Source organism: Bradyrhizobium hereditatis, from assembly GCF_020329435.1.
Taxonomy (GTDB): domain Bacteria; phylum Pseudomonadota; class Alphaproteobacteria; order Rhizobiales; family Xanthobacteraceae; genus Bradyrhizobium; species Bradyrhizobium hereditatis.
Map to the genome: position 1 here is coordinate 786,426 of NZ_JAGKJK010000001.1, position 57,671 is coordinate 844,096.

Below are 57,671 nucleotides of genomic sequence, written 5' to 3' on the forward strand. Positions count from 1 at the left end.
CGCCATGCTGGTCACGAAGAAAAGCCCCGCCAGGACCGCTGTCGTCCGCGTCAGCAGGTTGGCGGTGCCGCGGCTCGACATGAAGCCGGCGCCGCCGCCCATGCCGAGGCCACCGCCTTCGGACTTCTGCAGCAGCACCGCGCCGATCAACACGGCCACGATCATGAGGTGAACGACGATGATGACGGTCTGCATCTCAAAACCTTCCGTCACAAGCCAGGGGCGCCGGGCTTCGGCTGCAGCAAGCGCTTGCGGGTTTTCCTGAAGTTGCGCGGTGTTACACGATCGGACGGGGCATTGTCACCCCCGTTAGCCGCTGTGGAGATAATTGCCGCAGGCGCGGCGGCAAGGCAGCACCACCGCTCCCATACACCCGCATCCGAGACTTGAGGTTCCCCAGATTTCTCATATAATGGACGAATGGATACTTTAGTAGACGACCTGAGCGCCCGCCTCGCCCACCGCTTGCGGCTCGAACGCGACAGCCGTGGCTGGTCGCTCGCCGACCTCGCGGAACGCTCCGGGGTTTCCAAGGCAACCATCAGCAAGATCGAGCGGGCCGAGGTCTCGCCGACTGCGGTGGTGCTGGTGCGCCTCGCCAGCGCCTTCGATCTCACCCTCGCCGGCCTGATGCTGCGTGCCGAAGGTCAGGGCGGACGTCTGTCGCGCGCGGCCGAGCAGCCGGTATGGCGTGATCCCGAAACCGGCTATCTGCGCCGGCAGGTGTTCAACCGACCGGATCATCCGATCGAGATCGTCAACGTCGAAATGCCGCCAAGGCAGCGCGTGACGCTGCCTGCCGCGTCCTATCTCCATATCCGCCAGGTGCTCTGGGTGCTTTCGGGGTCTCTCGTGCTCATTGATGGCGGCGAACGCCATGAGCTGCGCGCCGGCGACTGTCTCGGCTTTGGTCCGCCGGCGGAGGTCACGTTCGCCAACGAGAGCTCGGCGCCCTGCACCTATGTCGTGGCGCTTTCCCGGAGCTGACAACGATGCTGAAGCTCGTACGCCACAACGTCGCGACCGAGCCAGCAAGCACTGACGATGCGATTACTGCCGGCCACAATGGCGGGCCACCGCTGGAGGACGAACACCGGCCCGAATGGGGCGACGGCGGCATCGGCAACTACTTCTACTGGAAGGCGGCGCATCGCGCGGCGTGGAGAAATCCCTCGCCCGGTATCGTCGCGTTTCGCATCCGGAAAGCCGAGCGGCTGGGCCTCACCTATGAAGAATACACATTGGAAATCCTCGAACGCGGTCGTCACCTGCAGATCGAGGATGTTGACCGCATCGCCGAGATCAAGCGGGCGCGCGCCGCCCGCACTATCAATCATCGAAGCTGACGTCAGCGGAATTTCATCCTCATGTCTGATATCAAGATCAAAGCCTTGAACCCTTCGCCCGAAGTATGCGCGATGTTGAGCGAATTGTTGATCGAGACGGTGGCGAATGGCGGCTCTGTCAGCTTCATGCATCCGCTGTCTCGCGAAGCGGCCGAGGCGTTCTGGTCGAATTCGCTGAACGCGGCGGCGCGTGGCGGACGGATTATTCTCGGCGCCTTCGATGGCGACGAGCTGATCGGGACCGTGACGCTGCTGCTCGATCTGCCGCCGAACCAGCCGCATCGCGCCGAGATCGCCAAGATGATGACGCGCGTCAGCCACCGCCACCGCGGCATCGCGACCGCGCTATTGCGTGAGGCCGAGCGGCTCGCCATCGCGCGTGGGCGCTGGCTGTTGGTGCTCGATACCGCCGAGGATGAGGGCGCGGCGGGTCTTTATGAACGCGTAGGCTTCAAGCTGACGGGAGTCATTCCGGACTATGCGTTCAAACCCCGCGGCGGCCTGACGGGCACGCTGATCTACTGGAAGCGGCTAGAGCCCGGTTCTGATAGAATCAGAACCGGGCTCTAGATTCTAGTTTTGACGCGTTTTCTTGACGCGAACCGGCGTCCACTACGCTCGAAAACGCTTTAGAGGAAGGCATGCCAACTTGAGTTAGCACACCTCCGCAATCGCCAGAAAATCCACAGCTTTCAGGCTGGCGCCGCCGACCAGCGCGCCGTTGACATCGCTGACCGCCATCAGTTCGGCCGCGTTCGAGGGCTTGACCGAGCCGCCGTAGAGTATCCGGATCCGGCCACCTTCCGCGTTAAATCGGCTGGTGAGGGCATCGCGAATAAAGCGATGAACCTGCTCGACATCTTTCGGCGTTGGCGTGAGCCCCGTGCCGATCGCCCAGACGGGCTCGTAGGCCAACACCAGATTGGCAGCCGTTGCGCCATCCGGCAGGGAACCCGCAAGCTGGGTGCCACAGACGTCGAGCGTCTGCCCGGCGTCGCGCTGCTTCTGGGTCTCGCCGATACAGACGATTGCGGTCAGCCCTGCCCGCCACACCGCTTCCGCCTTCTGCCTGATAACCGCGTCGGTTTCGCCATGGTCGGCGCGGCGCTCGGAATGCCCGACGATGACCGCACTCGCGCCAGCATCAGCCAGCATTTCGGCCGAGAGATCGCCGGTATGCGCGCCCGATGCCTTGGCGTGGCAATCCTGGGCCCCGACGGCGAGTTTGGAGCCGAGCGCCTTGTCGGCGAAAGGGGCAATCAGCGTTGCCGGCGGGCAGACCAAAAGGTCGGCCTTGCCGGCCAGCGCGCCCGCGCCGGCGATCATGGCTTCGAACTCAACTAACGAAGATTTCAGGCCGTTCATTTTCCAGTTGCCGGCGATCAGCGGCCGGATGGCGTCGGTCATGTCGATTGTCCCGCAAATGTGAGGGTTACAGATGCGCTAGCAGAGGTGTGCGGCCAGTTCCAGATACCGGAGGACGATCCCCGAACCATTAACCGCTTCAATTCGTCCGATTGGTCGAGGTTGCGGGGGGGCTGCGGCCACTTTATGATGCGTTTTCAACTCGGTGACGCCTTGTTGTGGATTCGGTCCTGAACCGAATTCCCGCGGGCACGACCCGGTTCCCCTCTCCTTAAAAAAACAAGTTGGACCCATGCTTCGAGGAATTCGGACAGCCTCATCAAACTGGCTCGGCAAGATTGTCATGGCCGTCGTGATGGGCGTTTTGATTGTCAGTTTCGCAGTGTGGGGCATCGCCGACATCTTCAAAGGGTTCGGCCAGTCATCGCTCGCCACGGTCGGCAAGATCGAGATCACGACCGATCAATTCCGCCAGATCTACACGGAGAAGCTGCAGCAGCTCGGCCGTACCTTCGGCCGTCCATTGACCTCCGAACAGGCCCGCGCCTTCGGGCTCGATCGGCAGGTGCTGCGTCAGACCATCGCCGAAGCAGCGCTGGATGAGGACGCCCGGCGCATGGGGCTTGCCCAGTCGCAGGAAGAGACCATGCGGCTGATCTATAACGATCCGAATTTCCAGGGATTGGGCGGCAAGTTCGACCCGCAGCGCTTCCAGGCTACGATCCGGCAGTTCGGCTATACCGAGCAGCGCTATCTCAATGAACAGCGGCGCGTCGGCCTGCGGCGCCAGATCGCCGGCACCGTTTCGGCCGGGCTGGAGCCGCCGAAGGTCCTGATCGATGCGATGACGCGCTTCCAGAACGAGCAGCGCTCAATCGAATACGTCAAGCTCGACGCCGCGCAGGCCGGCACGATCGACCCGCCCTCGCCCGAGGCGCTCGCGGCCTATTTCGAGGATCGCAAGACCCAGTTCCGCGCGCCCGAATATCGCAAACTGTCCTTTGTCGTGATCAGCCCCGAAGAGCTCGGCAAAGCGATCGAGGTCTCCGACGAGGACGCCAAGAAGATTTTCGAGCAGCGCCGCGACAGGTTCGGCACGCCGGAAAAGCGTGAAGTGTCGCAGATGTTTTTCCCGAACGAAGGCGAGGCGCAGGCCGCGCGCGGCCGCATCACTTCGGGAACGTCGTTTGACGATGTCGCCAAGGAGCGTAACCTCAATCTGGCCGACGTCGACCTCGGGATGATCGCAAAGAACGCAATCATCGATCCCGCGATTGCGGACGCGGCGTTCTCGCTGCAGTCGGGCGAAGTCAGCCAGCCGGTGCAGGGCCGCTTCGGCGTGGCGCTGGTCAAGGTCGGCAAGATCGAGCCGGGCGTGACGCCGACCTTTGAAAACGTCGCCGCTCAGATCAAGAAGGAAATCGCGACCGAACGCGCGCGCGCCAAGGTCAATGAAATCCAGAACAAGATGGAAGACGAGCGCAGCGGCGGCGCCAATGTGGTGGAGGCTTCGCAGAAGCTCGGCCTGACCCCGGTCACGATCGAAGCCGTCGATCGCTCCGGCCGCGCGCCCGACGGCCAGCCGGTCGCCAATATTCCGCGCGGCCTCGACGTCGTCTCGCAGGCCTTCAACAGCGATATCGGCGTCGACAACGAACCGATCCAGTTTGCCGGCGGCTATGTCTGGTACGACGTGCTCGGCATCACGCCCTCGCGCGAGCGGCCGCTCGACGAAGTCCGCAGCCAGGTCGAGGCGAAATGGCGCGAAGACCAGATTTCGAACCGGCTGCGCGCCAAAGCAACCGAGATGGTGCAGAAGGTCGAGCAAGGCAGCAGCCTTGCCACCGAAGCGGCCGCGATCGGAGCGAAGGTCGAGACCGCAACCGGTTTCCGTCGCGATGCCTCGCTTTCGGGCGTGCCCTCCGCCGCGGTCACGGCCGCATTCCGAACGCCGAAGGACGGCGTCGGCCAGACGCCGGGCGCCGGTGGCAGCGAGTGGATCGTATTCCGCGTCACCGACGTGACCGTGCCGCCGGTCGACACCGCTTCCGAGGAGCTGAAGCGGCTGAAGGACACGCTGCAGCGCAGCTTGAGCGACGAGGAGCTCGCGCAATATGTGGCGAAGATCGAGTCCGAGATCGGCACCTCCATCAACCAGGCCGCCTTCGCGCAGGTGACGGGCGCCAACAATTGAGCATAATGACACTCCTCATTCTGAGAAGTGGCCACCTGGCCGCGTCTTGAAGGATGAGAGCCGGGCCTCATGGTTCTCCCGGCGATGCGGAAGCATCGTCCGGAGCGGCGCAAAGGCGCCTCCCCGCCATGAGGCCACGATTTTGAAAGCCAAGCGATGGACGACCTCAAATCTATCATCGGAAAAGTCGCCACCGGCGCGACGCTGTCGCGTGAAGAATCGGCGTCCGCCTTCGACGCCATGATGTCGGGCGAGGCTACGCCTTCGCAGATGGGCGGGCTGTTGATGGCGCTGCGGGTCCGCGGCGAAACGGTCGACGAGATCACCGGCGCAGTGTCGGCGATGCGCAGCAAGATGCTGCGGGTCAAGGCGCCAGCGGACTCCGTCGACGTGGTCGGCACCGGCGGCGACGGCTCCGGTTCGGTCAACGTCTCGACTTGCGCGGCCTTTATCGTCGCTGGCGCAGGCGTACCCGTCGCCAAGCATGGCAACCGCGCTCTGTCCTCGCGCTCCGGCGCGGCCGATGTGCTGGCGTCGCTCGGTGTCAAAATCGACCTCACGCCCGACCAGGTCGGCCGCTGCGTGGCTGAGGCCGGCATCGGCTTCATGTTCGCGCCCGCGCATCATCCGGCGATGAAGAATGTCGGCCCGACCCGCGTCGAACTCGCCACCCGCACCATCTTCAACCTGCTCGGTCCGCTCTCCAATCCGGCCGGCGTCAAGCGGCAGATGGTCGGCGTGTTCTCCAGGCATTGGGTGCAGCCGCTGGCACAGGTGTTGAAAAATCTCGGCTCCGAATCCGTCTGGGTCGTGCACGGCTCCGACGGGCTCGATGAAATCACCCTCACCGGTCCGAGTTTCGTCGCCAGCCTCGACAACGGCAAGATCACCACATTCGAGGTGAAGCCAGAGGACGCGGGGCTCAGTTGTTGCAATATCGACGCGCTCATGGGCGGCGATGCCGACGCCAACGCGCTGGCCCTGCAAAGCGTCCTCAACGGCCAGCCGAGCCCCTATCGCGACGTTGCGCTGTTGAACGCCGCGGCGGCCTTGATCGTGGCTGGCCGCGCCAAGGACCTGAAGGAAGGTGTTGCGATCGGTGCCCATTCGCTCGACAGCGGCGCGGCAGCCGCACGGCTGAAGCACCTGGTCGCGGTCTCGCGCGGCTGATCCGGAAGGCGGTAAGCAATGTCCGATATCCTGAGCAAGATCGAAGCCTACAAGCGCGAGGAAATCGCTGCCGCCAAAAAGGCGCATCCGCTCTCCGAGATCGAAGGGCGCGCCAAGGCGGCATCGCCGCCGCGCGGCTTCGTGCGCGCTATCAGGGAAAAGCTCGCCCGCGGTGATTACGCGCTGATCGCCGAAGTGAAGAAAGCCTCGCCCTCCAAGGGGCTGATCCGCGCCGATTTCGATCCGCCGGCGCTGGCAAAAGCCTATGAGGCCGGCGGCGCGGCATGCCTGTCGGTGCTGACGGACGCGCCCTCTTTCCAGGGCCATCTCGATTTCATGGTCGCGGCGCGCGCGGCTACGAACCTGCCGGTGCTGCGCAAGGACTTCATGTTCGACACCTATCAGGTGGTGGAAGCCCGCGCCCACGGCGCCGACTGCATCCTGATCATCATGGCCGCGCTCGACGATGTTGCTGCCAAAGACATCGAGGACGCCGCGATTGCGCTTGGCATGGACGTGCTCATCGAAATCCACGACCGCGCCGAGCTCGATCGCGCGCTGAAACTTCGTTCGCCGATGATCGGCGTCAACAACCGCAACCTGCGCACCTTCGAGACGACGCTGGCGACCAGCGAGGCGCTGGCGCCGCTGATCCCGAAGGATCGCCTGATAGTCGGCGAAAGCGGTATCTTCACGCCTGACGATCTCGCCCGCCTTGAACGCGTCGGCATGTCGACCTTCCTGGTCGGTGAAAGCCTGATGCGGCAGGCCGATGTGACGGCAGCGACGCGCGCGCTGCTATCGCGCACGACTGCGCCGCGCGCGACCGGGACCGGCTAGCCGATGGCGCAGAAGGCTTCCAAAGGCGGCGCCGCCCTCACCCATATCGATACATCCGGCGAGGCGCGGATGGTCGACGTCTCCGAGAAGCCGGCGACCGAGCGCACCGCCGTCGCCGAGGGGCGGGTCATCATGACCAAGGCGACGCTCGATCTGATCGTCTCCGGCAACGCCAAGAAGGGTGACGTGCTCGGCACCGCCCGCATCGCCGGCATCATGGCGGCCAAGCGCACCTCCGAGCTGATCCCGCTGTGCCACCCGCTGGCCCTATCCAAGGTCACGGTCGACATCACGCCCGACAAGAAGCTTTCCGGCTGCATCGTCCGCGCCACCGTCAAGGTCACCGGCCCGACCGGCGTCGAGATGGAAGCACTGACCGCGGTATCAGTCGCATGCCTCACGATCTACGACATGATCAAGGCGGTGGAGCGCGGCGTTCGCATCGAAGGCATCCACCTCATCGAGAAGATCGGCGGTAAGTCCGGACATTATCGCGTGGAGCGGTGAACCGGCGGTGGTGTCGCCGTTGTCACGCGCGTGTGACTTGCACGGCGAGGAATGCGCCCCGACCTTGCGGGGTTCTCTGATCGGGCCCCTCACAAGGAGGAATCCGATGTCGATCTTAAGACTCGTGGGTACGGCGGCGGTGTTGGCCACGATCTCGGCATCTGCCACGAAACCTGCACTGGCACAGCAGGTCATGTCCGAACCCGGCTATTGCGCGTTCTATTATCCGAACGCCAACTGCCAGAACAAAGGCCCGGGCAATCCCTATACCGACCCGCGGCGGTTCAGCCAGTTCTACGGCGGACCCGATGGCTCTGCCACTCCCAGCGTCGCCGTGAGAAAGCGTGCGCATCGATCTCCGGCATCCCCGCAATGACTTCGGCATCGGCTTTGCGAAGCCCCGGAGCTGTCGCAAGCCTCCGTCAACGATCGCGGACCGCGAGCTTTGCGATCCGCTGTTTGATCGTCGGCGGCGCATCGTCAGTTCCATTGCCAACGATGACCCTCGCAGGTTGCCGACGGAACCTTCCGCCACCCGAATAACATTTCATTAACCAGGCTTGCTAACGCCGGCTCCATCTCGGTGCGGTATCCAGGACGCGGGCCGGGTTAGGAGAACGCCGCTTCCGGCAGTTCAATTCCCGGTAGCGATCGCGCCAATGGCTTTGACCGGCATCAGTTCACTCAGGATCGCGTCCGCCTTCCGCGGTGGCCCGATCCGCTGGTTGATCGTGGGTGGCGCGCTCTTGATCGCCACCATTGCGATCGGCGCGACCATCATGGCCGGCAATTTCCGCGAACGCGCGTTACGTAACAGCGAACGCGAGCTGGAAAACACCGTGCTCCTGCTCGCCCGTCATTTCGACCAGCAACTCGAAGATTTCCAGGTCGTCCAGAAGGACTTGATCGCGTTCATGCGATCCAGCGGGATCGCGACGGTCGAAAACTACAAGCGTCGGATGTCCGGTCACGACATCCACCTGATGCTGAAATCGAAGCTCGAAGCGCTGTCCTATGTCGGCGGCATCAACATCTTCGACGCCGATGGCAACCTGATCAATGCATCGATCGCCTGGCCGGCGCCAGCGGTCAACTCGGCGGATCGCGCCTTCTTTCGGACCTTCAAGTCCAGCCCGCAATCGCCGGAAATGCTGGTTGATCCGGTCTACAGCCGCATCACCGGCGCCTGGACCACGGTCTTCGCCCGCAAAGTCATCGGGCCGAACGGCGAATTCCTCGGCGTCATCGGCCGCGGCATCGAACCTGCCAATTTCGAAAAATTCTTCGCCACCGTCGCGCTCGGGCCCGGCGCCTCCATCGCCATGCATCACAGCGACGGCACGCTGCTGGCCCGCTATCCACATGCGCCCGAACTGATCGGCAAGAATTTCAAGAACGGTCCGCCCGCCCAGCGGCAGGTATTCGAGCTGCCTCGCAGCACCTCGCGCCTCACCAGCCCGATCGACGGCGAGGACCGGCTGATCGCCTCGCGCGCGCTGACGAACTTTCCGCTTCTGATCGTCGCTTCGAGCACGACCTCCGCGGCGCTGGCCGACTGGCGCGAGCAGACCGTAATCCTGATCACGGTCACCGGCTTTTCCGTGCTGGCGATCGCCGTCCTGCTGTTTCTCGTCGTCCGCAAGCTTTCGCATCAGCACCGCGCCTCGAAGCATCGGCTGACACTGGAGAAGCAACGACTCGACACCGCCGTCAACAACATGACGCAGGGCCTACTGCTGTTCGATTCGAACCAGCAACTCATCATCTGCAACAAACGATATCTGGAAATGTACGGCCTGTCGGCCGACGTCGTGAAACCGGGTTGCAGCTTCCGCGAGGTGATCGCCCATCGCAAGCAGACGGGGTCCTTCGTCGGCGACGTTGATCACTATGTCGAGGTGATACTGCGCGACATCGCGCACCGCAACGTCATGGTCATTTCGACGCCGGACGGACGCTCGATCCAGGTCGTCAACGAGCCGGTCGCGGACGGCGGATGGCTGGCGACCCATGAAGACATCACCGAGCGGCGCCGCGCCGAAGAGCGCATCACCCACCTCGCCCATTATGACGCGCTGACTGATCTGCCGAACCGCACGCTGTTCCATGAGCGGCTCAAGCGCGAATTGGCCCATGTCGTGCCGGACCGGCAACTGGCTGTGCTTTATATCGACATCGACGAATTCAAGAGCGTCAACGATTCGCTCGGACACATGATCGGCGATGAATTGTTGAAATCGGTCGCCGCGAGCCTCGCGGCTTGCGCGCGAAAGAGCGATTTCGTGGCCCGGCTTGGCGGCGACGAGTTCGCCATCGTCCAGACCGGCATCGAGGACACCGACGATGTGATGAGGCTGGTCAGCCGTATCTTCGAGGCGATCCGCTCACCCTACCAGTGCCTCGGCCATCAGGTGACTACCGACGCCAGCATCGGCATTGCGCTGGCACCGCAGGACGGCTCCGACCTCGACCAGATCATGAAGAATGCGGATCTCGCCATGTACGCGGCCAAGGCTGCTGGCCGCCGCACCTACCGCTTCTTCGAACCTGACATGGAGGCCGAGGTCCGCGCCCGCCGCGGCCTGGAAATGGACCTGCGTCAGGCGCTCGTCGATGGCGGCTTCGAGGTCCACTACCAGCCTTGTCTTGGTCTGCAGACCAACGCGATTACCGGCTGCGAGGCGCTGGTGCGCTGGCGCCATCCAGAGCGCGGCATGATTTCGCCGGCCGAGTTCGTGCCGATCGCCGAGGATACCGGCCTGATCAACCAGCTCGGCGAATGGGTGCTGAACACGGCGTGCAAGGAAGCGGCAAGTTGGCCGGGCCATATCAGGCTCGCGGTCAACGTCTCGCCGGTTCAATTCAGGAGTGGCACGCTGGCGCTCAAGGTGATGAAGGCGCTCGCCGAAACCGGCCTCGCCGCGGACCGGCTGGAGCTCGAGATCACCGAGGCGGTTCTGATCCGCGACGACGAGGCGGCGCTTGCCGTCCTGCACGACCTCCGCGCCATCGGCGTCCGCATCGCGCTCGACGATTTCGGCACCGGCTATTCCTCGCTGAGCTATCTGCAGCGCTTCCCGTTCGACAAGATCAAGATCGACCGCTGCTTCATATCAGACATCGCCGAGCCGGAAGGCTCGTCCTGCATCGTACAGGCGGTGGTGAACATCGCCGCCGAACGCCACATGACGACGACGGCCGAAGGCGTCGAGACCGAGCAGCAGCGCGACTTGCTGCGCGAACTCGGCTGTTCGGAAATCCAGGGTTACCTGTTCAGCGCGCCGAAGCCGGCAGCGGAGATCAGGCCGATGCTAACAAAATACAAGTCGCGCCCTGAAGCGCCGCGCACGGTCGGTCAGCGCAAGAACGAGGCTCGCTCGGCGTAGGGTCAAGGCGCAGTCGCGGTGTGCGCCGGACAAGCGTTTTGATTCAGTTTTCAAACAGCCAACGACTTTTCCCGTCATTGCGAGCGCAGCGAAGCAATCCAAGTCTCGACTCGGGGACAGATGGATTGCTTCGCTGCGCTCGCAATGACCACTCTGTCGCCTGAGGCGATGCCAACGTCAGAACCGCGGCCGGGACTTCGCCGTGGATCAGACGGTCAATGGCTCCGGCCTGCCCTTCGCTGAACTGCACTTCGGCGGCTCCTGCCGCCATGAAGGCGGCGTTGACGCGTCCGCTTGATGCGGATTGCTTCTCTTCGATCGCGATATTCTTGTTATTCAGATCGGATAACGATTCAATTTCAGGATGCGTGTGATTGCGGCGCAACATGCGGAGGAATTAGCACCTCTGAATGATGCGTGGCACCTGCCTCGATTGACATGCCGCGCTGTTTTGGAGGTAAGTACGGAGTGCATTCGGAGCCATGCGACGCGGCTCGCGACATGGATCGAGCGGCGAGCGTGAGAGGGAGGCGGGTCAGTTGTCGGTGCAGCCATACCCGAACTCCTGGTTGCGCTACTCATGGTTGTGTTCATCGGCCATCCTTGGCGGCGTCTGTCTCGTGCCAGCGGCGACGTCGTTGCCGGCCGCGGCGCAATCCACCTGGACCGGTGCCGCATCCAGCAATTGGTTCGACGCAAGCAACTGGACGAACGGCGTTCCGGTCGCTGGCGGGGGAACGGCAAGGGTCGACACGACTACACCCAATGCTCCAGTGGTGAATGCGCCCGGTGCTGCTGCGGAAGTCATTGCGGTCGGCATCAACGCGGTGGGCGCGCTCACCATTACGGGAGGCGGTACGCTGAGCAGTGTGGAGGGCCATATCGGCTACCCCTTCTCTCATGGCACGGTGACGGTGACCGGTCCCGGATCCAATTGGAGCAATTCCCATACACTTGACGTCGGCTTCTTCGGCATAGGGACGCTCACCATCGAGAGCGGTGGGACGGTGAGCAGCATGAACGGCTATCTCGGCACGGTTGCCGGCGCCGAGGGCACGGTGACGGTGACCGGCGCCGGCTCCACCTGGACCAACAGTGGAAATCTCGTCGCCGGCAGGGGCGGCAGGGGCACACTCACCATCGCGGACGGCGCTACGGTGAGCAGCGTGAACGGCTATGTCGGCGACCTCGATACCGCCCACGGAACCATGACGGTGACCGGCGCGGGATCCACCTGGACCAATTCCGGAAATCTCTTCGTCGGGGATGCCGGCACAGGCACGCTCACCATCGCGAATGGCGGAACGGTGAGCAATACGGACGGGTATCTCGGCCGCATCGGTTTCTCTTCTGCCACGGCGACGGTGACCGGCAACGGATCCACCTGGATCAATTCCGGAAATCTCTTCGTCGGCAACGGCGGCACGGGCACGCTCACCATCGCGGACGGCGCAACGGTGAGCAGCGTGAACAGCTATGTCGGCGCCCTCGGTAGCGCCCTCGGAACGATAACGGTGACCGGCGCGGGATCCACCTGGACCAATTCCGGAAATCTCTTCGTCGGCGATGCCGGCACAGGCACGCTTGCCATCGCGAATGGCGCAACGGTGAGCAATACGGACGGCTATCTCGGCCGCAGCGCTGCGTCTCTTGGCACGGCGACGGTGACCGGCGCCGGCTCCGCCTGGACCAACAGCGGAAATCTCGTCATCGGCGATGCCGGCACAGGCATGCTGACCGTCGCGGCCGGCGGCCGGGTGAGCGGCGCAATCGGCATCGTCGGCAACGACACCGGCTCCCACGGCACCGTGACGGTGACCGGCACAGGCTCTGCCTTGACCAACAGCGGAAACCTCTTCGTCGGCAACGCCGGCACGGGCGCGCTCACTATCGCGGACGGCGGCCGGGTGAGCAACGCGATCGGTTTCGTCGGTTTCGGCGTCGGTTCGCAGGGGTCCATGACGGTGACAGGCACCGGCTCGACGTGGAGCAACAGCTCCTCCCTCACAATCGGCGGCAGCGGCACGGGCGTACTCGCGATCGAGAATGGCGCAGCCGTGAGCAACACCTCCGCAATTGTCGGGTCGGCCAACGGCTCGCAAGGGAGCGTGACGGTGACGGGCGCTGGCTCTACCTGGACCAATTCCTCACAGCTCTCGATCGGCTATTTCGGCGTCGGATCGCTCGCGGTCGCAAACGGGGGGATGGTCAGCAGCACATATGGGATCCTCGGCGAGTTTGGCGGCGCGCAGGGCACGGCCACGGTCGCGGGCGCCGGCTCTGCCTGGGCCAATTCCCTGGACCTTTACGTCGGTAACACCGGTACCGGTTCGCTCGCGGTCTCGAATGGCGGCACGGTAAGCAATACGAACGGCCATGTCGGTTACGACATCGGCTCGCAAGGCACGGTGACAGTGACGGGTCCGGGCTCGACCTGGAACACCAATGCCTCCCTCACAATCGGCGTCAGCGGCACTGGCGTGCTCGCCGTCGAGAATGGCGGAGCCGTGAGCAGCGCGTCCGCCATCATCGGGTCGGCCATCGGCTCGCAAGGAACAGTGGCGGTGACCGGTCCGGGCTCGGCCTGGAACACCAGTGCCTCCTTCACAATCGGCGTCAGCGGCACTGGCGTGCTCGCCATCGACAATGGTGGATCCGTGAGTAGCGCGTCGGCCATCATCGGGTCGGCCATTGGCTCGCAAGGAACCGTGGCGGTGACGGGCGCCGGCTCGACATGGACCAATTCCGGAGACCTTTATCTCGGGGTCTACGGCACCGGAACGCTCACCGTGACGGAGGGTGCGATGGTGCACGCCGGCACCGTGCATGTGGCGAGCCAGGCTGGCTCGCGTGGCACGCTGAACATCGGCGCGGCGGCAGGCAGTCCGGCGGCGACCGCCGGCACGCTCGACGCGGCAAGCATCGCGTTCGGCGCCGGCATTGGCACGATCAACTTCAATCATACGTCCGCAAACTACGTGGTCGGGTCGACGATGACCGGCAACGGCAGCGTCAATGTGCTGTCCGGCACCACCATCCTGACGGCTGCCAACAGCTACACCGGTCCCACGGCCGTCAACGGCGCCACGCTCATCGTGAACGGCTCGATCGCCACGTCACCGCTGACGGTGGATGGCGGCGGTCTTGTCGGGGGCACCGGTGTTCTTGGCGCAACGGCCATCAGTGCCGGCACGCTGTCGCCCGGCAACTCGATCGGCACCATCACGGTGCAGGGCAATCTCGTACTATCGGCGGCCTCGACCTACCTGGTCGAGATTGCGCCGACGAGTGCCGATCGCATCGATGTCACGGGCGCGGCGCAGCTCGCCGGTGCCTTGCGTGTGGTCGCAGCGCCCGGGACCTACGCACCGGGTACCACCTACACGATTCTCACGGCGACGGGCGGCATCGCCGGCACGTTCGACAGCGTGACTTCCAATCTCACGTCGTCCGCCTTCGTGGCGCCGACTGTGTCCTATAATGCCGACCACGTGTTTTTCAGCCTCGCACGCACGGCAAGCTTCGCGAGCGTCGGTTGGACGCGCAACCAGATTGCCACCGGCACCGGCGTCGATTCGCTCGGCTTCGGCAATCCCATCTTCAATACGGTGCTCTACGGCACGGCCGCGCAGGCGCGGCAAGCGTTCGATGCGCTCTCGGGCGAGTTGCATGCGAGTACGGCGGGCGTGCTCGTCGACGAATCGCGCGATCTACGCGATGCGGTGCTCGGTCGTCTCCGCCAGGCGTCCTTCGACAACGCGGCAGGCGGGACGGCGTCGCGTGCCGCCCGCCCGGCGGCCCTTGCGGGGACCGTGCCGAAGACGGGGACGCACTCGTCCCGCCTGACCTTCTGGGCGCAGGGACTCGGCGCGCGCGGTCGCATCGACAGCGACGGCAATGCGGCAACGGTCGGTCGCCGCCACGCTGGCGCCGTCGCGGGGCTCGACGGCGCTGTTGATGACTGGCGCCTCGGCTTCGCGGCGGGTTATTCGGACTCCGCGGTCGGCGCGGACGCACGCGCGAGCTCGGCCTCGGTCGAGAGCGGGCACGCGGCGTTCTACGGCGCGGGCACTGCCGGCGCCTGGAGCGTGCGCGCCGGCACGGCCTATTCGTACCACCAGATCGACACCACCCGCACCATCGCGTTTCCGGGCTTTGTCGATCGCGCGTCGGCCGCCTATCATGGCGGCACCGCCCAGGTGTTCGGCGAGATCGGCTACGGTTTCGGGCTCGGCCCGGTCGCGCTCGAGCCGTTCGCAGGGGCTGCCTGGGTGCAGGCGAGAACAAGCGGTTTCACGGAGAAGGGCGGCGTCGCGGCGCTCACGGGTGCGCGCGACCGCGAAGAGGCGGGCTTCGCGACACTTGGCGCGCGGCTCGCCACCAGCGTCGCGATTGGGGGAATGACGCTGGTACCTCGCCTCTCCGCCGCCTGGCAGCACGCGCTCGGCGACGTGACGCCGGTCACCACCCTCTCCTTCGCGAGCGGAGGCACTGCCTTCGAGATCGCGGGCGCGCCGCTCGCGCGCGACAGCGCGCTCCTCGAAGCCGGCGCTGACCTGTATCTCAATGCACAAACCACGCTCGGCATTCTCTACCAGGGCCAGATCGCACGCAACGCCGAAGACCACGCCGTCCGAGGCCGCCTCGCCGTGAGATTTTGACGCGTTCAGTCAGTCCAGCGCAGTGCAGCGGATTCCTGCGCCAGCGATATGCGGGGATAGAGCAAAACCCGGATGTCGCTCGCTTATTCGTGCTACGCTTGCTCCGTCGCTAAAGCCGCGCCTTCAGCGGCACTCGGAAAGTCCGGAAGCCGGCGATGTCGGGAAACCACTCGGCCGCCTGCGGCGATGCCAAGGTCAGAACCGCGGCCGGGACCTCGCCGCGGATCAACCGGTCGATGGCGCCTTGCTGCCCTTCGCTGAACTGTACCTCGGCGGCTCCTGCCGCCATGAAGGCGGCGCTAACGCGCCCGCTTGACGCGGACTGTCTCTCCTCGATCGCAATGTTGCGGTTGTTCAGGTCGGACAACGAATTGATTTCGGGGCGCGCCAGCACGAGCACCACCAGATTGTCCGCATCATCTGACGATGCGGATGCTGCCTTGCCAGTATCGTTGGATTTGTCGGAGGCCGTTTCCGGATTGTCCGATTTGTCAGCGGGCGCCCGCCCCCTCCCGATCGCCGTGACGAGATCGGCGAATCCCGTCGCTTCGACGACCTGCTGCTGGATGGTCCGGGACGCCGGAGCGGGAGCATCGCCGGCCGTTGCAGCGGTAATCGCAGGCGTAGCTGACGGCGCGGCGATCTCAAGCGTGGCGGGCGGCGGAATGACGACCGTCGATTTCGCGGTCTCTTGGGCGGCCTCTTTCGGAGCCTCCACGGACTGCGGCAAAACGGTGGACGCTGCCTGGGTTGGCTCCGGCCTGCTGGCGCTCTCCTGTTTGCGCTCGGGCAGCTGATCTCCAGCTATCGGCTTTGCTTCGGTAGCGGTCGCCGTGGCCGCCGCTGGATTCTTCCGGCTTACCGCCGGAGTGGGAACGGCAGCCTTCTTAGTGCTCGACGTCTTGGTTTTCGACGCGGCGATGGCCGTGCGCGGTGCGGGGCGAGAGATGGGCGCAGGCTGTCTTGTCACGCGTGCGGGACTAGCGTGTTCCGGTCTTTCTATTTCCGATTCAGTGGGGACCGCGACATTCGTCTCGCGTTGCTCGCGGTATCGCCCAGCCAAGGCCTTGGCAGACCAGGCCATGTAGGACTGGCACGCGCTGTTGCACGGCAGCCCATCGATATAAGCAGTGCCGGATGAATCCAGCGGATCGGCCTGCAAGGCTCCAGTCGAACCGAGCGACAGGATCAGGGTGAGCAAGGTCCATTTCTTCGACATGGCTACTCCGTTGGAACGCGCTGGGTATGCGGCCCGAGCTACGATCGGACGGAGATACGGTTTCAAAGATTGGTTTTGTTGCCGGCTCGCAAACGCGGCTCGGCGAGAGTACCGTGATGGCGCTCTCAATCGAACGCTACACCCACCCGGTACGCCCTGCGCCAGACGACGTGGCAGGGCAGCTTCAAACCATCCTCGGGCAGCACCAATGTGAAGGCATCGGGGATACGGATCAGGTCAGCAAAGTCCAGTGCGGCTCCGGTGGTCGAAATGTCGCGAACCGTGCAAGCATACTTATCGCCGCCATATTCGATTTTGGCGGCCTTCATAACGCGGACGCGCGGCGCGATACGAGTTTCGACCATGGCCAATGCTCCGCACAGCCATTGAGGGCTTCTCCTTGAGCCAGTATCGCAATCAAAAGTTAAATGTTCGCCCTACGGACTACGAACTCAGTTCGGTACCGCGCGCTTGGCCATTGCGGGGCCGTTCGCGTTCACGGTGACGCCGCGCAGCAGGTTGAACGCCGCGATCAGCGCCTTGTCGTCCTTCTCGTTCGGCGGAACGTAGGCTTGCGAGCCGGTCTGCTCGGCGCCCTCGGCGGCGAGATGGCCGCGCATCGAGGCTTCACCCTTCAGATCGGCGCGGCCCTTGAGTTCATCCGGAACGTCCTGCAGCACCTCGACATCAGGTGCGATGCCCTGGGCCTGGATCGAACGGCCCGACGGCGTGAAATAGCGCGCGGTGGTCAGCGCCAGCGCGCCGTTGCCTTGGCCGAGCGGAATGATGGTTTGCACCGAGCCCTTGCCGAAAGTGCGGGTGCCGATCAGCGTAGCGCGCTTGTGATCGCGCAGCGCGCCGGCCACGATCTCGGAGGCGGAGGCTGAGCCGCCGTTGATCAGCACGACGAGCGGCTTGCCCTTGGTGAGGTCGCCGCCGCGCGCGGTGAAGCGCTGGGTTTCCTCCGCGGTGCGACCGCGCGTCGAGACCACCTCGCCGCGGTTCATGAAGGCGCTCGACACCGACACCGCCTGGTCGAGCAATCCGCCGGGATTGTTGCGGAGATCGATGACATAGCCCGCGAGCTTGTCCGCCGGAATTTCCTTACCAATGTTGGCGAGCGCCTTCTTCAGGCCGTCGGTGGTCTGCTCGTTGAAACGGGTGATCCTGATGTAGCCGATATCGCCGCCATCGGTGCGGAAGCGGACCGGCCGCACCCGGATGATCTCGCGCACGATGGCAACGTCGATCGGCGCGGCGGCGCCCTTGCGCACGACCTTGAGCCGGATCTTGCTGTTGGCGGGGCCCTTCATGCGGCTCACCGCCTGTTCGAGGGTCATGCCCTGGATCGCCTCGTCGTCGATCTGCGTGATCACGTCGCCCGACAGCATGCCGGCCTTGGCCGCCGGCGTATCGTCGATCGGAGTGACTACCTTGACGAGGCCGTCTTCCATCGTGACCTCGATGCCGAGCCCGCCGAACTCGCCATGCGTGGTCTCCTGCATGTCGTTCCAGCCCTTCTCGTTCATGTAGCGCGAATGAGGATCGAGCGCCGAGATCATGCCGTTAATGGCACCTTCCATCAGCTTGGTATCGTCGGGCTTTTCGACGTAGCTGGTCTTGATTCGCTCGAAAACGCTGCCGAACAGGTTGAGCTGGTTGTAGGCGTCGGAACGGGCCGCGGCCTTTGCTGCCGCCACCAGATGCGCGCCCTGCGGTCCCGCCACGAGAAGGGTCAGACAGGCACCCGTCACCGTGCCGAGAAGAAAGGCAAAATTCCTGCGCATGGTGGGGCGTCCCTTTTCCCTAGCGGACGCCCGTGATTCCGGTGAATCGGCGCCCCTGTCCCGGCACCGCCAACTCACAATGGCTTTTTGGTCGGATCATGGCACGCCGGTCCGGACCATGACGGTCGCTTCTGAGTATGATCTCCGGGCAACGCTTCAGGTTATCCTGAGGGAAAACCTCCACTTTTCGAGATCATGCTTCAGGAGACCTTGGCAGCCTCCTGTAGCCCGTTTTGCCAGGTCGAGGGCCGGGTTCCGAAGCCGCGCTTGGCGCGGGTGCCCAGCCAATAGCCGAATTGCGGGGGAACGTTGCGGAACGGACCATCCACGCCGAGTTTGAGCGCCGCATCCATCGGCCAATTGGGATTGTTGAGGATTTCCCGCCCTACCGCGATCAGATCGGCCTGCCCGTCCCGCAGGATCTGCTCGGCCTGATCGCCATGAATGATCAAGCCGACCGCCATGGTCATGATCGCGGCATGGCGCCGAACATGGTCCGACAGCGGCACCTGGTAGCTGTATTTGATTTCCTTGCCCAGGATCGGCGCCGTCTCGGTGATGCCACCGGATGAGCAGTCGATGACGTCGACGCCCTTGGTCTTGAGAATTTTGGCGAGCCGCACGCTCTCCTCCGGACCCCAGCCCGCGTTGTCTTCCACCGAAAGGCGAACGAACAGCGGCTTGTGGTCGGGCCAGTGCGCGCGCACCGCCTCGGTCACCTCGATCAGAAAGCGCATGCGATTGGCTTCGGAGCCGCCATATTCGTCGCTGCGCTGGTTGGACCGCTCGGACAGGAACTCGTGCACGAGGTAGCCATGGGCGCAGTGCAGTTCCAGCACGTCGAACCCGGCCTCATGCGCACGGCGCGCCGCCTGCCCCCAAGCCTCCACCAGATCCTTTACTTCGCCTGTTTCAAGCGCGCGCGGCACGGGCCAGCGCTCGCTATGGGCAATCGCGCTCGGCGCCACCGGCTGCCACGCGTCCCAATCCTCGATCTCCGGCGTCCGCTCGAGCGGACGATCGCCCTCCCACGGCCGGGTTGCGCGCGCCTTGCGGCCGGAATGGCCGAGCTGGATGCCGGCGACCGCATTCTGCTGCTTGATGAATTTGACGAGACGGCCGAGCGGCTCGATGAACTGGTCGTCCCAGATGCCGAGATCGCCGACCGTGCCGCAGCCGCGCCGCTCGACCTTGGTCGATTCCACCACCACAAGTCCGGCGCCGCCGGCGGCGAACTTGCCGGCGTTCATCAGATGCCAGTCAGTCGGAAAGCCCTTCACCGCCGAATATTGATGCATCGGCGGCACCACGATGCGGTTCTTCAGCGTCACGCCGCGGATCGTCACCGGAGAAAACAGCAGCGTTTCCGTCATCTGTGCCATCCCTGCATCGGACATCATTGCGCTGGCAGGTCGCCGGGAAGTGTCTCCTTGCTTATCGCTTTTATTGCTTTGCAGCGCCTTCGGCGGATTTGGCCTTTGGCTTGGCCGGCGTCGCCGTGGTCTTGGCCGCGGCTTTCGGCGCTGTGCTGTCGCCGCGCATCGTGCCCCAAGGATCGGAACTCTTCTGCTGCTCGGGGATGTTGCCGAGCGATCTCCGGTAGGCCCGCTCGGCGTCCCTCTCGGCCGCGATTTCGGCTGGCGTCTTGGGTTTGTCCTCCTCGCCGTATCTTGCGGGGCCTTTTTGCTGGGCCAAAGCCGGTCCGGCCAGCAACGCTATTCCAGCCACAGCGCCCAACATTCTGCCTGGGATTTTCATGCCACCACTCCCTATTTTGACCCAACGCTTAGCACAGCTCGCGCACCGGCTTAAATGCCGGATCGAGCGGAAATCAGCCCTAACCGTTGCCCATGCCCGACCAGTTTTGTAAACGACTGCCATGAATTCGCCGCCAGCGCCCCACTCCGCCGACGTCTTGCTGTTCGACCTAGGCCGCGTCGTGCTCGACATCAGCTTCGATCGCGTGATGGCGTGCTGGGCAGGGCATGCGGGGTGCCTGCCTGCCGACCTCGCCACTCGTTTTGTCGTTGACGACAGTTTCAAGCATCACGAGATCGGCCGGATCGATGATGCCGCGTTCTTTGCAAGCCTGCGTCAGTCTCTCGGCATCGCGATTACGGATGCCCAGTTCCTGGAAGGCTGGAACGCGATCTTTACCGGCGAGATGCCCGGCATTGCGCCGCTATTGTCAAGCGCAGCCAAGCGCATGCCGCTCTATGCCTTTTCCAACACCAACCCGGCCCATGTCGCGCATTTCTCGCAAGCCTATGCCGACGTGCTCGCGCATTTCCGCGAGATATTCCTGTCCTCGACGATCGGTTTGCGCAAACCTGACGCCGAAGCCTATGATCATGTGATAAAAGCGATCGGCGTGCCGGCGTCGCGGATTCTGTTCTTCGACGATTCAGCCGCCAACATCGAAGGCGCGCGGGCGCGCGGCCTTTCTGCCATCCACGTGACATCGACGGATGACGTGGCAAGGGCACTGACCGCACTTGGAATTTAAGGGAGGTCTGCCCGTGGCCCTGATGCCGGTTGCCGATGCGTTGTCCGCGATCCTCGGCGGCGCCGATCCCCTCCCTGAGGAAATGGTTGCGCTCGATGCCGCCTATCACCGCGTGCTCGCGCGCGACCTCGCGTCGCGGCGGACACAGCCGCCGCAGGCGATGTCGGCAATGGACGGCTATGCCGTGCGTGCTGCGGACGCCGCCGATCTGTCCGCACGGCTGAAAGTCATCGGCGAGGTCGCTGCCGGCCGTCCGTTCGAGCGAAAAGTCGGCCAAGGCGAAGCGGTGCGGATTTTCACCGGCGGCGTCATCCCTGACGGCGCCGACGCCGTGATCATCCAGGAAGACACTGCGATCGACGGTGACCATATCACCATCACTGAGGCTGCCGTCCCGGGGCGGCATATCCGTCCCGCCGGCGTCGATTTCCGCGAGGGCGACGTGCTGCTGCGGCGCGGGCGGCGCCTCACCGACCGCGACCTGTCGCTCGCGGCCGGAATGAACTATCCGGAGCTTGCGGTGCGCCGCCGCCCGAAGGTCGCAATGCTCGCAACGGGCGACGAATTGGTGATGCCCGGCGCAACACCCGGGCCGGGCCAGATCGTCTATTCCAACGGTTACGGATTGCGCGCGCTGGCACAGGCCGAGGGCGCGGAGGTGATCGATCTCGGGCTAGCCGCCGACACGGTCGCCGCCACCGGCGAAGGCATCCGGCAGGCGCGCGATGCCGACGCAGATGTGCTGATCACGATGGGCGGAGCCTCGGTCGGCGACCATGACCTCGTCAAGCAGTCGCTGGAGGTCGAGGGCGTTACAATGGCGTTCTGGCGGATCGCGATGCGGCCGGGCAAGCCGATGATGCATGGCAGGCTGGGCGCGATGCGGGTGATCGGCCTACCCGGCAATCCCGTGTCCTCCTATGTCTGCGGCTTCCTGTTCCTGGTGCCGCTGATTCGCGCTTTATCGGGCTGCGACCGCATCCATCACATCAGAGAGAGCGCGCTTCTGGGCCGCGACCTTGCCGCCAACGACCAGCGCGAAGATTATCTGCGCGCCCGCCTCGAAGAGAGCGAAGACGGCACGCTCACCGCCGTGCCAGTCAACCATCAGGATTCATCGCTACTCGGGAATCTCGCTGCGGCACGGGCACTTGTGATACGTCCGCCGTTCGCGCCGGCCGCGGTGAAGGGCTCGCGTTGCGAGTTCCTCCGCCTGCCGGAATGACGTTCGAACGGGGTTTCCGGGCGGGGCCGCAATACGTTCACTTGAAATTAAGTGGTTGCAGAACACATATCGAACATATAGTGTCCGTTCATGATTTGTTTCGACTGCTAGTGTCTGTGGTCGGGAGTTTGGGGACTCCCGCGATCTGGACCCCAGAAATTCGAAACCGAAGGACGACGCCAAACCGGGGGATTGCTCGCGATGCTTACGCGCAAACAGTACGAACTACTGCGTTTCATCAATGAACGGCTGAAAGAGGCCGGTGTGCCGCCCTCCTTCGACGAGATGAAGGATGCGCTCGACCTGCGCTCGAAATCCGGAATCCACCGCCTGATTACGGCGCTGGAGGAGCGCGGCTTCATCCGCCGCCTGCCCAACCGCGCCCGCGCCATTGAAGTCATCAAGCTGCCGGAGCTGGCCGCCGCCGGCAACAGCCGCCGCGGCTTCACGCCGAGCGTCATCGAAGGCACGCTCGGCAAGCGTGCTTCCAGCCCACCAGTGGTCGAGGACGACGGCAATCGCCCGGTCGCCGTGCCCGTGATGGGCCGGATCGCCGCCGGTACGCCGATCGAGGCGCTGCAGACCCGCAGTCACACCATCAGCGTACCGCCTGACATGCTCGGCTCCGGCGAGCACTACGCGCTCGAAGTGCGCGGCGATTCCATGGTGGATGCCGGCATTCTCGATGGCGACGTGGCGCTGATCCAGCGCAACGAGACCGCCGACACCGGCGATATCGTGGTGGCGCTGATCGACGAGGAGGAGGCCACCCTGAAGCGCTTCCGCCGCCGCGGCGCCTCAATTGCGCTCGAGCCCGCCAACGCCGCCTACGAAGTACGCATCCTGCCGCCCAACCGAGTCCGGATTCAGGGCAAGCTGATCGGGCTGTACCGGAAATATTGATCTGTCGGTTTGCATACGCGATAGCGACGCGCCAACCCCGGCCGTCGGCCGGGGTTTTTTGCTGCGTGCTGGGAACAAAGCTGCGTTAGCGCGCTTGTGATCTAGTCGCAGTGCGCCAGTCGCAGAATTGCCCAGAAGCAAGAAAAGGCTCTGCGCCATGTCCACTGTGATAGAGGCCTGTGCCTCATTCCAGACACGGGTCAGCTATCTCAAACGAGGGAGCCATCCGATGTGTGACTATAGCCTGCACGCTGTGGCGACGCGCCCTGCCCGGGTCGGCGAGACGCTGATCACCACGACATTCCGCGGTACATCAACCCGCGGCTTTGCGTCAGAGCGCGAGCCTGCAGTGGCGGTCTGCATGCTTCCCGGCACCGAACTGGCGTTCGCCGAGGACGTCAGATACGACAACCGCTGGATCTGGACGCGAACCACCGACTGGCGGGTCGGCAAATTCAATCAGATCGAACCCGAAGTCGCCGACCGTCATCATGACGCGATCGAATTCCCCGATGGAAGCCATGTGCTGGTGACGCAACTCTGCGAAGGCCAGCGGGCGACCGTACTGCAATTGCCCGTGGTTCAGACCGGTGGCGAGCGCGCACCGAAGGCAGCGGAAGCGCCCCCGGCCGCCTCCATCGTGACCGGCTAGACGCCACACGCACATGATCCGCCGGTTCAAACCGGCGGATCATGGTGGTATAGTCTCTAAAAATCGGCGCCGAGGGGCAGTCGGTGGTCAATAAGATTACGTGGCAACGAGCTGGACGCGTCACCGAACCGGGACGGTACATGTTCCGCTATGGCTGGCTCACCGTTACTGCGGAAGATCTCGCGATCTGGCAGCAATTCCCCGACGCATCGTTCACCCTGGTCAATTTGCCGTCGGACCCTGACGCGCCTGAGGAATTTCATCTTGGCGCGTTCGAAATACCGATCAGTCGCCCGCGCGACGAGCACTGAACTTCGCCTACTCCTCCGCCTGCAGGTCCGCTTCCGCTGGCGTCGCATCGACAGCGCGCGCCGGCACGCGCGGCGTCAGCACCGCGGCGTCTGCCTCGCCCGCTTCGGCCGCGGCCGGCGACCACGGGCGGTGGACGCCGCGCGGTTTGACCGCTTCGACCACAAAGCCCTCGCGGCTTCGCCGCAACGCCATCGCGCCCTGGCGCCGCAGCCGCTCGGCATCGATGACGGAGGCGCCGCAGGCGGCGGGCGCCTGCCGCAGCGTCACGATCAGCGCGGCGCGCTCGCAATCGTCCGACAGCGCTTCAGGCCTGAACGCCTGCGCGACCAGCGCCCCGCTGGCGGATGGCACCACGCAGCCGGAATCGTCGCAAGAGACACCCGAGGTGAGCGAGGCATCGGCCGCGGTGCGCGCATCCGCATCTGCCGCCAGCCATTCCTTCAGGAGAAAGACATCCTTCGAACCCTTGACCGCGTGCATCAGATGCAGGCGGCCGTCCTGGCCGCGCACACCGACATTGCGCCCATCCGCAGAAATCAGGATGTCCGGCTGCGGCACCCTCGCCGCCCACAGCGCCGCTGACAGCACCAGCACCGCGCCCGACCAACGCAACGGCGTGCGCAACAGCCCGAGCAGGATGATGCCAAGGCTCGCCGCGACAACCGGGCCGATGCCGAACGCCGGCACCCGGCCGACCGCGCCGGGTAGTGCCGCGACCCATTGCGTCACCGCGATCATCCAGTCGATGCCGACGCCCATGATGGCCCAGAACAGGCGATCAAAACCAAACGGCATCGCGACGAGGCCGAGCAGGCCCGCTGGCATCACGATCGCTGAGACCACCGGCATCGCAGCGAGATTGGCGAGCACGCCATAGGGCGTGACGCGGTGGAAATGAAAGGCTGCGTAGGGCATGGTCGCAAGCCCAGCCACCAGGGAGGCCAGCAGCAGCATGGTGAACTCGCGGCCGCCCCACAGCGCCACCCGCGCAGTCGGGGTATGATCGGCTGTCGCGAACAGGCGGGGCATGCCGACCTGCACCAGCGCCACCAGGCCCAGCGTTGCGGCAAACGACATCTGAAAACTCGGATGCACGAGCGCTTCCGGCGCAACCGTCAGCACGATCAAAGCTGCGACCGCGAGCGTGCGAAAGGTGATGGCGCGACGGTCGACCATGACGGCGATCAGCACCACGGCCGTCATGAAGAACGACCGCTGCGTTGCCACCTCGGCGCCCGACAGCAACAGATAGAACGCGGCGGCTGCGAGCGCTGCCGCTGCTGCCCATTTCTTGATGGCGTAGCCGACGGTCAGCACCGGAAACAGCGCCAGCAGCGCCCGCACCGCGAAAAACACCACGCCGGCCACGACGGCCATGTGATAGCCGGAGATCGACAGCACATGGCCGAGGCCGGAGATGAACATCGCATCGTTCACCGGCGGCGAGATCGCGTCGCGCCGCCCGGTCAAGAGAGCGGTCGCAATCGCGCGCCTGTCGCCCTCCAGCGTGGTCCTGATCCGCGCGTCGATGGTGTCGCGCAGGCCCTGCATGAAGGCCGAATAGCGCAGGCGCAGTCCGCCGCCCTCCGGCGGCTCCGCGATCCTGATCGCGCCCATGACGAAGCCGGAGGCGCCGATGCCGGCGAAAAACATGTCGCGACTGAAATCATAGCTGCCGGGCCGGACCGGCCCGAGCGGCGGTAGCAGCCGCGCCTTCAGCTCGACAAAGCTGCCGACCGGAGGCGCCGTGCCCTTCTTCACCGAAAGCCGCACGCGCTCCAGCTTCGTCGTCCCGCGTGCGCTTTCCATGGTGACGACGCGAAGGACAAAACGGTCGGTACGCTCGCGGATGTCGCGCGTCTCGACAAAGCCGGTAAGCGACACCGAGAATATCGGCCGCGCCAGCACGCCATGCGCGACCCGCGCGGTCTTCCATGTCGCCACTGCAAAACCTGCGGCAACGGCCGCAATCATGACCGCAACGGGAAAGAATTTTTGCCGCCGCAAGAGGACTGCCACCGCGCACAGCACGATGGCGACAACGGCCGCCACCGATAGCACCGGCTCGTGATCCGCGGCGAAGTAGAGCGCAATACCTGTCCCGAACGCCACCGGCACCCATGGCAGCAGACGGCCGGCGCCGGCTTCGGCGCGCGCCCACGCGCGCAAGGTTTCGATCAGCGGCGGCCAGAACGCGGGGCGCGATGGCGCAAGGCCGCCGACAGGCACCGCAGCGCGCGGCGGCCAGGTTCCGGCATATCCGCGCTTCCTGCCCGATGTGTCGCCCTGCTCCGCCACCGAGCCTACACCTTACAATCTCGTGGAGTGCACAAAACTACCGGACGGTGTATTGTCACGGCTAGCGGAACGGATGCAGAAACCTGAAGAAATGCACGTCGGCGGTACGGGTGGCTAGCGGCTCCAAAGATCAATGATCCGCGTGGAAAACTGCCGTTAAGTCAGTCCAACTGCATTTTCCGACTCGGCGGAGCGTGCTCTCCTGAAGGTTAGAGGCTGGTTGCGGAGTACGATGTGAGCCAGTTTTCCTGCACGCTGCTGCTTGTGACGGCTCTGATGCTTACGGCATGCTTCGGAGTAGCGGCTTGGCGCCTCTCCGGTGATACATCGGAAGTCACCGGGAGCGTTCTGCCGGTGTTGATTGATCCGCGCTAAAATTCCCCGCCATTGGACGGTAATATTGAACCTGATAGCCGGACGAATGCGGAAACCGGAAGAAACGCGCATCGGCCGGGGTTACGGTTGCACGCTGTGAATCGAACATCAGGACACGAAGTGACATGACGCGTGCAGCCTGGATTTTAGCCGTGGTCGTCCTGACCTCCTCTCCGGCCAAGGCCGCCACGCCAGAGCAATGCCGCTTCATCGAGGCGCGCGCCGAGCGCGAGGCGTGCTATCAGCGCCAGGAGGCGGCGCGGCTCGCCCGGCAAAAGGCGAACGAGGTCCGGCAGGCCGAGCAGCAAAAATCCTATGAACCCATGGCGGCGGACGACGCCCAGCTCGCGAAGGCCATGCGGGGTATTTGCCGGGGCTGCTAGCAAGCCAGTCGAGCCCGTTGCAGTCTACTGCGCGATCAGCGACGCGGAGCGATGTGGCAGCATTGTGCGAGAGGCCTTCACGCCCAAGACAACGCCTCTCGCGGCCGACCGCTAGCCAAATAGTGGTCGGCCGACGAGGCGACTAACTCCTCAATCCTCAGCCGGCACCGTGATGCCAGCGATCGTGCCACCAGGTGCTGAAGTCACGATCCGTCATCAGCTCCCAGGCAGCAAACAGGATCACCAACAGGCCCGAGAACACGCTGCTCACCGTAGCTGCGCCCGGCTCGTAGCCGACCGTCCATGGTGCGACCACGAGCGCCAGTCCCAGAAGCATCTCACCCCATTCCTCCAAATAGGAAGGAATGATGAATGCCTCGACGGCAAACAGGATGACGCCCAAACCGAGTGCGATGGTTAGCCCGACGGCTGCCCCGGCCATGCCGAGGACAAACGGCGAAATGACCAGCCACACACCCACCACCAGACTGGTAACGTCCTGCCAGTGTTGAATGCGCATGAAGCTCACCTCCCCTCTCCGATGAGATATGGTAGTGGGGCGCTCAAAGCATATCCCTCCAGCCTGCGTTGTGTTGCCGCTGCTCCCGCCCCCCGGAGCCACTCCAATCCCGGCAGGCCGCCGCCCGGAAAGCGCTCTTGCAAGTGTGCCGCAGCAGGATGCACACTGTGCACGCACGATCAGGTGTCGATGTCTACGGCTCTCGGCTCGACTGGAATTCAACGGTTGCGTTCAGAACGAGAGGAGCATGACGCCATGCGAGAAATCCAGATTCACGACTATGCGCGGCAGTTGCTGGAAGCACATGGCCCCAAGGCCATTGCGGAGGCTGCCCAGAACGCCATCGAACTCGAGGCAAAGGGCGAGGTCGAACTGGCCAGAACCTGGCGACATATCGAAGACGCGATGAAGATGATGCGCGGGCCTCACCAAAGCTGAGGCAGCCGGCGCGGCAATGTAGAACCAGGACCCATTGTAGGGCCGCTTCGCCGCGGCTGAATGGCGTTGCGACGTCCAAGATGCGGCTCTCCATAACAGGGAGTGAAGCCATGTTTCCGAAGTGTGCGACAGCCGAAGATCTCGTGAAGGCGATCAAAGACGAAAAGGTGCAGATGATCGATCTGCGCTTCACCGACCTGCCTGGGGTGTGGCAGCACTTTTCCGTCCCGCCGAGTGCGGCGAGCATCGATGCTCTCAGCGAAGGCATTGGATTTGACGGCTCATCGATCCGCGGCTTTCAGGAAATCCAGGAAAGCGACATGCTGGTCGTGCCGGATCCGACCACGGCCTTTCTCGACCCATATTCCCCTGTGTCGACCCTAGTCCTGATCTGCAACATCAGGGACCCCGTGACCGGTCAACCCTATAGCCGGGACGCCCGTTACATCGCCCAGAAGGCCGAAACCAACCTGAAGGGTACCGGCCTTGCCGATACGAGTTACTTCGGTCCCGAGGCGGAGTTCTTCGTGTTCGACGACGTGCGCTATGGACAGGGCATAAATTACGCCTTCCACGAAATCGATTCCAGCGAAGGCAGTTGGAATACCGGCAAGGAGGAAGATCCGAATCTGGGCCACAAGCCGCGCCCGAAGGAGGGATATTTTCCCGTTCCCCCGACCGACAGCATGCAGGCTCTCCGCACCGACATGGTGCTGACGATGGAACAGCTGGGCATCCAGATCGAAGCCCATCACCATGAAGTCGCGACCGGCGGCCAGAACGAGATCGACATGCGCTTCACGACGCTCACGCGCATGGCTGACAATCTGATGATCTACAAATACGTGGTGAAGAATACCGCCCGCGAGCACGGCATGACCGCAACATTCATGCCGAAGCCGCTGTTCGAGGACAACGCCTCGGGGATGCACGTTCACCAATCCCTGTGGAAGGGCGAGACCAATCTGTTCTACGACAAGGGCGATTATGCCGAGTTGAGCCAGCTCGGCCGCTACTATATCGGCGGTCTGCTCACCCACGCCTGGGCGTTGTGCGCGCTTTGCGCTCCCACCACCAACTCCTATCGGCGTCTGGTGCCAGGCTACGAGGCTCCAATCAATCTGGTTTATTCCCAGCGCAACCGCTCGGCCTGCTGCCGAATTCCGATGTATTCGCCGAACCCGCGGGCAAAGCGGGTTGAATTTCGCTCGCCGGATCCCTCCTGCAATCCCTATCTGGCCTTTGCCGCGATGCTGATGGCCGGCCTCGACGGTATCACCGGCCGGATCGATCCGGGCAGCCCGATCGACAAGAACCTCTATGACCTGCTGCCCGCCGAGGCAAAGGACGTGAGGTCGACACCGGGATCGCTGGATCAGGCGCTTGACGCGCTAGAACGCGATCACGCCTTCCTGCTCCGCGGCGATGTGTTCACCGCCGACGTGATCGAGACCTGGCTCGACTACAAGCGGAAGAAAGAGGTCGATCCGATCCGGTTGCGGCCACATCCATACGAATTCCATTTGTACTACGACATCTAGGGTGCGAACTCATCTGTACGCTTGGGCCGGATTTCGGCTTCAGCGGTCCGGAAAAGGGCCAAAAGCGGGCTCGTGCCGCGCATGCCATCGCTAATCGCTCAGCTCGGCGGAGAGCCGAGCACCGTGACTTCGGGTGGAACCTATCCCAACATGAGACGTTCTCTCCGCCAATGAGCAGCGCCGTTGCCCCGGCGCAGCGAGCGCCGAGGCCGAGGCGCTGCGCTGGTCGGAGGAAACGCTCATGAGACTCACTCTTTCGGTCATTAAGGCTGACATAGGCTCCGTCGGCGGCCACACAAAGCCGTCTACACGCATGATGGCGGCTGTCGAGGGCGAGGTCGCGAAGGCGATCTGCGATGGCCTCTTGATCGACGCTTTCGTCTGCCACACCGGCGACGACATCGCGATCATCATGACGCACACACGGGGCGAAGGGAGCCCCGAGGTGCATCAACTTGCCTGGAAGGCGTTCCTCGCTGCCACCTCGGTCGCGAAGACCTCCGGGCTTTATGGCGCTGGCCAGGATCTTCTCGTCGACGCGCCTTCCGGAAACGTCCGCGGCGCCGGCCCGGGTGTCGCCGAGCTCAGCTTCGACCACAGCCTCTCAGGCACGAGGCCTGCGGAGTCTTTCATGGTGTTCGCCGCCGACAAATGCGGCCCCGGCGCCTACAACCTGCCGCTCTACCTCGCCTTTGCCGATCCCATGTATTGCGCCGGGCTGATGCTGCCCCCGATGATCAAGGGATTCCGTTTCCATGTCATCGACATGGATAACACGGACGGCGACAGCGTGATCAAACTCGACGCGCCCGCGGACAGCTATCACATCGCCGCGCTGCTCCGCGACAACGAGCGCTTTGGCATTGATCGCATCATTTCCCGGACCCATGGCGAGGTCGCCGTCGCCGTTTCGGCGCAGCGTCTTCACGCGATCGCAGGCAAGTACACCGGCAAGGATGATCCGGTCGCGATCGTCAGGAACCAGGGGATTTTCCCGGCGCCCGAAGAGATCATCTCGCCGTTTGCCAAGGCACACTTCGTGGGCGGCGATGCGCGCGGCTCGCACGTGATGCCGCTTATGCCTGTGCCGCTTAACACGCCGGTGACAGGCATGTACTGCCTGCCGATCGTTTCCTGCACCGGCTTTTCAATCGACAAGGACGGCCGTTTTTCGGAATCCTTTACCGATTTCTTCGACAACCCGGCGTGGGACGAGGTCCGTCGGCGCGCCCAGAGCAAAGCTATTGAGATGCGCAGCCAAGGCTGGTCTGGTGCAGCGATGCTGCCCTATTCCGAGTTGGAGTATGGTGGCTTCCGCGACACCGTGTCCGCGCTGTTGAAGCGCTTCCACTTGCGCGAGGAGCGCAAGCCGGAAGCGGCCGAGTAATACGGCGTCACGATAGATTTGCCTGCAGGCGGGTCACCCCAGTCTGTACCGCCATTCACGAACCATGACCCAACGCGGGTGCTAGAGCATGATCCGGAAAAGTGGATGCCGGGTTTCCCTTGCGACAAACGCGAACGCGTTTGCGCGGAGATCATGCTCAAATCAAAGAGTTAGAGCGTGATGACGATTCGAAGAAACGTCATCACGCTCTAATGCGAAATGCCAATCTTGGGAGGTCGGTATGGCAAGAAAGCGCATTGGCATTCTCACGGGCGGCGGCGACGTCCCCGGCCTCAACGCCGTCATCAAGAGCGTGACATATCGCGGCAGTGAGGACGACATCGAGGTCGTAGGCCTCCGTCGTGGCTGGGAGGCCCTCACACACCTGAACCTCGAGAGCCCTGCCAGCAAGGCCCACTACATCATCCCGCTGAACCGTGCGAATACACGCATTATCGACCGGCGCGGCGGGACCGTGCTGCACTCGAGCCGTACCAATCCGTCCAAGATGAAAAAGCTGCCCGATCATCTCGTCGGGAAGGATTTTCCAGTCTCCACGAGCACCAAAGACGGCATCGCAACCAGAACGTGGGACCTCACCGGCCAGGTGCTGGCGAACCTCTCGGCGCTCGGCATTGAACATCTGATCGCCATCGGCGGCGACGACACGCTTAGTTACGCGGCGAAGCTCAACGAGCTCGGCGTCAGGATCATCGCCATCCCGAAGACGATGGACAACGACGTCCGAAATACCGAGTACTGCATCGGCTTCTCGACCGCGATCACCCGCGCCAGCGACGCCATCCAGCGGCAACGCACCACAGTCGGCTCGCACGAGCGAATCGGCATTTTTCGCGTCTTTGGCCGCGATGCCGGATTTACGGCGCTCTTCAGCGCATACGCAACCTCGATACGGTGCGTCATACCGGAGTACAGGGTCAATCTCGACAAGCTGATCCAGTTGCTCCTCGAGGACAAGCGCACCAACCCGAGCAACTACGCGCTGGTCGTGCTCAGCGAGGGTGCCGCGTGGGAGGGCTACAAGGTGCAGGAATACGGTGAGCCTGATGCCTATGGCCACCGCAAGAAGGCGAGCGTGGCGGAATCGCTTGCAGATGAACTCAAGCGGCGCGTCGGCGAGGAGACGATCACCTCCGACCTCACCTACGATCTGCGATCGGGCGATCCGGATTTCATGGACAAGCTCGTGGCCCTGACCTTCGGCAATATGGCCTACGATGCCATCCTGGAAGGAAAAACCGGCCTCATGTCGGCGCTGGTGGAGGGTCGCTACGAACTTGTCCCTATCCCCGACGCCAAACTCGGGCCGCGCAAGCTGGACGTCGCGAGCACGTACAACACGGAGCGCTACCGTCCCATCTATGCCAACAAGCGCGGGCTGCCGATCTTTCTCAACCTCGCGTCATAGGGTGGCAAGACTACTGCTCGATCAGCGGGGTCGTGGATGAGACGTGATGGCTGACGATCTTCCAGTCGCCGTCCTCGCGAACGATCACCCAAGTGATTTTCACTACCAGGGGCTCGGCGTCCCCATTGACGACAAAGGACGCGGTGCCCGCGAAATTGATCAAACCGGTGGCAGCTTGCGCAGTCCGGACATTGGTGAATTGCACAGTCGGCGAGGACCACCGCGGCAGGCCGGCGAAATAAGCGGCAACGCCATCATTGCCGCAGTATAGATTCGGATTGGAGCCGAAGAAGAATGCGTTCTTCGAATAAAGCGAGGCGAGGGCCTCGGCGTCCAGCCTGCTGAACGCCGCCTCCCATTTGGCCATGATGCCCGCGACGACGTCCTCGGTTGCAGTCTGATCGGATAATGCCATCGACCGACCTCACCCCTTGCCGCCCACTTCCTTGGCAAAGGTATCACGCAGGCCGATGGTGCGGTTGAAGACCGGCTTGCCCGGCGCGGAATCCTTGTCGCGGACGAAATAGCCCTGCCGCTCGAACTGCATCACCTCGCCGGAATTGTCTGCTGCGACCGACGGCTCGATCCGGGCGTCAGGCAGCACTTCCAGCGATTCCGGATTGAGGTCGGCGGCGAAGTTCGCGGCGCTCGGGCTCGGATTGGAGAAGAGCTGATTGTAGATGCGGATTTCCGCGGGCACCGAATCCTTGGCCGAGAGCCAGTGCATGGTGGCCTTGACCTTGCGGCCGTCAGGCGCGTTGCCGCCCTTGGTCGCGGGATCGTAGGTGCAACGCAATTCGACGATCTCACCCGCATCGTTCTTGATGACGCCGGTGCATCTGATGAAATACGCATAGCGCAGCCGCACCTCGTTGCCGGGCGAGAGGCGGAAGAACTTTTTCGGCGGGTTCTCCATGAAGTCGTCGCGCTCGATATAGAGCTCGCGGCCGAACGAAATTTTTCGCGTGCCCGCCGCCGGATCATCGGGATGATTGACGGCTTCCAGCTCCTCGACCTGGCCTTCCGGATAATTCTCGATCACGACCTTAAGCGGCCGCAGCACGGCCATCCGCCGCTGCGCCGTCTTGTTGAGATGCTCGCGGATGCAGAATTCCAGCATGCCAACATCGACCACGCTGTTGGCTTTGGCCACGCCGATGCGCTTGACGAATTCGCGCACCGCGGCCGGTGGCACGCCGCGCCGCTTCAATCCGGCAATGGTCGGCATGCGCGGATCGTCCCAGCCGGACACGTGGCCATCGCGGACGAGCTGCGTCAGCACGCGCTTCGACAGCAGCGTGTAGGTCAGGTTGAGGCGGGCGAATTCGTACTGTCGCGGTTTTGACGGCACCGGCAGCTTGTCGAGCAGCCATTCATAGAGCGGCCGGTGGTCCTCGAATTCCAGCGTGCAGATCGAATGGGTAATGCCTTCGATCGCATCCGACTGGCCGTGCGCGTAGTCGTAGCTCGGGTAGATCGACCATTTGTTGCCGGTGCGCGGATGCTCGGCATGGAGGATGCGATAGAGCACGGGGTCACGCAGGTTGATGTTGCCCGCGGCCATATCGATCTTGGCGCGCAGCACGCGCGTCCCGTTCGGGAATTCACCCGCCTTCATGCGCCGGAAGAGGTCGAGATTCTCCTCGACCGAGCGGTCGCGGAACGGCGAGTTCTTGCCGGGTTCCGTCAGCGTGCCGCGGTTGATGCGAATTTCCTCCTGCGACTGGTCGTCGACATAGGCATAGCCCGCCTTGATCAGGCCTTCCGCCCAGTCGTAGAGCCGGTCGAAATAGTCGGAGGCGTAATAGAGGTCGGTTCCCCAGTCGTAGCCGAGCCAATGCACGTCGGCCTGGATGGAATCGATATATTCCTGCTCTTCCTTGATCGGGTTGGTGTCGTCGAAGCGCAGATGGCACTTGCCGCCAAATTCCTGCGCGATGCCGAAATTGAGGGCAATCGACTTGGCATGGCCGATATGCAGATAGCCGTTCGGCTCCGGCGGGAATCGGGTCACGATCCGGCTGTGCTTTTTGGAAGAGAGATCGGCCTGGACGATGTCGCGGATGAAATCGCGCCCCGCCTCTGCCGTTACCGGTTCTGTGGTCATCCTAAGTTCCTGTTAGGGATTGGCGAACCTTCTGCCAAATTCGCCCCTGTGAGCCAAGCCTACTTTGCGGCGGCTGAGGCTTTAGTTATGCACCGATCCTGCTATACACCACCGCCAATTCCACACGCCTGTCCCGTCCGGTATGACTGATCCCGTCGTCACACGCTTTGCCCCCTCGCCCACCGGCTTCCTCCATATCGGGGGCGCCCGGACCGCGCTGTTCAACTGGCTCTACGCCAAGAAGCGCGGCGGCAAGATGCTGCTGAGGATCGAGGATACCGACCGCGAGCGTTCGACCGAAGCCGCCATATTAGCCATTCTCGACGGGCTGAAATGGCTGGAGCTCGATTGGGACGGCGAGGTCATCTACCAATTTAGCCGCGCCGCAAGGCACCGCGAGGTCGCCGAGCAGTTGCTCGCCAGCGGCAGGGCCTATCGCTGCTACGCCACACCCGAGCAACTGAACGAGATGCGCGAGAAGGCGCGCGCCGCAGGCAAGACGCGCTTTTATGACGGCATGTGGCGGGACCGCGACCCCTCCGAGACGCCTGCCGGCATGAAGCCGACCATCCGCCTCAAGGCGCCGCTCACCGGCGAGACCGTGATCGAGGACCAGATTCAGGGCCGCGTGGTCTGGCAGAACGAGAACCTTGACGATCTCGTGCTGCTGCGCGGCGACGGCACCCCGACCTACATGCTGGCAGTCGTGGTCGACGATCACGACATGGGCGTCACCCACGTCATCCGCGGCGACGATCACCTGATCAACGCGGCGCGGCAGAAGCAGATCTATGACGCGCTCGGCTGGGACATTCCGAGCATGTCCCACATCCCGCTGATCCATGGACCTGACGGTTCGAAGTTGTCGAAGCGGCACGGCGCGCTCGGCGTCGATGCCTACCGCGCGATGGGATACCTGCCGGCGGCGCTGCGCAATTATCTGGTCCGGCTCGGTTGGAGCCATGGCGACCAGGAAATCTTCTCCACGCAGGAAATGATCGACGCGTTCGATCTTCCGGCCATCGGCCGTTCAGCGGCACGGTTCGATTTCGCCAAACTGGAAAACCTCAACGGCCACTACATCCGCCAGGCTGACGACCGCGAGCTGCTCAAGCAGTTCGAGAGCGTGCTCGACTACGTGCCTGAAGGCGTCGACCTCAAGGCGAAGCTCAACGACACCACACGCGCGCAATTGTTGCGGGCGATGCCGAGCCTGAAGGAGCGCGCCAAGACGTTGATCGAGCTGATCTCGGGCGCCTATTTCATCTTTGCCGACCGGCCGCTCCAGATCGAGGCCAAGGCCGCAGCCCTGCTGACGCCGGAGACCCGGGCCTTGATCGGCAGGCTCCGGGCCGCGCTGGAGGCGGTCACCGACTGGCGCGCCGAAACCACGGAAGCCGCCATGCGGAATTTCGCCGAGCAAAATAACCTCAAGCTCGGCGCCGTCGCCCAGCCGCTTCGCGTGGCACTGACCGGACGGACGACTTCACCGGGGATTTTCGACGTTTTGGATGTGCTGGGGCGGGAGGAATGCCTCGCCCGCCTCGCCGATCAGGCGGCCGGGTAACGCCCCTACCTTGTGCTGTTTCCGGCCATCTTGCGGTGCACAGGGCAATAAGCTAACCCATTCGGCGCCGCTTCTAGACAACGCGGGCTCCCTTGCTGCTGCCTCGCTCATGGCACCACGGGCGACGCGGTTTTTCGTAACGATTTCATCGGGGATTCACGATGGACGCAAAATCCAACAAGACTGCAACACTGACGGTAGGTAACAAGACCTACGATTTCCCGATCCTAAGCGGCACGGTGGGGCCGGATGTCATCGACATTGCCAAGCTCTACGCCCAGGCAGGGATGTTCACCTATGACCCCGGCTTTACCTCCACCGGCAGCTGCCAGTCGAAGATCACCTATATTGACGGCGACGCCGGCGTGCTGGAATACCGCGGCTACCCGATCGAGCAACTCGCCGAGCAGGGCGACTTCCTGGAAACCTGCTACCTGCTGCTGTACGGGGAACTGCCGACCAAGGCGCAGAAGCAGGACTTTGACTATCGCGTGATCCATCACACGATGGTGCACGAGCAGATGGCCCGCTTCTTCCAGGGCTTCCGCCGCGACGCCCATCCGATGGCGATCATGGTTGCCGCCGTCGGCGCGCTGGCCGCGTTCTATCACGATAGCACCGACATCAACGATCCGCGGCAGCGCATGATCGCTTCCATGCGGATGATCGCGAAGGTCCCGACGCTGGCCGCGATGGCCTACAAATACACCGTCGGTCAGCCATTCATGTATCCGAAGAACTCGCTCTCCTTTGCCGAGAACTTCCTGCACATGTGCTTCGCGGTGCCCTGCGAGGAATACAAGATCAACCCGGTGCTGGCTGACGCGCTCGACAAGATCTTCATCCTGCACGCCGATCACGAGCAGAACGCCTCGACCTCGACGGTGCGTATCGCAGGCTCCTCCGGCGCCAACCCGTTCGCCTGCATCGCCGCCGGCATCGCCTGCCTCTGGGGCCCCGCGCATGGCGGCGCCAACGAGGCGGCACTCGCGATGCTCTCGGAGATCGGCACGGTCGACAAGATTCCGGAATTCATCGCGAAGGTGAAGGACAAGAACTCGGAAGTCCGCCTGATGGGCTTCGGTCATCGCGTCTACAAGAACTACGATCCGCGCGCCAAGATCATGCAGAAGATGTGTCATGCCGTGCTGGCCGAAACCGGCCATGGCGACGATCCGATGCTGAAGGTCGCGATGGAGCTGGAAAAGATCGCGCTCAATGATCAGTACTTCATCGACCGCAAGCTCTATCCAAATGTCGACTTCTATTCGGGCATCACGCTGAAGGCGATGGGCTTCCCGACCTCGATGTTCACGGTGCTGTTCGCGGTTGCCCGCACCGTCGGCTGGATCAGCCAGTGGAGCGAGATGATCGAGGATCCGCACCAGAAGATCGGCCGTCCGCGCCAGCTCTACACCGGCGTCGCCCGCCGCGACTATGTGCCGATGGACAAGCGGAACTAAGCGACGTCGTGCATGCGATTGACGGAAAGCCGGATGCGGTCGCCGTGTCCGGCTTTTGCGTTTATAGGCGCGTCCGTCCTATTCAATGATATCGAACCTCATCCAGGGCCGCCGCCAGCGGCCCGCGCGAATGTGCGCTCCCCGACGATAGGCTCCGCAGCGTCCCGCTGGAATTGCGGCTTGTCGCTACGTATGCAATCGCCTTAGGGGCACACCTGGTATTGAGAATTACGGTTCTTTAGGCCCGCTATCCAGCCACCTTCGAGCCTGCAGCCCTTTCCAAGGGGCCGACACCCTTGCGAGTCGCAGAATATCTTTTCTGCAGTCTGGGTCTTGGGCAGCGCGGCGCCCACCTTGGCGCCTTGGGCTGGTTCTAGTTTCTGCTTCGTCTGATCGGGTCTGCCAACAGCCCTTTTTGCCTGGACCTTCTTGCACGAGCCGAGATCGTTGAGCTCATAACCCGCGGGGCAGATGATCTTGCGGCAGCCGCTGCCTTCGGCGCGATAGCCAAAATCGCAGGTAAGAGGACAAATCCGACCGGTCTTGCTCTTCACCGCTTTGAGCGCGTCGGCGCTCGCGCCCCTCGTGTCAAACGCCGTGCCCGCGTGGATGTTGAAGAGTTGGAGCGAGCGCTCTGAGGCCGCGCTCCACGTACCGTCCACAGAACCAGTGTTGCATCCGACACGACGAAGCTCTTCCTGGAGAGCAACCGTCAATTCAAGCGGGATGTGTTGCTGAGCCGGGGGCGAGAGGGCTGCAAGCTGATGCCCCACCTTCGCCTCTGCATGTTTCTCGGCCAGCGCCCCCGTCTGCTCCAAAGCAGCGACCGGATTTCCTTTCTCGCCCTTCTTCTCTTGTTCGGGCCGCGCAGCTTCCGCAGCCGCAACCTTCTCCTGTGCAATGCGCTTGGCTTCCTCCGCCGCAATGCGAGCTTCCTCTGCCGCCTTCGCTGCAGCAACGGCCTTGGCCAGTTCGGCCTGTCTCGCCCCCTGCTCAGCGAGGCGCGCCTTTTCCTGATCAGCGAGGCGCGCCTTCTCTGCCGCTGCCGCACGTGCGTCTTCAGCGGCAATCTTGTTTATCTGTCCCTTGGCAAGGTTGGCGTAGAAGCCTTCAGGATGGTGCGAAAGAAAGGCCTCCCATCCATCTCGCGTAGCGAGCTGCAACGCCAATTCGTAGTCGCGCCGAACTGTCGCTTGCGGATCCTGCTGAGGAGCAACCTCAGGGGCAATCGCTGGGACCAAAGGAACATCGTCGCCCCCGAGCGAACCGTAGACGTAAGGCTCCTGTTTGTTGCCGGTATTCTTCAACACGTCATCTCGGACATAGCCGAGGGCCCGGCGAATATCGAGGCCGGGCCTGGGCAGATATTCCACGAGTGCAGTGGCGAACGGGCTGTGCCTGGAGTCCCCGTCCGACGCAGTCGAACCCGCTTTCGCCGCGAACGCGATCAGCGTGTTCGGAGTTGTTGGTTCGACTTTGGCGAGTCCGCGCCAGATGCCACGCGAGGCGAGCGAGCGCCTCATTCTGTTCACAAAGGGATTGTCCCGACAGGCATCCAGGATGATGAGCCGAAGCCGCCTGGCGGGTTCTACCGCAAATAACACGCGCTCGAGCGAGATGGTTTCGTCCAGCACATCGCCATCAGTTTGAAGAGCGGCGTCGACAGGCACCAGGAAGTTGTTGCCGTCGAGCTCGATGCCGTGGCCTGAGTAGTAGACAACGGCAATATCTGCGTCACGCGTCCTGGCAGCAAATTCCCGCAGCGTTCTGCGAAGCTCTGTCGCGGCAAGGTCGAATTTCAACTCGACCAAGTCGAAGTGCGCTGACTTGAACATAGCGGCGAGTGCGGCCGCGTCACTCGTCGGGTTGGCGAGACGCGGAACTTTCTGATAGGCAGAATTGCCGATGACCAGCGCAATCCGCGTTTCAGCCAACGCCGGATTACAGCCGAGACAGCCGAAACAAATCAACAAAATCAGAAGCCGAACTGTGCGCATGGACAGTCCTCGGACAATCGATGCGAAGCACAGTATCGCAATATAGACGACCGTAAAGGCGCGCCTCTGTGAGGCTCGTCACTCCCCGCCGCCACGTGATGCGCTGACACGAGGCTGCGGCCCAGTGTAGGCGCGGAGCCGTTGACACATCCTCACGTGAGGGTTTGCTAACCCCGCCGCGCCTTGTGCATCGTCGCCAGCACGATATCGGCGGCGCGGACGCTCGGCGGCTGGTTGCCGGTCGACATGATCGTGTCCAGCGTGGCGAAGGCCTCGAGCTGCTGCCGGCGCATTGCGGAATCCGACAGCACTTCGGCAAGTGCCTGCGATAGTTTTTCAGGCGTGCAGTTCTCCTGAAGGAATTCGGGAATGACGTCCTTGCCGATTGCTAGATTAGCGAGGATCACCGAGGAGACGCGGATCGCGCGCCGCAGGATGAACGCTTCCATAGCGCCGACGCGGTAGGCCGTCACCATCGGCACCCCTGCCAGTGCCAGCTCCAGCGTTACCGTGCCGGATTTGGCCAGCGCCGCATGCGCAATCCGGAAAGCCGCCCGCTTGTCCTGCTCGCCGATCACGACCTGAGGCTGGACCGGCCAACTTTTCACGGCATCGACGACCGTCTCCTGCAGATGCGGCATCGTCGGCAGCATCAGCTCGAACGCCACGCCCTGCTCCTGCAGCCGCGCCACCGCCTGACCGAATACCGCCATGTGGTGCCGGATTTCGCTGCGCCGGCTTCCCGGCAGCACCAATAGTACCGGCGGCGACTCCGCCCGTCGCCGCGCCTCATCGGCGTTCGGGCGCAGCGAGGCCAGCTGCTCGGTGAGTGGATGGCCGACATATGTGCAGGGCGGCCCGTGCAGCCTGCGATACGCCTCGGGCTCGAACGGCAACAGCGCCAGCACGTGATCGACATATTTCAGCATCGCGCGCGCCCGGCCCGGCCGCCACGCCCAGACCGAGGGCGATACGTAGTTGACGATCGGAATGCTGGGATTCTTGGCGCGCACGCGCTTTGCAACGCGGTGGGTAAAGTCGGGGCTATCGATGATCACGAGAACATCCGGCGCCGCTTCGGTCACCGCGATCGCCGTCTCCTTGATCAGCCCGAGGATCTTCGGCAATTCCTTGACGACCGCGGCAAGGCCGATGATCGAGAGTTCTTCGATCGGAAACAGCGTGTCGAGGCCCTCACGCGCCATCGCACGGCCGCCTACGCCTTCGAACTGCACCGCATCGCCAAGGCGCTGGCGCAGCACTTTCATCAGGTTGGCGCCGAGACGATCGCCGGACTCTTCCGTTGCGATCAGAAATATCCTCCGCTCCATCCCGGCGGTTGCGCGAGACGGCGTCACGCGGGCAGGCCCTGCACGAACAGGCCGGCGCTGTCGGCGGCTGTGATCATGGCCTGCGCGTCGGCTGCAATCGTATGGCCGGCGATCACGGCAATACCGGCGAGACCGGCTTTGGCCGCGCCCTCGACCGTCCTGGCGCCCACTGTCGGCAGGTCATAACGTAAATCCTGTCCGCTCTTCGGCGCCTTCACCAGCACGCCGCGGCCCGCCTTGGCTCTGATACGCCCGGCCTCGCGCAGCCACGCCACGCGCGCCAGAAGCCCATCCGTACCCTCGATATCCTCGACCGCCACCACGTGCCCGTCGATCACGACCACGGCCTGGCCGATGTCGAACGGTCCTAGCGCGCCGAGCACTTCCCGCCCCTTGGCGATGTCGGCAAGGGCGGCGGAATCGGGCACGGCGCGGGCAATGTTGCCCTCCGGCATCAGGATATCGGGCGCGACATCCCTGATTCCCACCATCCGAAAACCGTGCTGTTCAAGGATGCGGCCGATCCCCGACAAGAGATGATCGTCACCGCCGCGAAACGCCGCCCAGACGCGGCCGAGCACGCGGATCGTTGCCCAGTCGAGCCTGATCTCCGACAATGCCGGGCGCAAGAGCGTGCCGATGAAGATGAGGTCGCGGCAGCCTTCGCTGCGAAAGAGTTTTGTCGCGCGGCCGAGTTGTCCGACCGATATCCAGTGATGGCGGAAGCGGCCGACGCGCTCCGGATCGCAGGCGCCGCGCAGCGCGAACAGCACCGGCGCGATTCCCCGCGTTTGAAGCGAATCCGCCACCGCGAATGGCATCGTGCCGCCGCCGGCGATGACGCCGACGGGGGAGGAAATCTCAGAAGCCGCTGAGGTCATGACTGCGGCAATCCCGTCATCACTGCCGGTTGCCGTCGCCGGCGGGAAGGCATAGCGGGCGGTGCTTGCCTTGCGCGATGAAGGCGAGGATTTCGGCAATCGCCGGATCCTCGCCGGCCAGCGGCTGCACCGCGTTAAGCCGCTCGGCAAAGATGCCAGGCCCGTGAAACAGCTTCTGGTAGAATGAGCGCACCTTGGCGAGCCGCTCCTTGGTGAACTTGCGGCGCTTCATGCCGATGATGTTGAGCCCTTCGAGGCTGGCATACTGGCCGTTGACGAGACCGAACGGAATGATGTCGCCGCGCACGCCGCAGACACCGCCAACCATCACTTGCGGTCCGATCCGGGTGAGCTGGTGTACCGCAGAGAGCCCGCCGATATAGACGAAATCACCGATCTCGCAGTGACCGCCGAGCGTCGCCGACGTCGCAAAGATTACATTGTTGCCCACCATGCAGTCATGACCGACATGGCTATTGTTCATGAAGTAGCCGCCGTCACCGACACGCGTTAGCCCGCCACCTTTGACGGTGCCGACGCTCATAGTCACACCCTCGCGAATAGTGCAGCCAGAACCGATTTCGAGCCGCGTTGGCTCGTCGCGATAGCTTAGGTCTTGCGGTGCCCCGCCGAGCGCAGCGAAAGGCGAAATCGTGCAATCAGCGCCAATGGAGGTATGACCCATCACGTGAACATGCGAGATCAGCTTGCAGTTTGCGCCGATCACGACGTTGGGCCCGATGATGCAATAGGGTCCGATCGTGGTCCCCTCGCCGATCACAGCGCCATCCTCAACCCGCGCGGTTGGATCGATCGTACCCATCACTTAAGCCAGCCCATCCGTTGCACGCGAATATGTCGCGTTTTCCGGTGGTTAGCGCGGCATACCAGGGCTGTCTAGTGACGTATGGTTACGGCGTGTTTCGGGTGGCGTCCGGTTCGAGTATCCACCAGACGCTCGGATCGGTCGGCAGAGGCAAGCCGGCGGCCTCAGGTCATGCTGCCGGGCAGGAAGCATCGGATTGTTATTCCAAGCGTGCCCTTGATCGGCCAGACCATCGTTCGGCCGACACGATTCGGCTCAGTGATGACGGCGTCGTCGGGGACATCGATCCATTGCCCCTCGAGCCGCACACGGTAGTGACCGTCCTTTGATTCCCAATCGACGTCGGCGACGGCTGAGCCGTCGGCGTCGGAGCAGCATGGCCCCTTGCCGCTTTTCAGACTATCGAACCAGGATTTGAGCGGAGAATTGGCGTAACGCCCGTCGTCGCGTGCCATTGCGCTCCCGACGAAAACAACGGCTGAACCTATCAGCACCAGGACGGTTCTGGGATGTTTCATGCGGCAATCTCAACGGTGACCTGCCACCAGAGATTACAAGTCCGTCGAAGCTTCTAAGTTCCAACGCGCATGCGCGATCACACGGCATCACCGCTCTGAGCTGATAGAGCAGCTAAGCAGTTCGCTCTGTCGAAGATCCGACATTATTGCGTATACCAGCTTCCTGCGCGGTGCGCCTTGCGACCTGCGCCGGTGTCAACGCACACAAACAACGCCGCGCACAACTGCCCGTCACGCCAGTCTAGCTGCCGGCCTGCGCGATCCATTCACTGGGCTGCACGCGCGCGATCAGGACGGCCGGGCCTGAGGCGCTGGTCTTGTAGACGAGCGCCTCGCCTTCGCGGATATCGGCAAACTCCTTGCCGAAAGCGTCAGCAACGTTGGTCTTGTGCGTCACTGCCAGATTGTTGACGCCGGCTTTCGGAGGCGCATTGACGAGGTCGCGCACCGCGCGTCCGGCCTTGGCGTTCTTGCCATCGGGATTGGCCATCGCCGACGAACTGCCCGCGCCGCTGTCGGTCAATGCGTCCACCGGAGACACGTCCTTGCCGCCGATCAGCTTACCGGTCTCGACCGCGCGGTTCAGCCGGCTCGTGTAGACTTCGCCGATCGGCACGCCCAGTTTGGCGAGCGCCGTCCCAAGATCGCGCGCTATGGCGCGGCCTTTGTCGCTCAGCTGCCGCTGCGCGCTCATATCGTCGAATTTGAAGGGGTAGACGTCCTTCTGACTGTCGTCGGTAGCGCCGTGGCGAAACACGATGACGTAACCGCCGCCCTTCAAGGAAGATACGAGACCATTCAGATCGGCCGCGAAAGCTTGCGGCGGCATCAAAAGAAAAGCGACCAAACACGAAATAACGGAAACAAGCCTGTTCACGGACGCCCCCGTTGAAAAAGCGTGGACCCAGACCAGAATCTTTAGATGGAAAATTTCGTCAGTCGACCTCGGCGTGGGCTCCACTGCCAGTGATTGAGCAAAGATATCAGGAATCCGTCAGATGTTTGACGGATAGATCCAATCAAATTCAGTCGGTCAGCATCGCGCCGACATCGGCTTCGGCGACGATCGCTCCATTCACCTTGGCGTCGCCGTGAAACCACCACATCGCTTTGCGGCGGCCGATCGAGCGCATGTGATACTCGACGGTGTCGCCGGGCATCACGGGCTTTCGGAATTTGCACTTGTCGATGGTGAGGAAATAGACCGCGCGCGGCTTCTCGGTGCCTTCGACCGATTTGATGCCGATGACGCCAGCGGTTTGCGCCATGGCCTCGATCATCATCACGCCAGGATAGACCGGCCGCTCGGGGAAGTGTCCGAGGAAACACGGCTCGTTGAAGGTGACGTTCTTGATGCCAATGCCGCTGTAATCGGTCCGAATGTTGATCACCCGGTCGATCAGAAGCATCGGGTAGCGATGCGGCAGCGTCTTCAGGATGTCGTCGATGCTCACGACATCGAACCTGACCGGTGCTTCCACCATCACTCCTTCCCCTCGCCCTTTGGTTGCGCTGCGCCATCGCGCGCCAGGCGTTCAAGCGCCAGCGTCTCCCGGAACCATTGCCTAGTCGGCCGGGCTAAATGACCTCCCCAGCGTTCGTTGGCAGGAATGTCGTCCTTCACCGCACTCATGGCTGCGATCTGCGCCCCATCGCCGATCCTGATGTGGTTGTTAAGGCCCGCTTTGGCGCCGATCGCCACGTTGTCACCGATCGTCAGGCTGCCCGCGAGCCCGATCTGGGCCGCGAGCAGGCAGTGCCTGCCGATGGTCACATTGTGGCCGATCTGGACCTGATTGTCGATTTTGGTGCCCTCGCCGATCACCGTATCCCGCAGGCTTCCGCGGTCGATGGTGGTGCCGGCGCCGATCTCGACATCGTTCTGGATCAGCACGCGGCCGGTCTGGGGTACCTTGAGGTGACCCTCAGGGCCGAAAAAGAGGAAGCCGTAGCCGTCCTGGCCAATGCTGCAGCCGGGATGGATCAGGACATTGTTGCCGATCAGAGCGAACTGGATTGCGGTGCGCGCGCCGACATTGCAGTCGCGGCCGATCTTGACGTCGGCGCCGACAACCGCGCCGGCACCGATCACGGTTCCGCCGCCGATCTCGACGCGTGGGCCGATCACGGCGAGCGGATCGACGACGACGCCATCTTCCAGATGGGCGGACGGATCGATGATTGCGGACGGCGCGATACCGTCAGCATCGAACCAGGATTGTGGACGCAGCGCATCGGCATGCCATTCGCGCGCCAACTTGACGAAGGCGCGGAACGGCTGGGTTGCGCGCAGTACCGCCACATGGGCGGGCACCTGCGATTCAAAGCGCGGACTGACCAAACAGGCGCCGGCCTTGGTCGCCTTGAGCTGGTCGGCGTATTTGAGGTTGTCGAAGAATGTCAGATGCATGGGACCGGCTTCATCGAGCGAAGCGAGCCCCCTGATCACGTGGCCGCCCCGCGCGGGATCGACCAATACTCCTCCCGTCAGCGCGGCCAGTTCGGCCAGCGTCGCAGAAGGAGGTTGCTTGAAGAATATCGGCTGCGCCATTCCATCCGCCGCAGGCCGGCCCTCACATTAGAGTGTCGGCCCCGACGAAATGGAGCCGACCTCTCCTTTGATTCTGTTGTTCTCTTGTTACGCGGACCGTAGGTCCAATCGTTTCAAGATACCTCAGAATGATGTGCCGCCGCCAAACTTGAATTCCTGCACGCGGTCAAACTGACCCTTCGTAAGCGGAACCGCATAGTCGAAGCGCAGCGGACCGAACGGCGAAGCCCAGATGATACCGACACCGACCGAGGTACGGACCACGTTGCCGTCGTCAAACTGCAATCCCAAGCAGGTTCCCGGATTGGCTGCAGTGGTTGCCGTCGCCTGCGTCGGCCTGGTGCAACCGGGCACGTTGACCTCGCCCGTTGCCGCCCACGACGTCGGACCCTTGTAGTCCCAAAGTCCGCCGGCGTCGGCATAGACCGAGCCCTTGAGCCCGACTTCCTTCGGCAGGAACCAGAACGGCATCTGCAATTCGAACGAAGCGCCCCAGTACTTGGTGCCGCCGAGCGCGTCACGCGTGCCGAACGGGTTGATGTCGCGCGGACCGATGCCGTTCGGGGCAAAACCGCGAACCAGGTTCGGACCCATCTGGAAGTGATCGAGCATGCGCAGATCGCTGCCGCCGAACTGGTTGAGAATACCACCCTGGAGGTGGATCAAACCGACGATGTCAGCGACCAGCGGGGTGTAGTACTTCGCGTCGATCGCCGACTTGATGTACTTCACGTCGCCGCCAACACCGGCGAAGTCCTGCTTCCAGTCGATCAGCAAGCCGTCGGTCGGGTTCTTGTTGTTATCCAGCGTGTTGTAGTTTAGCGAATAGCCGAGCGCCGAGGTCAGCGCCTTGCCGCTCTCGAGTTCTCTGCGAACCGGCAGCGAAGCTTCGCCGTCGAAGTAGCACCACAGGCCCTGGCCGGAGACGTCAGTGGCCGTTTGGCCTCCCTCCGTGATCGATCCGCCAGCGCCAACGCCCCTCAGATTCGCAAATGCGGGCGACGGGTTGAACGCGAGCAAGGAGTTCGCCGGGTTGTTGTTACAGTTCGCAAGCTGGTTCGGCAGCGAGATTTCCTGCTGATAGATCGAATAGCGCAGCTGCAGCGCGAGATCTTCCCGCAGCGTGAAACCGAGCCGCGGGCTGAAGCCCAGCGTCTTGGTGCCGTAGGCGATGTAGCTGTTGGCGAGTTGCTCGCGATAGAACAGGTCGAGGCCGAGCGCGACGCGGTAGTCGAACAGATAAGGGTCGACGAACGACAGCGAACCGCCGCGTGCATACTGGCCGTAGGTCACGGCTGCCTTCGCATAGAGGCCGCGGCCAAGGAAGTTGCGCTCGGAGATGCTGACTTCGGCCAGTGCACCGTCGGAGGTCGAGTAGCCGCCCGACACCGAGAAGTCGCCGGTCGACTTCTCTTCGAGGTCGACGATCAGGATGACGCGATCGGTCGACGAACCGGGCTCGGTCAGGATCTTCACGCTCTTGAAGAAGTCGAGGTTCTTCAGCCGGCGCTCGGCACGATCGACCAGCGCGCGGTTATATGCGTCGCCTTCGGACAGGTCGAACTCGCGGCGGATCACGTAGTCACGGGTACGGGTGTTGCCACGAACGTTGATGCGCTCGATATAGGTGCGCGGGCCTTCGTCGACCGCGAACACAATCGAAACGGTGTGCTGCTCGAAATTGCGATCGCCGCGCGGACGCACCACGGCGAAGGCGTAGCCGCGCCGCGAAGCCTCGATCTGCATTTCTTCGACTGATTTCTCGAGCGCCTCCGCGTTGTAGACCGAGCCGACGCTGACGCGCGAGAAGCTGCGCAGCGAGGCGGCATCGAGCGTCGGAATCGAGGTCTGGAAGTCGACGGAGGCAACGCGATATTGCTGCCCCTCCTCGATCTTGAAGGTGACGAGGAAGCCCTTCTTTTCAGGGTCATATTCAGTCAGCGCGGCGACCACCTGAACGTCGGCGTAACCGTTCTTGAGATAGAAACGGCGAATCAGGTCGCGGTCGGCCTCGACACGATCCGGATCGTAGACGTCGGCGCCGCCGAGGAAGCTCAGAAGGTTGGATTCGCGCGTCTTGATAACGTCCTTCAGGCGGTAGGACGAATAGGCAACGTTACCGACGAATTCGATCGACTTGACGCCGGTCTTGGTGCCCTCGGTGATGGTGAAGATCAGGTCGACGCGATTGTTCGGCTGCTCGATGATCTCGGGGGTGACGCGCACGTCATAGCGGCCCGAGCGCCGGTAGATTTCGGCGATGCGCTGAGCGTCCGACTGGACCATCGGGCGCGAGAACGTGCCGCGCGGCTTGGACTGGATTTCAGCGGAAAGCTGCTCGTCCTTGACCTTCTTATTGCCCTCGAAGGCGATGCGGCCGATCACGGGGTTTTCGACCACGGTCACGACCAGCCGGCCGCCGACCTGGTTGATTCGCACGTCCTGGAACAGGCCGGTTTCGATCAGCGCCTTCAGACCGTCGTCGATTTGCGCCTGCCCGAGGCGGCCGCCGGGACCGGGCTTGAAATACGAGCGGATGGTTTCGACTTCGACACGTCGGTTCCCCTCAACGGTGATCGACGCCACAGTCTGGGCCGCCGCCGGCGCAGACACGAGCGCCCCCCCAACTGGCGCGGCAACCATGATCAGAGCGGCCAGCAAGCCCCCCCGCACTCGCATTCCCAACATCATGCGCAACGCGCCCTCGTCATTCAGATGCCGGTCCGTTCCCCAACGAACCGGCAGATTCCCAAAGTTGCATTGCTTGTAGCCAATTTCGACAAGGCGGCAAACCAGACATCGCGCGGCGATTCCAATTTCATTCCAAGGCGTTGCCAATGGGCAACGTCATAAAAAAGCCGCGCCTACGATCTCCCGAACAGCCCCTTCAGCCACGGTACCTGATGGAAATCGTTATAGAATGCGAACACCATCAGCATCAGCACCAGAACTAATCCCACGCGGAATCCGTATTCCTGCGACTTTTCCGACAGCGGACGGCCCCGGAGCACCTCGGCTGTGTAGAACATAAGGTGTCCGCCATCGAGCAAGGGAACCGGGAACAGGTTCAACAGTCCAATCGAAATGGACAGCACCGCGGCCAGGTGGAGCAGCGGAATCAGCCCGAGGGTCGCGACCTGTCCCGAAATCTGCGCGATCCGAATCGGCCCACCGATCTGGTCCGCGCTGGCCCGGCCGGTAAAAATGTTCCCGATGTAGGCGAGCGTCTGCTCGATAACGAACCAGGTTTCCTTGATTCCAAGCCAAAGCGCGCTCGCCGGATCGACCTTCTCCGTGGTCACTTCGCCCGGCGAGGTGGCGCGGGTAATGCCGAGAATGCCGAGCCGCTGCGTGTTGCCGAAGGGATCCTTCACCTCCCGCAGTTCCGGCGTGCCCTTCAACTGCAGCGTGGAGTCGCCGCGCTTGACGGTGAAGGTCATGGTTTCGCCGGCGCGGACGCTGACGAAGCGCTGCATGTCGGAGAAGCTGCCGATTTTCTTGCCGTCGATGGCGGTGACGATGTCGCCGACCTGGAAGCCCGCCCGCTCGGCGGCGCTGCTGGCTTCAATCTTGTCGACGCGCGCGGTGGTGCTCGGCTTGCCGAAGAAGGTGAAGAGACAGGTGAAAATGACGATCGCCAGAATGAAATTCGCGATCGGACCGGCGGCGACGATGGCGGCGCGCGCGCCGACCTTCTTGTGATGGAAGCTGCCCGCCCGCTCCTCCTCGGTCATGCGGGCGAGCGTCTCGGCCGAGGTCGGCGTAGAGGCTTCCGATTCGTCGCCGAAGAACTTCACATAGCCACCAAGCGGGATCGCGGAGATCTTCCAGCGCGTGCCGTGGCGGTCGTTGAAGCCGGCAAGTTCCGGTCCGAAGCCGAGCGAGAACGTAAGCACCTTCACGCCCGCCCAGCGGGCGACCAGAAAGTGGCCGAGTTCATGGAAGAATACGACGATGGTCAGAACGAACAGAAAAGGGATGATGTAGCCAACGAGCCCATGGCCCAAGGTATTGAAACTATGGAGAAAAAATTCTGACATCAGGTTCCCCTCGACAAGAGCCAAAGGCTCCGTCCCCAACCCTCTAGGATGCCTTTAAGGCAATTTGAGGCAATAGGGAGGCGGCTCTGTTTCGCGCGTTATGGTCAATGGAGATCGCGTCGTCGGCCGAGCTCAAAGGCGCAAGGTTGCCGGCGCGAATCCAGTCGTTCATGGTGGCTTCGACGAGGCGGGCGATCGATCCGAATCTGATCTTTCCGGCGATAAATGCCGCCACCGCCACCTCATTGGCGGCATTAAAAACCGTGGTCGCACCACGTCCAGTACGTAGCGCTTCGTAGGCCAGTCGCAAGCCCGGGAATCGTTCAAAATCCGGTGCTTCGAAGGTCAATTGTCCGATTTTGGCGAGATCCAGCCGGGCCGACGGGCCGACGATTCGATCCGGCCATCCAAGGCAGTGCGCAATCGGGATGCGCATGTCGGGGGCGCCAAGCTGTGCAACCACAGAGCGATCTGAGAATTCAACCATGCCGTGAATAATCGACTGCGGATGCACGAGAACGTCGATCTCATCGGCCGAAAGCGCGAACAGATAGGAGGCTTCGATGACTTCGAGGCCCTTGTTCATCATCGACGCCGAATCGATAGTGATCTTCTGGCCCATGCTCCAGTTCGGATGCTTCAATGCCTGCTCGAGCGTCGCCTGCTCGATGTCGGCGGGCGCCCAGGTGCGAAACGGTCCACCCGAGGCAGTGATGATCACGCGCACCAATTCCTCGCGGTTGCCGGAAGAGAGCGCCTGAAACAACGCGTTGTGCTCGGAATCCGCCGGCAGGATGCAGGCGCCGGCCTTTGCCGCGCGCTGCATGAAGAAATCGCCTGCACAGACGAGGCATTCCTTGTTGGCGAGCGCAACCGCCGCGCCACGGTCGACCGCGGCCAAAGCGGGCTTGAGCCCGGCCGCACCGCTCACCGCCGCCATCACCCAATCGGCCGGACGCGCGGCCGCCTCGATGATCGCGCTTTCGCCGGCGCCGCATTCGATACCCGTGCCTGCGAGCGCTGCCTTGAGTTCGCCAAGGCGCGCCGGATCGGCAATTGCAGCGAATCGTGCGCCGAATTCCTTCGCGAGCTTGGCCAGCGCATCGACATTGGAATTCGCCGTCAACGCCTCGACCTGATAGCGGCCGGGCGCGCCGCGCAGCAAATCCATCGTGCTGTCGCCGATCGAGCCGGTGGCGCCCAGCACCGAGACCGTGCGCGCGGCGGCCGCCACGGCCTTGTTGTTACGCAATGGAACTGCGCTCATCGTATCACCAAACCATAACACCGCGGCCGACGCCATCGGCGCCGCCCCGCAGGAAGCCCAAAAGTGCCGCCACGACGACGGCTGCGACAAATCCATCCAGGCGATCCATTAGTCCGCCGTGGCCGGGAATAATGTGACTTGAGTCCTTTACGCCAAAACGCCGCTTCACGGCGGACTCGAGGAGATCACCGAGCTGAGAAACCACTGAGAGCACCGCCGAAAGCAGCAATAGCGGCCCTGCTCTGCCCAGATCAAACGCGGCAAATCCGCCGGCTACAGCAAGGCTCGCGGCGAATCCGCCAATGGCGCCCGCCCAGGTCTTCTTCGGGCTGACGCGCGGCCACAGTTTCGGTCCGCCAATGCCGCGGCCCGCGAAATAGCCGCCGCTGTCGGTCACCCACACGATCAGCAGCACGAACATCAGCGCGGCGAACCCATTTTCGGGATCGAAACGCACTAGCACGGAGGCAATCTCGGCAGCGGCCGCGTAAAGAAATCCAGCTGCCGCCCAATTGCGCCGTTCCGGCGCCATCGCGGTGACGGCAATGAGACCGACCGCAAGCACGATCAACGCGGCATCGAGGCGGTGGAATGCAAAGCAAAGCCCGGCAAGTGCAAGCGCAGCGACGCCCGGCACCATCACGCGCATCACGCCGGCGAGGCCCACGATTGCGAGCCATTCGGCGAACAAGCCGATGGCCGCGAGCGTCACCAGCGCGGTCCAGAGCCAGCCGCCTGCATAGGCGATCGCGACCGCCAGCGGTATCAGCACGACGGCCGCAGCGATACGCATCGCAAGATTACGCTTATCCGATCCGCTAGCTGCCGCCGACGCGGCTTCGCGCTCAGTCACGATCCGGTTTTCGCGGCCAGACCGCCGAAACGGCGCTCCCGTCTGGCATATTCGGCAATCGCACTTTCCAGCGCGGCCTTGTCGAAATCGGGCCAGTGAATCGGCACGAATACGAGCTCGCTATAGGCCGCCTGCCACATCAGGAAGTTCGACAGCCGCTGTTCGCCGCTGGTGCGGATGATCAGGTCGGGATCGGGAATATCGGGCGCATCGAGATAGCGGCCGAGCGTATCGGCGTCGATCGAGGACGGATCACGCTTGCCCTCCGCGACTTCGCGCGCGAGCCGCTGCGCGGCGCCGGCGATTTCCTGGCGCGATCCGTAGTTGAACGCGACCACCAGATTGAGCTTGCTATTGCCGCGCGTCAGCTCCTCCGCCTCGTTCAACAGCGTGCAGATATCGGCTTCCAACCCTTCCCGCTCGCCGATCACACGCACACGCACACCATCGCGATGCAGCGTTGCCAGATCGTTGCGGATGAAGCGGCGGAGCAGTCCGAAGAGATCGCCGATTTCGGTGGCCGGCCGCGACCAGTTCTCCGAGCTGAACGAAAAGATCGTCAAATAGAGCACGCCGAGTTCATGGGCGGCGCGAACCACCCGGCGCAGCGCCTCGACGCCACGGCGGTGGCCTTCGGCACGCGGCAAGCCGCGCGCTGCCGCCCAGCGCCCGTTTCCGTCCATGATGATCGCCACATGCAACGGGACGGAGCGATCCGGTCCTTTCGTGGCAGGGGCGGCGGCGTTTGGCATCATCAAAATTCCAGAGCCAGTCTCAACCGTTGAAGGTTGCCATTAAACGGTGAGGATTTCCTTTTCCTTTTGCGCAAGCAACTGATCGATTTCCGCGATCGTTCCATCGGTTGCCTTCTGCACCTCGTTGGCGAGCCGTTCCTGATCGTCTTCGGAAATCTCGTGATTCTTCTCGAGCTTCTTGACGATATCGAGCCCGTCGCGGCGGACATGGCGGACGGCGACCTTGGCCTGTTCGGCATATTTATGCGCGACCTTCACCAGTTCCTTGCGGCGCTCCGCATTGAGCTCCGGAATGCGCAGGCGCAGCACTTGGCCCTCGGTCGCAGGCGAAAGACCGAGATTGGAATCGACGATCGCCTTCTCCACGGCCTTGACCATCGACTTGTCCCATACCTGGACGGAAAGTAGGCGCGGCTCGGGAACGCTGACGGTCGCAAGCTGGTTGAGCGGCATGTGCGAGCCATAGGCCTCGACCTGCACCGGCTCCAGCATCGATGCCGAAGCGCGGCCGGTCCGCAGACCGCCCAGCTCGTGCTTGAGCGCACTGGTGGCGCCTTGCATGCGGCGCTTCAATTCGTTGATGTCAAAACCGGGCGTGGGCATAACACTCTCCCCTCCTAATAAACCAGCCGCCGGCGTCTTAATGCCTGCGGTCTAAAACTGCGCCGGCGTATCAGCCGGCGACGACCGTGCCGCGACCAGTCCCGCGCAGGATCGCGCCGATCGAACCCGGCTCGGCGATCGAGAATACGATGATAGGCAGTGCCGTCTCGCGGGCAAGCGCGAATGCGGTCGCATCCATCACCTTGTAGTCGCCGGCGATCGCCTGCGAATGCGTCAGGCGCTCGAAACGCTTGGCCGACGGGTCCTTTTTGGGGTCGGCGCTGTAGACGCCGTCGACATTGGTGGCCTTGAGCACGGCCCCTGCCCCGATTTCGGCCGCCCGCAACACCGCCGTAGTATCGGTGGTGAAGAACGGATTGCCGGTTCCGCCGCCGAGCAGCACGATTCGACCCTCGGCGAGGTGTTTGTGCGCTGCACTGCGGGTGAACAACTCGGAAATCTCGGGCATGACGAAAGCCGATAGCGTCCGCGCCGGGGTCCCCTTGCGCTCGATGGCGGCTTCCAGCGCCAGGCAGTTCATCATGGTCGCAAGCATGCCCATGGTGTCGCCGGTCGGGCGAGATACGCCGCGCGAAGACACTTCCACGCCGCGCACGATATTGCCGCCGCCGATCACCACGGCCACCTCGACGCCGAGCTTCTGGGCCGCGATCAGGTCGTCGGCGAGACGGTCGATGGTGGGCTGGTCGATGCCGAAAGACTGGCTGCCTGCGAGATACTCGCCCGAGAGCTTGATCACGACGCGACGATAGACCGGGTCAGCCATTGCTTTTCGCTTCCTTGTCCCGCGCAGGCGTCTTCCGGCGCATCGCGCCGGAAGACTATGACCGCAGCGGTTACTTCTTGCCGCTGGCCGCCGCGACCTCGGCGGCGAAATCGGATTCCTGCTTTTCGATTCCCTCGCCGAGAGCATAGCGCACAAAGCCGGCAATCTTCACCGGCGCTCCGACCTTGCCCTCAGCTTCCTTCAACGCCTGCGCCACCGACTTGCCGGTGTCGTGGATGAAGGCCTGATCGAGCAGGCAGACTTCTTTGTAGTAGGTCTTGAGACCGGACTCGACGATCTTTTCGATCACGTTTTCCGGCTTGCCCTGCTGGCGATACTTGTCGGCGAGCACGTCCTTCTCGCGCTTCACGACCTCGGGGTCGAGGCCGGACGAATCCAGCGCCAGCGGGTTGGTCGCGGCCACATGCATCGCAAGCTGACGGCCGAGCTGCGCGAGCTCATCGGTTTTACCGGTGGACTCCAGCGCGACCAGCACGCCCATCTTGCCGGCGCCATCGATCACCGCACCGTGGATATAGCTCGACACCACGCCCTTGCCGACTTCGAGCGAAGCCGCGCGGCGCAGCGTCATGTTCTCGCCGATGGTCGCGATCGCGTCCGAAATCGCGGTCTCGACGGTGACGCTGCCGACCTTGGCCGCCTTGATCTTCTCGACGTCGGCGCTGACGTCGAGCGCGACCTGCGCGATCATCTTGACGAGGCCCTGGAACTGCTCGTTGCGAGCGACGAAGTCGGTCTCGGAGTTGACCTCGACCACGACACCCTTCGGGCCCGAGGTGACGGCGCCGATCAGGCCTTCCGCTGCCACGCGGCCAGCCTTCTTGGCGGCCTTCGACAGGCCCTTCTTGCGCAGCCAGTCCTGGGCGGCTTGCATGTCGCCGGCGGTTTCGGTGAGGGCCGCCTTGCAGTCCATCATGCCCGCGCCAGTCGACTCGCGCAGTTCCTTGACCATTGCCGCAGTGATCGTTGCCATCGTTGAATACCCTTCTTGCCTGTGAGCGGCGGGCCCGGCGCGCTTTGCGCCGGGCCGCCATTAGCTACAGGGAATGCCGTAATCTGGGGACGGAACCGGTGGCCGGAAGGCCCGGCCACGCAGCGTACCAATTATTCCGCTTCCGCGGTGAGCGCCTTGGCCTGGGCGACCCAGGCATCGGCCCGGCTCGGAAGACCAACCTCTTCGCCGATCTTGTGCGCGGTATCGTGGTCGAGCTCGGCAAGCTGCCAGTAGTGGAAGATGCCGAGGTCGTTGAGCTTCTTCTCGATCGTGCCCGACACGCCGGTGAGCTTCTTGAGGTTGTCGGCGGTGCCGCGCGGACCAGCCAGGCCCTGGAAGCCGGAAGTTTCGGCCGCGACCGGAATTTCCTCGCGGACCGGCTGAACGGCGGCACCGATGTCGATGCCCGCCTCGCCCTGCGCGCGCGAGATGCCGTCGATGGCGGCGCGGGCCACCAGGTCGCAATACAGCGAAATGGCGCGGCCGGCGTCATCATTACCCGGCACCACATAGGTGATGCCCTTGGGATCGGAGTTGGTATCGACGATCGCGGCGACGGGAATGTTAAGCCGCTGCGCTTCCTGGATCGCGATGTCTTCCTTGTTGGTGTCGATCACGAAGATCATGTCGGGCAGCCCGCCCATGTCCTTGATGCCGCCGAGCGAACGGTCGAGCTTGTCGCGCTCGCGCTGCAGCGTCAGCCGCTCCTTCTTGGTGTAGGAGTTGGCTTCGCCCGACGACAGCACCTCATCGAGGTGACGCAGGCGCTTGATCGAGCCCGAGATCGTCTTCCAGTTGGTCAGCGTGCCGCCGAGCCAGCGCGAATTGACGAAATACTGCGCCGAGCGCTTGGCCGCTTCGGCAACGCCGTCCTGTGCCTGGCGCTTGGTGCCGACGAACAGGATGCGGCCGCCCTTGGCGACGGTGTCGGACACCGCCTGCAGCGCGCGATGCATCATCGGCACGGTCTGCGCGAGGTCGATGATGTGGATGTTGTTGCGGGCACCGAAAATGTAATCCGCCATCTTCGGATTCCAGCGGTGGGCCTGGTGGCCAAAGTGCACGCCAGCTTCAAGCAGCTGGCGCATGGAAAAATCGGGTAGCGCCATCGTAATAGTTCTCCGGTTGGTTCCTCCGGAAACGTGTGAGCAAACGAGCCTGGTTGGCCCGGTTGCCACCGGACGGCCTTTGAGAGCCATGTTTCCGTGTGAGATGGCGCGCTATATAGCCGGATTCCAGCCAGAAGCAAGGAAATACGGCCGGATTTTCCGGCCCTCAGCCCCGCGATTTAGGCCCCGTCTCGGGCCAGACCCGTAGGGTCTGGCCCGTTAACAATCAGCATCAACAATCAGCATCGCGCACCTGGCGGGCATGGTCTGCCCGCAGGCGCCGGTGCAGGCGCAGCCATTCGCGGCGGCGGTGCTGCTGCTGCTGGTGCAGCCATCCGTGGGGGCGGCGGCGGAGGTGCCGCCATACGCGGTGGCGGAGCCGGTGGCGCGGCCATCCGTGGCGGCGGCGGTGGGGGTGCGGCCATGCGCGGCGGCGGGGCCGGTGGCGCGGCCATGCGCGGCGGCGGGGCCGCTGGCGCGGCCATCCTGGGTGGAGGCGACGGTGCGGCCATCCTCGCCGGTGGAGGCGGCGCGGCCATCCTGGGCGGGGGCGCGGGAGCAACACGTGCTGCCGGCGGTGGCGGGGATCTTGCCCCGTGCACGGCAGACGGTGGCGGGGCTCGCTGCAGCTCAGGTTGCGATTGAGGTTTCGGAGCAAGCGCAGCGGCCGGACGTGACGGCGCGGCGGCGGTCGGGGGCGGCGCTACCGTTGGTTGCCGGCCTGCCGGAGCGGCGGGAGCCGTCGCGCCAATGGCGGGCCGCGCGCCGCCGGCCGCCCCGGGAGCGGTCGGCGCCGGCGCCCCTGGGGGCGAAGCGGCCGGCGCGGGCCTTGCGTTTGGATTGATGGCGGCGCTCGGCTGCGCGGGAGGCGCAGGTGGCGCGCCCCTGGCACCCGGAACCGGAAGTGCGTTTGTTCTCGGCAAAGGCTGCGTCGACGGCGGAGCGGCGGCTGGCGCGTTCGCTGGCTGCACCGCGCCCGGCCGTCCGATCTGTCCAGGAGCGCCGGGCAGACCAGTTCGCACGGCAGGGTTAATCGTAGCGCTCGGCGGCACCGGTGCCTTGCCCTGCTGGATCAGCGTGGCCCGTTGTGCGACCGCGGGCGGCAGCACAGGCGTGGCGCCCCCCTGCCCGGGCGCAATCACTCCAGCTGGGACGCCGGGGCGTGTCATGCCGGTGGCGCCGGGGCGTGCCATGCCGGCGGCGCCGGGCCCTGCGGCGGGCGGCGGCGGCCCGCGTCTGTTGATGATGCTGTCGATGACGGCCCGGTTGTGAATGTTGGCAAAGATGACGTTGTTCGGCGGCGGCGCCACATAACGCGGAGGCCTGACGTAGACCGGAATCGGCACGAACACCGGCTGCGGCAGGATGAACAACCCGACCGGCGGCGGTGGTGGCTCCAGCACCACGAAATCATCCGGCGGTGGCGGCAGATAGTAGACCGGCGCCGGTGGCGGCGGGACAAAATCGAACTCAGGGTCGCCGAACGCCAGCACGGGGCGATCGATATAAACGATCTCTTCCGGCGGCGGTGGCGGCACGTCGTAGTCGATGACGTCG

The 57,671-nt window shown here is 63.6% G+C and carries 52 protein-coding genes (2 of these 52 cut by a window edge); 22 read left to right on the forward strand and 30 right to left on the reverse strand.

The annotated features are described in order from the left end of the window. Nucleotides 1-195, reverse strand: the 5' portion of a protein-coding gene (gene secG, locus J6524_RS03905; protein WP_225669030.1) for a preprotein translocase subunit SecG. Its footprint begins 180 nt before the window's first position; 195 of the gene's 375 nt are visible here — the first part of the coding sequence; its start codon is at nt 193-195; the stop codon falls past the left edge of the window. Nucleotides 196-420: 225 nt separating this feature from the next. Here secG and J6524_RS03910 point away from each other — a divergent pair, with 225 nt between their 5' ends. From J6524_RS03910 to J6524_RS03920, 3 genes are read left to right on the forward strand one after another with little or no spacing between them, the layout of a single operon-like run. Further along, complete coding sequence (locus J6524_RS03910; RefSeq protein ID WP_225669031.1) at nt 421-987, forward strand: helix-turn-helix domain-containing protein; 567 nt, start codon at nt 421-423, stop codon at nt 985-987. A gap of 5 nt (nt 988-992) precedes the next feature. Then, nucleotides 993-1,346 (forward strand): hypothetical protein, encoded by a 354-nt coding sequence (locus J6524_RS03915; RefSeq protein WP_225669032.1) that lies wholly within the window; start codon nt 993-995, stop codon nt 1,344-1,346. Nucleotides 1,347-1,367: 21 nt separating this feature from the next. Next, on the forward strand, nt 1,368-1,916 hold the full coding sequence (locus J6524_RS03920; protein WP_225669033.1) for a GNAT family N-acetyltransferase: 549 nt from the start codon (nt 1,368-1,370) through the stop codon (nt 1,914-1,916). An 84-nt stretch (nt 1,917-2,000) separates the two neighbouring features. On the opposite strand, the gene tpiA is transcribed toward J6524_RS03920, so the two are convergent. Beyond that, nucleotides 2,001-2,753: a triose-phosphate isomerase gene (tpiA, locus tag J6524_RS03925; RefSeq protein WP_225669034.1), complete on the reverse strand. Its 753-nt coding sequence runs from the start codon at nt 2,751-2,753 to the stop codon at nt 2,001-2,003. A 250-nt stretch (nt 2,754-3,003) separates the two neighbouring features. Between tpiA and J6524_RS03930 the strand changes: the two genes are divergently transcribed. From J6524_RS03930 to J6524_RS03955, 6 genes are all read left to right on the forward strand, one after another. After that, nucleotides 3,004-4,905 (forward strand): peptidylprolyl isomerase, encoded by a 1,902-nt coding sequence (locus J6524_RS03930; RefSeq protein ID WP_225669035.1) that lies wholly within the window; start codon nt 3,004-3,006, stop codon nt 4,903-4,905. 156 nt (nt 4,906-5,061) lie between these two features. Then, entirely contained in the window at nt 5,062-6,075 is a 1,014-nt protein-coding gene (trpD, locus tag J6524_RS03935; RefSeq protein ID WP_225669036.1) for an anthranilate phosphoribosyltransferase, read from the forward strand. 18 nt (nt 6,076-6,093) lie between these two features. Further along, nucleotides 6,094-6,915: an indole-3-glycerol phosphate synthase TrpC gene (trpC, locus tag J6524_RS03940; protein WP_225669037.1), complete on the forward strand. Its 822-nt coding sequence runs from the start codon at nt 6,094-6,096 to the stop codon at nt 6,913-6,915. A 3-nt stretch (nt 6,916-6,918) separates the two neighbouring features. Next, on the forward strand, nt 6,919-7,422 hold the full coding sequence (gene moaC, locus J6524_RS03945; protein ID WP_225669038.1) for a cyclic pyranopterin monophosphate synthase MoaC: 504 nt from the start codon (nt 6,919-6,921) through the stop codon (nt 7,420-7,422). Between the two features lie 106 nt (nt 7,423-7,528). Then, on the forward strand, nt 7,529-7,798 hold the full coding sequence (locus tag J6524_RS03950; RefSeq protein WP_225669039.1) for a hypothetical protein: 270 nt from the start codon (nt 7,529-7,531) through the stop codon (nt 7,796-7,798). Nucleotides 7,799-8,081: 283 nt separating this feature from the next. Next, nucleotides 8,082-10,808, forward strand: a complete 2,727-nt coding sequence (locus J6524_RS03955) for a bifunctional diguanylate cyclase/phosphodiesterase (protein ID WP_225669040.1) — start codon at nt 8,082-8,084, stop codon at nt 10,806-10,808. 43 nt (nt 10,809-10,851) lie between these two features. Here the strand turns inward: J6524_RS03955 and J6524_RS03960 are convergent, their stop codons facing one another. Then, nucleotides 10,852-11,196 carry a hypothetical protein gene (locus tag J6524_RS03960; RefSeq protein ID WP_225669041.1) on the reverse strand — a complete coding sequence of 115 codons (345 nt, stop codon included), beginning with the start codon at nt 11,194-11,196 and terminating at the stop codon, nt 10,852-10,854. A 157-nt stretch (nt 11,197-11,353) separates the two neighbouring features. Between J6524_RS03960 and J6524_RS03965 the strand changes: the two genes are divergently transcribed. Beyond that, a complete protein-coding gene (locus J6524_RS03965; RefSeq protein WP_225669324.1) occupies nt 11,354-15,469 on the forward strand; it encodes an autotransporter outer membrane beta-barrel domain-containing protein in 4,116 nt (1,371 codons plus the stop codon). Nucleotides 15,470-15,578: 109 nt separating this feature from the next. Here the strand turns inward: J6524_RS03965 and J6524_RS03970 are convergent, their stop codons facing one another. From J6524_RS03970 to J6524_RS03990, 5 genes are all read right to left on the reverse strand, one after another. Beyond that, nucleotides 15,579-16,688: a hypothetical protein gene (locus tag J6524_RS03970; protein WP_225669042.1), complete on the reverse strand. Its 1,110-nt coding sequence runs from the start codon at nt 16,686-16,688 to the stop codon at nt 15,579-15,581. 125 nt (nt 16,689-16,813) lie between these two features. After that, nucleotides 16,814-17,053, reverse strand: coding sequence for a PilZ domain-containing protein (locus J6524_RS03975; RefSeq protein ID WP_225669043.1), 240 nt, complete (start codon nt 17,051-17,053; stop codon nt 16,814-16,816). Nucleotides 17,054-17,140: 87 nt separating this feature from the next. Continuing rightward, entirely contained in the window at nt 17,141-18,475 is a 1,335-nt protein-coding gene (locus J6524_RS03980; protein WP_225669044.1) for a S41 family peptidase, read from the reverse strand. Nucleotides 18,476-18,675: 200 nt separating this feature from the next. Further along, complete coding sequence (locus J6524_RS03985; RefSeq protein ID WP_225669045.1) at nt 18,676-19,848, reverse strand: NADH:flavin oxidoreductase/NADH oxidase; 1,173 nt, start codon at nt 19,846-19,848, stop codon at nt 18,676-18,678. Nucleotides 19,849-19,918: 70 nt separating this feature from the next. After that, on the reverse strand, nt 19,919-20,233 hold the full coding sequence (locus J6524_RS03990) for a hypothetical protein (protein WP_225669046.1): 315 nt from the start codon (nt 20,231-20,233) through the stop codon (nt 19,919-19,921). 121 nt (nt 20,234-20,354) lie between these two features. Here J6524_RS03990 and J6524_RS03995 point away from each other — a divergent pair, with 121 nt between their 5' ends. The 5 genes from J6524_RS03995 to J6524_RS04015 all read left to right on the forward strand — a co-directional run bounded on the left by J6524_RS03995 (nt 20,355) and on the right by J6524_RS04015 (nt 24,072). Continuing rightward, entirely contained in the window at nt 20,355-20,981 is a 627-nt protein-coding gene (locus tag J6524_RS03995; RefSeq protein WP_225669047.1) for an HAD-IA family hydrolase, read from the forward strand. 13 nt (nt 20,982-20,994) lie between these two features. Beyond that, on the forward strand, nt 20,995-22,206 hold the full coding sequence (locus J6524_RS04000; RefSeq protein WP_225669048.1) for a molybdopterin molybdotransferase MoeA: 1,212 nt from the start codon (nt 20,995-20,997) through the stop codon (nt 22,204-22,206). Nucleotides 22,207-22,407: 201 nt separating this feature from the next. Next, a complete protein-coding gene (gene lexA, locus J6524_RS04005; RefSeq protein WP_225669049.1) occupies nt 22,408-23,109 on the forward strand; it encodes a transcriptional repressor LexA in 702 nt (233 codons plus the stop codon). Nucleotides 23,110-23,338: 229 nt separating this feature from the next. Next, the gene (locus J6524_RS04010) at nt 23,339-23,761 is read left to right on the forward strand and encodes a hypothetical protein (protein WP_225669050.1); all 423 of its coding nucleotides are present in this window, start codon (nt 23,339-23,341) and stop codon (nt 23,759-23,761) included. Nucleotides 23,762-23,844: 83 nt separating this feature from the next. Next, the gene (locus J6524_RS04015) at nt 23,845-24,072 is read left to right on the forward strand and encodes a hypothetical protein (RefSeq protein ID WP_225669051.1); all 228 of its coding nucleotides are present in this window, start codon (nt 23,845-23,847) and stop codon (nt 24,070-24,072) included. 7 nt (nt 24,073-24,079) lie between these two features. Here J6524_RS04015 and J6524_RS04020 read toward each other — a convergent pair whose 3' ends face one another. Then, a complete protein-coding gene (locus tag J6524_RS04020; protein ID WP_225669052.1) occupies nt 24,080-26,371 on the reverse strand; it encodes a ComEC/Rec2 family competence protein in 2,292 nt (763 codons plus the stop codon). A gap of 500 nt (nt 26,372-26,871) precedes the next feature. Here J6524_RS04020 and J6524_RS04025 point away from each other — a divergent pair, with 500 nt between their 5' ends. Beyond that, nucleotides 26,872-27,129: a hypothetical protein gene (locus J6524_RS04025; protein ID WP_225669053.1), complete on the forward strand. Its 258-nt coding sequence runs from the start codon at nt 26,872-26,874 to the stop codon at nt 27,127-27,129. 157 nt (nt 27,130-27,286) lie between these two features. Here the strand turns inward: J6524_RS04025 and J6524_RS04030 are convergent, their stop codons facing one another. Beyond that, nucleotides 27,287-27,649 (reverse strand): SPW repeat protein, encoded by a 363-nt coding sequence (locus J6524_RS04030; protein ID WP_225669325.1) that lies wholly within the window; start codon nt 27,647-27,649, stop codon nt 27,287-27,289. A 255-nt stretch (nt 27,650-27,904) separates the two neighbouring features. Between J6524_RS04030 and J6524_RS04035 the strand changes: the two genes are divergently transcribed. From J6524_RS04035 to J6524_RS04050, 4 genes are all read left to right on the forward strand, one after another. Then, a complete protein-coding gene (locus J6524_RS04035; protein ID WP_225669054.1) occupies nt 27,905-28,087 on the forward strand; it encodes a hypothetical protein in 183 nt (60 codons plus the stop codon). 110 nt (nt 28,088-28,197) lie between these two features. After that, entirely contained in the window at nt 28,198-29,628 is a 1,431-nt protein-coding gene (glnA, locus tag J6524_RS04040; protein WP_225669055.1) for a type I glutamate--ammonia ligase, read from the forward strand. A 241-nt stretch (nt 29,629-29,869) separates the two neighbouring features. Next, nucleotides 29,870-31,015, forward strand: a complete 1,146-nt coding sequence (locus J6524_RS04045) for a fructose-1,6-bisphosphatase (RefSeq protein ID WP_225669056.1) — start codon at nt 29,870-29,872, stop codon at nt 31,013-31,015. Nucleotides 31,016-31,256: 241 nt separating this feature from the next. Then, on the forward strand, nt 31,257-32,444 hold the full coding sequence (locus J6524_RS04050) for a 6-phosphofructokinase (protein WP_225669057.1): 1,188 nt from the start codon (nt 31,257-31,259) through the stop codon (nt 32,442-32,444). 10 nt (nt 32,445-32,454) lie between these two features. On the opposite strand, the gene J6524_RS04055 is transcribed toward J6524_RS04050, so the two are convergent. Both J6524_RS04055 and J6524_RS04060 read right to left on the reverse strand, forming a co-directional pair. Beyond that, a complete protein-coding gene (locus J6524_RS04055; protein WP_225669058.1) occupies nt 32,455-32,859 on the reverse strand; it encodes a YybH family protein in 405 nt (134 codons plus the stop codon). A gap of 9 nt (nt 32,860-32,868) precedes the next feature. Further along, nucleotides 32,869-34,551 carry a glutamine--tRNA ligase/YqeY domain fusion protein gene (locus J6524_RS04060; RefSeq protein ID WP_225669059.1) on the reverse strand — a complete coding sequence of 561 codons (1,683 nt, stop codon included), beginning with the start codon at nt 34,549-34,551 and terminating at the stop codon, nt 32,869-32,871. Nucleotides 34,552-34,693: 142 nt separating this feature from the next. On the opposite strand from J6524_RS04060, the gene gltX reads away from it, so the two are divergent. After that, a complete protein-coding gene (gltX, locus tag J6524_RS04065) occupies nt 34,694-36,118 on the forward strand; it encodes a glutamate--tRNA ligase (protein ID WP_225669060.1) in 1,425 nt (474 codons plus the stop codon). Nucleotides 36,119-36,279: 161 nt separating this feature from the next. Then, nucleotides 36,280-37,581, forward strand: a complete 1,302-nt coding sequence (gltA, locus tag J6524_RS04070; RefSeq protein WP_225669061.1) for a citrate synthase — start codon at nt 36,280-36,282, stop codon at nt 37,579-37,581. A 203-nt stretch (nt 37,582-37,784) separates the two neighbouring features. Here gltA and J6524_RS04075 read toward each other — a convergent pair whose 3' ends face one another. From J6524_RS04075 to J6524_RS04160, 18 genes are all read right to left on the reverse strand, one after another. After that, on the reverse strand, nt 37,785-39,578 hold the full coding sequence (locus tag J6524_RS04075) for a caspase family protein (protein ID WP_225669062.1): 1,794 nt from the start codon (nt 39,576-39,578) through the stop codon (nt 37,785-37,787). Between the two features lie 167 nt (nt 39,579-39,745). Beyond that, complete coding sequence (lpxB, locus tag J6524_RS04080; protein ID WP_225669063.1) at nt 39,746-40,909, reverse strand: lipid-A-disaccharide synthase; 1,164 nt, start codon at nt 40,907-40,909, stop codon at nt 39,746-39,748. Nucleotides 40,910-40,932: 23 nt separating this feature from the next. Further along, nucleotides 40,933-41,790, reverse strand: coding sequence for an LpxI family protein (locus tag J6524_RS04085; protein ID WP_225669064.1), 858 nt, complete (start codon nt 41,788-41,790; stop codon nt 40,933-40,935). A 19-nt stretch (nt 41,791-41,809) separates the two neighbouring features. Continuing rightward, complete coding sequence (lpxA, locus tag J6524_RS04090) at nt 41,810-42,613, reverse strand: acyl-ACP--UDP-N-acetylglucosamine O-acyltransferase (RefSeq protein WP_225669065.1); 804 nt, start codon at nt 42,611-42,613, stop codon at nt 41,810-41,812. Nucleotides 42,614-42,780: 167 nt separating this feature from the next. After that, on the reverse strand, nt 42,781-43,134 hold the full coding sequence (locus tag J6524_RS04095; protein WP_225669066.1) for a hypothetical protein: 354 nt from the start codon (nt 43,132-43,134) through the stop codon (nt 42,781-42,783). Between the two features lie 241 nt (nt 43,135-43,375). Continuing rightward, a complete protein-coding gene (locus J6524_RS04100; protein WP_225669067.1) occupies nt 43,376-43,963 on the reverse strand; it encodes a histidine phosphatase family protein in 588 nt (195 codons plus the stop codon). A gap of 196 nt (nt 43,964-44,159) precedes the next feature. After that, nucleotides 44,160-44,618 carry a 3-hydroxyacyl-ACP dehydratase FabZ gene (gene fabZ / locus J6524_RS04105; protein ID WP_225669068.1) on the reverse strand — a complete coding sequence of 153 codons (459 nt, stop codon included), beginning with the start codon at nt 44,616-44,618 and terminating at the stop codon, nt 44,160-44,162. Then, complete coding sequence (gene lpxD, locus J6524_RS04110; RefSeq protein ID WP_225669069.1) at nt 44,618-45,685, reverse strand: UDP-3-O-(3-hydroxymyristoyl)glucosamine N-acyltransferase; 1,068 nt, start codon at nt 45,683-45,685, stop codon at nt 44,618-44,620. The genes fabZ and lpxD overlap by 1 nt, the downstream gene beginning before the upstream one ends. Before the next feature lie 123 nt (nt 45,686-45,808). Next, on the reverse strand, nt 45,809-48,376 hold the full coding sequence (bamA, locus tag J6524_RS04115) for an outer membrane protein assembly factor BamA (RefSeq protein ID WP_225669070.1): 2,568 nt from the start codon (nt 48,374-48,376) through the stop codon (nt 45,809-45,811). 173 nt (nt 48,377-48,549) lie between these two features. After that, entirely contained in the window at nt 48,550-49,725 is a 1,176-nt protein-coding gene (rseP, locus tag J6524_RS04120) for an RIP metalloprotease RseP (protein WP_225669071.1), read from the reverse strand. 43 nt (nt 49,726-49,768) lie between these two features. Then, a complete protein-coding gene (gene dxr / locus J6524_RS04125; protein WP_225669072.1) occupies nt 49,769-50,992 on the reverse strand; it encodes a 1-deoxy-D-xylulose-5-phosphate reductoisomerase in 1,224 nt (407 codons plus the stop codon). 4 nt (nt 50,993-50,996) lie between these two features. Further along, nucleotides 50,997-51,845, reverse strand: coding sequence for a phosphatidate cytidylyltransferase (locus J6524_RS04130; protein ID WP_376711971.1), 849 nt, complete (start codon nt 51,843-51,845; stop codon nt 50,997-50,999). After that, complete coding sequence (locus J6524_RS04135; RefSeq protein WP_225669327.1) at nt 51,842-52,597, reverse strand: isoprenyl transferase; 756 nt, start codon at nt 52,595-52,597, stop codon at nt 51,842-51,844. Before J6524_RS04135 ends, J6524_RS04130 begins: the two co-directional genes overlap by 4 nt. Before the next feature lie 42 nt (nt 52,598-52,639). Then, nucleotides 52,640-53,203, reverse strand: a complete 564-nt coding sequence (gene frr / locus J6524_RS04140) for a ribosome recycling factor (RefSeq protein WP_225669073.1) — start codon at nt 53,201-53,203, stop codon at nt 52,640-52,642. 70 nt (nt 53,204-53,273) lie between these two features. After that, nucleotides 53,274-53,990, reverse strand: a complete 717-nt coding sequence (pyrH, locus tag J6524_RS04145) for a UMP kinase (RefSeq protein ID WP_225669074.1) — start codon at nt 53,988-53,990, stop codon at nt 53,274-53,276. 70 nt (nt 53,991-54,060) lie between these two features. Beyond that, a complete protein-coding gene (gene tsf / locus J6524_RS04150) occupies nt 54,061-54,984 on the reverse strand; it encodes a translation elongation factor Ts (protein WP_225669075.1) in 924 nt (307 codons plus the stop codon). A 131-nt stretch (nt 54,985-55,115) separates the two neighbouring features. Further along, nucleotides 55,116-56,114 carry a 30S ribosomal protein S2 gene (locus J6524_RS04155; protein WP_225669076.1) on the reverse strand — a complete coding sequence of 333 codons (999 nt, stop codon included), beginning with the start codon at nt 56,112-56,114 and terminating at the stop codon, nt 55,116-55,118. A gap of 239 nt (nt 56,115-56,353) precedes the next feature. Then, nucleotides 56,354-57,671 carry the 3' portion of a caspase family protein gene (locus J6524_RS04160; protein ID WP_225669077.1) on the reverse strand. The gene runs 1,121 nt beyond the window's last position, so the window shows 1,318 of its 2,439 coding nt (coding positions 1,122-2,439); the start codon falls outside the window, past its right edge; its stop codon occupies nt 56,354-56,356.

What these genes read in the sequence shown, in the direction of transcription:
- tsf (WP_225669075.1), bottom strand. Translation starts at nt 54,984, where the DNA reads ATGGCAACGATCACTGCGGCAATGGTCAAGGAACTGCGCGAGTCGACT.
- lpxA (WP_225669065.1), bottom strand. Translation starts at nt 42,613, where the DNA reads ATGGGTACGATCGATCCAACCGCGCGGGTTGAGGATGGCGCTGTGATC.
- rseP (WP_225669071.1), bottom strand. Translation starts at nt 49,725, where the DNA reads ATGTCAGAATTTTTTCTCCATAGTTTCAATACCTTGGGCCATGGGCTC.
- bamA (WP_225669070.1), bottom strand. Translation starts at nt 48,376, where the DNA reads ATGATGTTGGGAATGCGAGTGCGGGGGGGCTTGCTGGCCGCTCTGATC.
- J6524_RS04055 (WP_225669058.1), bottom strand. Translation starts at nt 32,859, where the DNA reads ATGGCATTATCCGATCAGACTGCAACCGAGGACGTCGTCGCGGGCATC.
- lpxB (WP_225669063.1), bottom strand. Translation starts at nt 40,909, where the DNA reads ATGGAGCGGAGGATATTTCTGATCGCAACGGAAGAGTCCGGCGATCGT.
- J6524_RS03930 (WP_225669035.1), top strand. Translation starts at nt 3,004, where the DNA reads ATGCTTCGAGGAATTCGGACAGCCTCATCAAACTGGCTCGGCAAGATT.
- lexA (WP_225669049.1), top strand. Translation starts at nt 22,408, where the DNA reads ATGCTTACGCGCAAACAGTACGAACTACTGCGTTTCATCAATGAACGG.
- J6524_RS04030 (WP_225669325.1), bottom strand. Translation starts at nt 27,649, where the DNA reads ATGCGCATTCAACACTGGCAGGACGTTACCAGTCTGGTGGTGGGTGTG.
- pyrH (WP_225669074.1), bottom strand. Translation starts at nt 53,990, where the DNA reads ATGGCTGACCCGGTCTATCGTCGCGTCGTGATCAAGCTCTCGGGCGAG.
- J6524_RS03995 (WP_225669047.1), top strand. Translation starts at nt 20,355, where the DNA reads ATGAATTCGCCGCCAGCGCCCCACTCCGCCGACGTCTTGCTGTTCGAC.
- J6524_RS04025 (WP_225669053.1), top strand. Translation starts at nt 26,872, where the DNA reads ATGACGCGTGCAGCCTGGATTTTAGCCGTGGTCGTCCTGACCTCCTCT.
- J6524_RS04060 (WP_225669059.1), bottom strand. Translation starts at nt 34,551, where the DNA reads ATGACCACAGAACCGGTAACGGCAGAGGCGGGGCGCGATTTCATCCGC.
- J6524_RS03910 (WP_225669031.1), top strand. Translation starts at nt 421, where the DNA reads ATGGATACTTTAGTAGACGACCTGAGCGCCCGCCTCGCCCACCGCTTG.
- J6524_RS04135 (WP_225669327.1), bottom strand. Translation starts at nt 52,597, where the DNA reads ATGCCAAACGCCGCCGCCCCTGCCACGAAAGGACCGGATCGCTCCGTC.
- gltX (WP_225669060.1), top strand. Translation starts at nt 34,694, where the DNA reads ATGACTGATCCCGTCGTCACACGCTTTGCCCCCTCGCCCACCGGCTTC.
- moaC (WP_225669038.1), top strand. Translation starts at nt 6,919, where the DNA reads ATGGCGCAGAAGGCTTCCAAAGGCGGCGCCGCCCTCACCCATATCGAT.
- J6524_RS04085 (WP_225669064.1), bottom strand. Translation starts at nt 41,790, where the DNA reads ATGACCTCAGCGGCTTCTGAGATTTCCTCCCCCGTCGGCGTCATCGCC.
- trpC (WP_225669037.1), top strand. Translation starts at nt 6,094, where the DNA reads ATGTCCGATATCCTGAGCAAGATCGAAGCCTACAAGCGCGAGGAAATC.
- J6524_RS04050 (WP_225669057.1), top strand. Translation starts at nt 31,257, where the DNA reads ATGGCAAGAAAGCGCATTGGCATTCTCACGGGCGGCGGCGACGTCCCC.
- J6524_RS03960 (WP_225669041.1), bottom strand. Translation starts at nt 11,196, where the DNA reads ATGTTGCGCCGCAATCACACGCATCCTGAAATTGAATCGTTATCCGAT.
- J6524_RS03990 (WP_225669046.1), bottom strand. Translation starts at nt 20,233, where the DNA reads ATGAAAATCCCAGGCAGAATGTTGGGCGCTGTGGCTGGAATAGCGTTG.
- J6524_RS03970 (WP_225669042.1), bottom strand. Translation starts at nt 16,688, where the DNA reads ATGTCGAAGAAATGGACCTTGCTCACCCTGATCCTGTCGCTCGGTTCG.
- trpD (WP_225669036.1), top strand. Translation starts at nt 5,062, where the DNA reads ATGGACGACCTCAAATCTATCATCGGAAAAGTCGCCACCGGCGCGACG.
- dxr (WP_225669072.1), bottom strand. Translation starts at nt 50,992, where the DNA reads ATGAGCGCAGTTCCATTGCGTAACAACAAGGCCGTGGCGGCCGCCGCG.
- gltA (WP_225669061.1), top strand. Translation starts at nt 36,280, where the DNA reads ATGGACGCAAAATCCAACAAGACTGCAACACTGACGGTAGGTAACAAG.
- J6524_RS03980 (WP_225669044.1), bottom strand. Translation starts at nt 18,475, where the DNA reads ATGCGCAGGAATTTTGCCTTTCTTCTCGGCACGGTGACGGGTGCCTGT.
- glnA (WP_225669055.1), top strand. Translation starts at nt 28,198, where the DNA reads ATGTTTCCGAAGTGTGCGACAGCCGAAGATCTCGTGAAGGCGATCAAA.
- J6524_RS04035 (WP_225669054.1), top strand. Translation starts at nt 27,905, where the DNA reads ATGCGAGAAATCCAGATTCACGACTATGCGCGGCAGTTGCTGGAAGCA.
- fabZ (WP_225669068.1), bottom strand. Translation starts at nt 44,618, where the DNA reads ATGGTGGAAGCACCGGTCAGGTTCGATGTCGTGAGCATCGACGACATC.
- J6524_RS04155 (WP_225669076.1), bottom strand. Translation starts at nt 56,114, where the DNA reads ATGGCGCTACCCGATTTTTCCATGCGCCAGCTGCTTGAAGCTGGCGTG.
- J6524_RS04095 (WP_225669066.1), bottom strand. Translation starts at nt 43,134, where the DNA reads ATGAAACATCCCAGAACCGTCCTGGTGCTGATAGGTTCAGCCGTTGTT.
- J6524_RS03920 (WP_225669033.1), top strand. Translation starts at nt 1,368, where the DNA reads ATGTCTGATATCAAGATCAAAGCCTTGAACCCTTCGCCCGAAGTATGC.
- J6524_RS03985 (WP_225669045.1), bottom strand. Translation starts at nt 19,848, where the DNA reads ATGACGGAAACGCTGCTGTTTTCTCCGGTGACGATCCGCGGCGTGACG.
- lpxD (WP_225669069.1), bottom strand. Translation starts at nt 45,685, where the DNA reads ATGGCGCAGCCGATATTCTTCAAGCAACCTCCTTCTGCGACGCTGGCC.
- J6524_RS04075 (WP_225669062.1), bottom strand. Translation starts at nt 39,578, where the DNA reads ATGCGCACAGTTCGGCTTCTGATTTTGTTGATTTGTTTCGGCTGTCTC.
- J6524_RS03915 (WP_225669032.1), top strand. Translation starts at nt 993, where the DNA reads ATGCTGAAGCTCGTACGCCACAACGTCGCGACCGAGCCAGCAAGCACT.
- J6524_RS03950 (WP_225669039.1), top strand. Translation starts at nt 7,529, where the DNA reads ATGTCGATCTTAAGACTCGTGGGTACGGCGGCGGTGTTGGCCACGATC.
- J6524_RS04045 (WP_225669056.1), top strand. Translation starts at nt 29,870, where the DNA reads ATGAGACTCACTCTTTCGGTCATTAAGGCTGACATAGGCTCCGTCGGC.
- tpiA (WP_225669034.1), bottom strand. Translation starts at nt 2,753, where the DNA reads ATGACCGACGCCATCCGGCCGCTGATCGCCGGCAACTGGAAAATGAAC.
- J6524_RS03955 (WP_225669040.1), top strand. Translation starts at nt 8,082, where the DNA reads ATGGCTTTGACCGGCATCAGTTCACTCAGGATCGCGTCCGCCTTCCGC.
- J6524_RS04010 (WP_225669050.1), top strand. Translation starts at nt 23,339, where the DNA reads ATGTGTGACTATAGCCTGCACGCTGTGGCGACGCGCCCTGCCCGGGTC.
- J6524_RS03975 (WP_225669043.1), bottom strand. Translation starts at nt 17,053, where the DNA reads ATGGTCGAAACTCGTATCGCGCCGCGCGTCCGCGTTATGAAGGCCGCC.
- J6524_RS04100 (WP_225669067.1), bottom strand. Translation starts at nt 43,963, where the DNA reads ATGCCGCCGCAAGCTTTCGCGGCCGATCTGAATGGTCTCGTATCTTCC.
- frr (WP_225669073.1), bottom strand. Translation starts at nt 53,203, where the DNA reads ATGCCCACGCCCGGTTTTGACATCAACGAATTGAAGCGCCGCATGCAA.